52 protein-coding genes (1 of these 52 cut by a window edge) are annotated in these 55,567 nt (G+C 63.0%); 22 read left to right on the top strand and 30 right to left on the bottom strand.

Features of this window, described 5'->3' with window-relative positions:
- Positions 1–342, top strand: partial view of a cupin domain-containing protein gene (locus ACQZ2L_RS23335; protein ID WP_430328052.1) — the 3' portion only. Its footprint begins 18 nt before the window's first position; 342 of the gene's 360 nt are visible here — the last part of the coding sequence; the start codon falls outside the window, past its left edge; the stop codon is at positions 340–342.
- Positions 343–433: 91 nt separating this feature from the next.
- Here the strand turns inward: ACQZ2L_RS23335 and ACQZ2L_RS23330 are convergent, their stop codons facing one another.
- The 14 genes from ACQZ2L_RS23330 to pstS all read right to left on the bottom strand — a co-directional run bounded on the left by ACQZ2L_RS23330 (position 434) and on the right by pstS (position 12,751).
- Positions 434–2,845 carry a TonB-dependent siderophore receptor gene (locus ACQZ2L_RS23330; RefSeq protein ID WP_430328051.1) on the bottom strand — a complete coding sequence of 804 codons (2,412 nt, stop codon included), beginning with the start codon at positions 2,843–2,845 and terminating at the stop codon, positions 434–436.
- Between the two features lie 86 nt (positions 2,846–2,931).
- Positions 2,932–3,879, bottom strand: a complete 948-nt coding sequence (locus tag ACQZ2L_RS23325; RefSeq protein WP_430328050.1) for a FecR domain-containing protein — start codon at positions 3,877–3,879, stop codon at positions 2,932–2,934.
- Positions 3,879–4,388 carry a sigma-70 family RNA polymerase sigma factor gene (locus ACQZ2L_RS23320; protein WP_430328049.1) on the bottom strand — a complete coding sequence of 170 codons (510 nt, stop codon included), beginning with the start codon at positions 4,386–4,388 and terminating at the stop codon, positions 3,879–3,881. Before ACQZ2L_RS23320 ends, ACQZ2L_RS23325 begins: the two co-directional genes overlap by 1 nt.
- Positions 4,389–4,513: 125 nt before the next feature.
- On the bottom strand, positions 4,514–4,822 hold the full coding sequence (locus tag ACQZ2L_RS23315) for a DUF2388 domain-containing protein (protein WP_430328048.1): 309 nt from the start codon (positions 4,820–4,822) through the stop codon (positions 4,514–4,516).
- Between the two features lie 39 nt (positions 4,823–4,861).
- Complete coding sequence (locus tag ACQZ2L_RS23310) at positions 4,862–5,230, bottom strand: hypothetical protein (RefSeq protein WP_430328047.1); 369 nt, start codon at positions 5,228–5,230, stop codon at positions 4,862–4,864.
- Positions 5,231–5,458: 228 nt separating this feature from the next.
- Complete coding sequence (locus ACQZ2L_RS23305; RefSeq protein ID WP_430328046.1) at positions 5,459–5,827, bottom strand: DUF1090 family protein; 369 nt, start codon at positions 5,825–5,827, stop codon at positions 5,459–5,461.
- Positions 5,828–6,086: 259 nt separating this feature from the next.
- Positions 6,087–6,578 (bottom strand): hypothetical protein, encoded by a 492-nt coding sequence (locus ACQZ2L_RS23300; protein ID WP_430328045.1) that lies wholly within the window; start codon positions 6,576–6,578, stop codon positions 6,087–6,089.
- On the bottom strand, positions 6,545–7,351 hold the full coding sequence (locus ACQZ2L_RS23295) for a winged helix-turn-helix domain-containing protein (RefSeq protein WP_430328044.1): 807 nt from the start codon (positions 7,349–7,351) through the stop codon (positions 6,545–6,547). The genes ACQZ2L_RS23300 and ACQZ2L_RS23295 overlap by 34 nt, the downstream gene beginning before the upstream one ends.
- 212 nt (positions 7,352–7,563) lie before the next feature.
- Positions 7,564–8,205, bottom strand: coding sequence for a hypothetical protein (locus ACQZ2L_RS23290; protein ID WP_430328043.1), 642 nt, complete (start codon positions 8,203–8,205; stop codon positions 7,564–7,566).
- A complete protein-coding gene (locus ACQZ2L_RS23285; protein WP_101319849.1) occupies positions 8,202–8,903 on the bottom strand; it encodes a hypothetical protein in 702 nt (233 codons plus the stop codon). Before ACQZ2L_RS23285 ends, ACQZ2L_RS23290 begins: the two co-directional genes overlap by 4 nt.
- Before the next feature lie 54 nt (positions 8,904–8,957).
- Positions 8,958–9,719 (bottom strand): phosphate ABC transporter ATP-binding protein PstB, encoded by a 762-nt coding sequence (pstB, locus tag ACQZ2L_RS23280; protein WP_217862385.1) that lies wholly within the window; start codon positions 9,717–9,719, stop codon positions 8,958–8,960.
- Between the two features lie 74 nt (positions 9,720–9,793).
- A complete protein-coding gene (pstA, locus tag ACQZ2L_RS23275) occupies positions 9,794–10,687 on the bottom strand; it encodes a phosphate ABC transporter permease PstA (protein ID WP_103437565.1) in 894 nt (297 codons plus the stop codon).
- Positions 10,687–11,652 (bottom strand): phosphate ABC transporter permease subunit PstC, encoded by a 966-nt coding sequence (gene pstC / locus ACQZ2L_RS23270; RefSeq protein ID WP_101319855.1) that lies wholly within the window; start codon positions 11,650–11,652, stop codon positions 10,687–10,689. Before pstC ends, pstA begins: the two co-directional genes overlap by 1 nt.
- Positions 11,653–11,719: 67 nt before the next feature.
- On the bottom strand, positions 11,720–12,751 hold the full coding sequence (pstS, locus tag ACQZ2L_RS23265; protein ID WP_430328042.1) for a phosphate ABC transporter substrate-binding protein PstS: 1,032 nt from the start codon (positions 12,749–12,751) through the stop codon (positions 11,720–11,722).
- A 324-nt stretch (positions 12,752–13,075) separates the two neighbouring features.
- Here pstS and ACQZ2L_RS23260 point away from each other — a divergent pair, with 324 nt between their 5' ends.
- Positions 13,076–13,798: a pirin family protein gene (locus ACQZ2L_RS23260; RefSeq protein ID WP_430328041.1), complete on the top strand. Its 723-nt coding sequence runs from the start codon at positions 13,076–13,078 to the stop codon at positions 13,796–13,798.
- Between the two features lie 29 nt (positions 13,799–13,827).
- Here the strand turns inward: ACQZ2L_RS23260 and ACQZ2L_RS23255 are convergent, their stop codons facing one another.
- Entirely contained in the window at positions 13,828–14,121 is a 294-nt protein-coding gene (locus ACQZ2L_RS23255) for a DUF1330 domain-containing protein (RefSeq protein ID WP_181087725.1), read from the bottom strand.
- A gap of 78 nt (positions 14,122–14,199) precedes the next feature.
- Here ACQZ2L_RS23255 and ribBA point away from each other — a divergent pair, with 78 nt between their 5' ends.
- From ribBA to ACQZ2L_RS23230, 5 genes are all read left to right on the top strand, one after another.
- Positions 14,200–15,318 carry a bifunctional 3,4-dihydroxy-2-butanone-4-phosphate synthase/GTP cyclohydrolase II gene (ribBA, locus tag ACQZ2L_RS23250; protein ID WP_430328040.1) on the top strand — a complete coding sequence of 373 codons (1,119 nt, stop codon included), beginning with the start codon at positions 14,200–14,202 and terminating at the stop codon, positions 15,316–15,318.
- A gap of 199 nt (positions 15,319–15,517) precedes the next feature.
- Positions 15,518–16,543, top strand: a complete 1,026-nt coding sequence (locus ACQZ2L_RS23245; RefSeq protein WP_430328039.1) for an ABC transporter substrate-binding protein — start codon at positions 15,518–15,520, stop codon at positions 16,541–16,543.
- Positions 16,540–17,457: an ABC transporter permease gene (locus tag ACQZ2L_RS23240; RefSeq protein WP_314873808.1), complete on the top strand. Its 918-nt coding sequence runs from the start codon at positions 16,540–16,542 to the stop codon at positions 17,455–17,457. The genes ACQZ2L_RS23245 and ACQZ2L_RS23240 overlap by 4 nt, the downstream gene beginning before the upstream one ends.
- A gap of 6 nt (positions 17,458–17,463) precedes the next feature.
- Positions 17,464–18,273 carry an ABC transporter permease gene (locus ACQZ2L_RS23235; protein WP_103437076.1) on the top strand — a complete coding sequence of 270 codons (810 nt, stop codon included), beginning with the start codon at positions 17,464–17,466 and terminating at the stop codon, positions 18,271–18,273.
- A 19-nt stretch (positions 18,274–18,292) separates the two neighbouring features.
- Positions 18,293–19,441: an ABC transporter ATP-binding protein gene (locus ACQZ2L_RS23230; RefSeq protein ID WP_430328038.1), complete on the top strand. Its 1,149-nt coding sequence runs from the start codon at positions 18,293–18,295 to the stop codon at positions 19,439–19,441.
- 38 nt (positions 19,442–19,479) lie between these two features.
- Here the strand turns inward: ACQZ2L_RS23230 and ACQZ2L_RS23225 are convergent, their stop codons facing one another.
- Genes ACQZ2L_RS23225 through ACQZ2L_RS23200 form a run of 6 tightly spaced genes read right to left on the bottom strand, consistent with a single transcriptional unit; the run spans position 19,480 to position 27,228 of the window.
- Positions 19,480–20,862 carry an MFS transporter gene (locus ACQZ2L_RS23225; protein ID WP_430328037.1) on the bottom strand — a complete coding sequence of 461 codons (1,383 nt, stop codon included), beginning with the start codon at positions 20,860–20,862 and terminating at the stop codon, positions 19,480–19,482.
- On the bottom strand, positions 20,859–22,070 hold the full coding sequence (locus tag ACQZ2L_RS23220) for an acyl-CoA dehydrogenase family protein (RefSeq protein ID WP_430328036.1): 1,212 nt from the start codon (positions 22,068–22,070) through the stop codon (positions 20,859–20,861). The genes ACQZ2L_RS23225 and ACQZ2L_RS23220 overlap by 4 nt, the downstream gene beginning before the upstream one ends.
- A 10-nt stretch (positions 22,071–22,080) precedes the next feature.
- Positions 22,081–23,793: a dipeptide ABC transporter ATP-binding protein gene (locus tag ACQZ2L_RS23215; RefSeq protein ID WP_430328035.1), complete on the bottom strand. Its 1,713-nt coding sequence runs from the start codon at positions 23,791–23,793 to the stop codon at positions 22,081–22,083.
- Entirely contained in the window at positions 23,790–24,653 is an 864-nt protein-coding gene (locus tag ACQZ2L_RS23210; RefSeq protein ID WP_430328034.1) for an ABC transporter permease, read from the bottom strand. The genes ACQZ2L_RS23215 and ACQZ2L_RS23210 overlap by 4 nt, the downstream gene beginning before the upstream one ends.
- The gene (locus ACQZ2L_RS23205; protein WP_430328033.1) at positions 24,650–25,639 is read right to left on the bottom strand and encodes an ABC transporter permease; all 990 of its coding nucleotides are present in this window, start codon (positions 25,637–25,639) and stop codon (positions 24,650–24,652) included. Before ACQZ2L_RS23205 ends, ACQZ2L_RS23210 begins: the two co-directional genes overlap by 4 nt.
- On the bottom strand, positions 25,636–27,228 hold the full coding sequence (locus tag ACQZ2L_RS23200) for an ABC transporter substrate-binding protein (protein WP_430328063.1): 1,593 nt from the start codon (positions 27,226–27,228) through the stop codon (positions 25,636–25,638). Before ACQZ2L_RS23200 ends, ACQZ2L_RS23205 begins: the two co-directional genes overlap by 4 nt.
- Positions 27,229–27,618: 390 nt before the next feature.
- Here ACQZ2L_RS23200 and ACQZ2L_RS23195 point away from each other — a divergent pair, with 390 nt between their 5' ends.
- Positions 27,619–28,479 carry a CAP domain-containing protein gene (locus ACQZ2L_RS23195; protein WP_430328032.1) on the top strand — a complete coding sequence of 287 codons (861 nt, stop codon included), beginning with the start codon at positions 27,619–27,621 and terminating at the stop codon, positions 28,477–28,479.
- 47 nt (positions 28,480–28,526) lie between these two features.
- On the opposite strand, the gene ACQZ2L_RS23190 is transcribed toward ACQZ2L_RS23195, so the two are convergent.
- Together ACQZ2L_RS23190 and ACQZ2L_RS23185 are read right to left on the bottom strand one after the other, a co-directional pair.
- A complete protein-coding gene (locus ACQZ2L_RS23190; protein ID WP_430328031.1) occupies positions 28,527–29,726 on the bottom strand; it encodes an MFS transporter in 1,200 nt (399 codons plus the stop codon).
- A gap of 119 nt (positions 29,727–29,845) precedes the next feature.
- Entirely contained in the window at positions 29,846–30,745 is a 900-nt protein-coding gene (locus ACQZ2L_RS23185) for a LysR family transcriptional regulator (protein ID WP_430328030.1), read from the bottom strand.
- Between the two features lie 330 nt (positions 30,746–31,075).
- Here ACQZ2L_RS23185 and ACQZ2L_RS23180 point away from each other — a divergent pair, with 330 nt between their 5' ends.
- From ACQZ2L_RS23180 to ACQZ2L_RS23170, 3 genes are all read left to right on the top strand, one after another.
- Positions 31,076–33,493: a glucose/quinate/shikimate family membrane-bound PQQ-dependent dehydrogenase gene (locus ACQZ2L_RS23180; protein WP_430328029.1), complete on the top strand. Its 2,418-nt coding sequence runs from the start codon at positions 31,076–31,078 to the stop codon at positions 33,491–33,493.
- Positions 33,494–33,608: 115 nt separating this feature from the next.
- Entirely contained in the window at positions 33,609–34,889 is a 1,281-nt protein-coding gene (locus tag ACQZ2L_RS23175; protein WP_430328028.1) for a carbohydrate porin, read from the top strand.
- A 178-nt stretch (positions 34,890–35,067) separates the two neighbouring features.
- Positions 35,068–35,760 (top strand): type 1 glutamine amidotransferase domain-containing protein, encoded by a 693-nt coding sequence (locus ACQZ2L_RS23170; RefSeq protein ID WP_430328027.1) that lies wholly within the window; start codon positions 35,068–35,070, stop codon positions 35,758–35,760.
- A gap of 50 nt (positions 35,761–35,810) precedes the next feature.
- On the opposite strand, the gene ACQZ2L_RS23165 is transcribed toward ACQZ2L_RS23170, so the two are convergent.
- Positions 35,811–36,584 carry an IclR family transcriptional regulator domain-containing protein gene (locus tag ACQZ2L_RS23165; protein ID WP_430328026.1) on the bottom strand — a complete coding sequence of 258 codons (774 nt, stop codon included), beginning with the start codon at positions 36,582–36,584 and terminating at the stop codon, positions 35,811–35,813.
- Positions 36,585–36,728: 144 nt separating this feature from the next.
- On the opposite strand from ACQZ2L_RS23165, the gene ACQZ2L_RS23160 reads away from it, so the two are divergent.
- From ACQZ2L_RS23160 to ACQZ2L_RS23140, 5 genes are all read left to right on the top strand, one after another.
- The gene (locus tag ACQZ2L_RS23160) at positions 36,729–37,544 is read left to right on the top strand and encodes a shikimate dehydrogenase family protein (protein WP_430328025.1); all 816 of its coding nucleotides are present in this window, start codon (positions 36,729–36,731) and stop codon (positions 37,542–37,544) included.
- A gap of 26 nt (positions 37,545–37,570) precedes the next feature.
- Complete coding sequence (locus ACQZ2L_RS23155) at positions 37,571–39,304, top strand: FAD-dependent oxidoreductase (RefSeq protein WP_430328024.1); 1,734 nt, start codon at positions 37,571–37,573, stop codon at positions 39,302–39,304.
- The gene (locus ACQZ2L_RS23150; protein ID WP_430328023.1) at positions 39,294–39,614 is read left to right on the top strand and encodes an NIPSNAP family protein; all 321 of its coding nucleotides are present in this window, start codon (positions 39,294–39,296) and stop codon (positions 39,612–39,614) included. Before ACQZ2L_RS23155 ends, ACQZ2L_RS23150 begins: the two co-directional genes overlap by 11 nt.
- Positions 39,615–39,685: 71 nt before the next feature.
- A complete protein-coding gene (locus ACQZ2L_RS23145) occupies positions 39,686–41,419 on the top strand; it encodes an FAD-dependent oxidoreductase (RefSeq protein WP_430328022.1) in 1,734 nt (577 codons plus the stop codon).
- A 140-nt stretch (positions 41,420–41,559) separates the two neighbouring features.
- Positions 41,560–42,522 (top strand): endonuclease, encoded by a 963-nt coding sequence (locus ACQZ2L_RS23140; protein WP_430328021.1) that lies wholly within the window; start codon positions 41,560–41,562, stop codon positions 42,520–42,522.
- 7 nt (positions 42,523–42,529) lie between these two features.
- Here the strand turns inward: ACQZ2L_RS23140 and ACQZ2L_RS23135 are convergent, their stop codons facing one another.
- Positions 42,530–43,615, bottom strand: coding sequence for a GlxA family transcriptional regulator (locus tag ACQZ2L_RS23135; RefSeq protein WP_430328020.1), 1,086 nt, complete (start codon positions 43,613–43,615; stop codon positions 42,530–42,532).
- Positions 43,616–43,700: 85 nt separating this feature from the next.
- Here ACQZ2L_RS23135 and ACQZ2L_RS23130 point away from each other — a divergent pair, with 85 nt between their 5' ends.
- The 3 genes from ACQZ2L_RS23130 to ACQZ2L_RS23120 all read left to right on the top strand — a co-directional run bounded on the left by ACQZ2L_RS23130 (position 43,701) and on the right by ACQZ2L_RS23120 (position 48,265).
- Positions 43,701–44,684 (top strand): aliphatic sulfonate ABC transporter substrate-binding protein, encoded by a 984-nt coding sequence (locus ACQZ2L_RS23130; protein WP_430328019.1) that lies wholly within the window; start codon positions 43,701–43,703, stop codon positions 44,682–44,684.
- A gap of 62 nt (positions 44,685–44,746) precedes the next feature.
- The gene (locus ACQZ2L_RS23125; protein ID WP_430328018.1) at positions 44,747–45,865 is read left to right on the top strand and encodes an aryl-sulfate sulfotransferase; all 1,119 of its coding nucleotides are present in this window, start codon (positions 44,747–44,749) and stop codon (positions 45,863–45,865) included.
- 78 nt (positions 45,866–45,943) lie between these two features.
- Positions 45,944–48,265 (top strand): TonB-dependent receptor, encoded by a 2,322-nt coding sequence (locus tag ACQZ2L_RS23120; RefSeq protein ID WP_430328017.1) that lies wholly within the window; start codon positions 45,944–45,946, stop codon positions 48,263–48,265.
- Here the strand turns inward: ACQZ2L_RS23120 and ACQZ2L_RS23115 are convergent.
- Positions 48,253–49,401 carry an ATP-binding protein gene (locus tag ACQZ2L_RS23115; protein ID WP_430328016.1) on the bottom strand — a complete coding sequence of 383 codons (1,149 nt, stop codon included), beginning with the start codon at positions 49,399–49,401 and terminating at the stop codon, positions 48,253–48,255. The two genes, ACQZ2L_RS23120 and ACQZ2L_RS23115, sit on opposite strands and share 13 nt — an antisense overlap.
- A 329-nt stretch (positions 49,402–49,730) precedes the next feature.
- Between ACQZ2L_RS23115 and ACQZ2L_RS23110 the strand changes: the two genes are divergently transcribed.
- Positions 49,731–49,934, top strand: a complete 204-nt coding sequence (locus tag ACQZ2L_RS23110; protein WP_430328015.1) for a hypothetical protein — start codon at positions 49,731–49,733, stop codon at positions 49,932–49,934.
- Positions 49,935–49,939: 5 nt separating this feature from the next.
- Here ACQZ2L_RS23110 and ACQZ2L_RS23105 read toward each other — a convergent pair whose 3' ends face one another.
- The 3 genes from ACQZ2L_RS23105 to ACQZ2L_RS23095 form a co-directional block, all read right to left on the bottom strand.
- On the bottom strand, positions 49,940–50,326 hold the full coding sequence (locus ACQZ2L_RS23105; protein WP_314872403.1) for an NUDIX hydrolase: 387 nt from the start codon (positions 50,324–50,326) through the stop codon (positions 49,940–49,942).
- Positions 50,327–50,454: 128 nt separating this feature from the next.
- Positions 50,455–52,155, bottom strand: coding sequence for an FAD-dependent oxidoreductase (locus ACQZ2L_RS23100; protein ID WP_430328014.1), 1,701 nt, complete (start codon positions 52,153–52,155; stop codon positions 50,455–50,457).
- Positions 52,152–53,006, bottom strand: a complete 855-nt coding sequence (locus ACQZ2L_RS23095; RefSeq protein ID WP_312389138.1) for an IclR family transcriptional regulator — start codon at positions 53,004–53,006, stop codon at positions 52,152–52,154. The genes ACQZ2L_RS23100 and ACQZ2L_RS23095 overlap by 4 nt, the downstream gene beginning before the upstream one ends.
- Positions 53,007–53,258: 252 nt before the next feature.
- Between ACQZ2L_RS23095 and ACQZ2L_RS23090 the strand changes: the two genes are divergently transcribed.
- Positions 53,259–54,086, top strand: a complete 828-nt coding sequence (locus ACQZ2L_RS23090) for a sugar phosphate isomerase/epimerase family protein (RefSeq protein ID WP_430328012.1) — start codon at positions 53,259–53,261, stop codon at positions 54,084–54,086.
- A gap of 68 nt (positions 54,087–54,154) precedes the next feature.
- The gene (locus ACQZ2L_RS23085; RefSeq protein ID WP_430328011.1) at positions 54,155–54,778 is read left to right on the top strand and encodes a glutathione S-transferase family protein; all 624 of its coding nucleotides are present in this window, start codon (positions 54,155–54,157) and stop codon (positions 54,776–54,778) included.
- Positions 54,779–54,792: 14 nt separating this feature from the next.
- Here ACQZ2L_RS23085 and ACQZ2L_RS23080 read toward each other — a convergent pair whose 3' ends face one another.
- Positions 54,793–55,266, bottom strand: a complete 474-nt coding sequence (locus tag ACQZ2L_RS23080) for an isochorismatase family protein (protein ID WP_430328010.1) — start codon at positions 55,264–55,266, stop codon at positions 54,793–54,795.
- Positions 55,267–55,567: the final 301 nt, after the last annotated feature.

The raw sequence follows: 55,567 nt of genomic DNA, 5'->3' as shown, positions 1-55,567 counted from the left end.
GTATTCCGCGAGCTGGATATCCAACCGGTACGCGACCTGCCGTTTTTCGAAGAAGTCCTTGAAGGCACCCCGCACACGCTGACGTCCAAGTACTACCACGATGAACAGCAAGGTCGCATTAGCGGAGAATGGCAAGCCAGCATCGGCGCGTGGCGCATCGACTACAAAGTCTGGGAGTTCTGCCACGTTCTGAGCGGCCGCTGCGTCATCGAGCTTGAAGGTTGCGCACCTGTCACGCTGGCCGCTGGCGACACGTTCATCATCGAACCAGGCGCCAAGGGCAAATGGACTGTGTTGGAAGACATGAAGAAGAACTTCGTGATTCTCGTGCCTGCGGGCTAGGTTTTACCGAAGCTAACCTAACCACGACTCGTTCAGGAACAGCCGCCCGGCGCTACGCCCCGCGCCGGGCAAGCCATTCCAAGCCTAGCAATCAAAACCCAACAGTCGCCGACACCAGATACGTGCGCGGCGTCGACAAGCTCAACCCCGGCTCGCTGTCATCCGACGCCCCCGCCGAAACCCAGTAGCGATCATCCAGCACATTCTCGACGCTGGCTCGCACCGTCACATCCTTGTCCGAAACCTTGAAGGCATAGCGCGCACCGAGGTCGAAGCGCTCCCAGCCGTCGATCTTCTTGCTGTTGGCCTGGTCGAGGTACTGCGAGCTGGAGTGAATACCGCGCGTGGTCAGGGTCAACCCTTGCAGCGCAGGTACGTCCCATTCGGCGCCCAGGCTGACGTTGTATTCAGGCGTGGCCGGGGCGCGGTTGCCGTCGGCAATGCCGCCTACCGTGCCAGTCAGCTCGCTGTCGATAAACATCACCCCGCCAAGCAGGCGGACGCCGTCGAGCAGTTCGCCGAACACACTCAGCTCGATGCCCTTGTTTTCACGCTTGCCGTTAGGGCCAAACACGCGCGTGGCGGCGTTGGTTTCGTAGGCAGGTTGCTTGATGCGAAAGGCGCTGGCGGTCAGGCCGAAGCTGCCCAGATCGTACTTGGCGCCCACTTCGATCTGGCGGCTGATGAACGGCGCGAAGATCTCGTCCGAGTTGCGCGAGGTCGAGGGGGCGATCTTGCCTTGGCTCAAACCTTCCATATAGCTGGCGTACAGCGAAAACTGTTGGTTGACTTTGAACACCACGCCGCCCGATGGCGAGACCTTCTCCTCGTCATAGGCGGTGGCGCCTTTGACGCCATCGCGCCAGTCGTCGACCTGCACCCGCTGCCAACGTGCGCCCACCGTCAGCAACACGCGGTCGTCGAAGAAGCCGAGGGTATCGGCCAGCGCTACGCTGGTGAAACGATTCTCGGTGTATACCTCGGCATCCGGGCGTGTCGGGGTTCCTGGCGTGGGGATGGCGCCGGGGTTGTACAGATTGCTGGGGCTTGCGGCGTAACGTGCGCCACCGTTGGTGAAGTCCATGTAGAAGTAGCTGGCCGACAGATTCACCTCATGGCTGACCGGGCCAGTGCTGAACCAGTTGCGCAGCCCGGCCATTGCCGTGCGCACCGATTCGTCGCGGGTAAAATCGCGCGGCAACACACTGAAGTCACCGGCATCATTGCTGACCGGTACGTTGTGCCGGAGAAAATCATGGTTGCTCTCGCGCGCGCCGAACGCGGCATAGGCCATCAGCGAATCGCTCAAGTCGTATTCGCCGTTCACAGTGCCGAAGGTGTCCTCGGTGCGCGCCTTGGTCCAGGCCTGGGCGTAGTTGCGGTGTACGTCCTTGGCGTCTGGCACCTTGGCGTCGGCGCCGATCAGCACTCGCTCCTGCGGGGCGTCGGTGTCGCGCTGGGTGTGGCCGAGGTCGGTGGACAGGCGCAGCCTTTCACCGCGAAAATCCAGGCCCAGCACGGCCATTTCACGGTTGACGCTCTGGTGATCCCAGGTGGTGTCACCGGACTGTTTGACCGCGTTGAAGCGCATGCCGAACTGATCACCCTCACCAAAGCGTCGGGCGATATCCAGCGCACCGCCCACCTGGCTGTCCGAGGCGTAGCTGCCGGTGAACTCGGTAAGCGGCTCATCCCCTGCCCGCTTGGGCACTACGTTGATACCACCGCCGACGCTGCCACGCGGCGAAATGCCGTTGACGAGCTGGCTGGGGCCTTTGAGGATATCAACGCGGTCGGCCATTTCCATGTCGATGGAATACGTCGGCAGTACACCGTACAGGCCGTTGTAGGACACATCGCTGTTGAACAGACTCAGGCCACGGATAGTGAACTGCTCGAAGCGGCCACCTGCAGGGTTGGTCGCGCGCACCGAGGGGTCACTGGCGACCAGATCGTTGAGGGTGCGCGCCTGCAGGTTCTTCACCGTCTGGCTGGTGTAGGTGGTCATGCTGAACGGCGTGTCCATGAAGTCACGCGAGCCAAGCAGGCCTTGCGAGTTGCGGCGAGCGACCTGGCCACCGGCGTAGGGCACGCCGTCATCGGCCACGTGCCCACTGCTGATCGTGGTCGGCGCAATTTCCAATGTGCTGGCATCCTCTGTTAGCGGCACCACGGTGTACGCATCAGCACCTGTCGACTGCAGCCGTAATCCGCTGCCTTGCAGCAGTTGAGCAAAACCTTCCTCGACGCTGTAGTTGCCCGACAGCCCGGCACTGTTGCGGCCGTTGACCAGACCAGGGCTCACCGACAGGCTGACCCCTGACTGCGTGGCAAAACGGGTCAGCGCAGCACCCAGGCTGCCGGCGGAAACTTCGTAGCTGCGGCGGGCGGCGTCATCGGCCCAACTGAGCGGGACGAAAAGTGGTGTAGCACTCAGGCTCAGCACCAGGCTTACGCGCAACAAAGACTCACGGCCTGAACGGCCAAGCATCACGACGGACATAGGGGGCAAGCTCTCGTTTTCAGTTCACTTACCTGGAATGACCGGTGAGGCGAAAAAAAGGGACATGCTTTAAGCCCTGGGTTTTGTTACACATGAGCTTTGCGCGGCATCAAGGTGACCCAATAGCGGGTGCGTGAATGCACCTCGAGCGGCAGGCTCGCTGCTAGAAGTGACAGCACACGGTCGGTGTCGTCCAGACGAAAGCTGCCGATCACCCGCAGATTTTCCAGTTCTGGCGCCCAACGCAACAACCCCGGACGGAAACGCCGCAGCTCGCGCAGAAAATCGCCCAACGCCTGGTTCTGCGCAATCAACACACCCTCGCGCCATCCGGGCAGCGAAGCATCGAAGCGGCCGACCTCACCCGCCCCGCCTGGCCGCAAACTGACCTGCTCGCCTTCACGCAAGAGCATCACCGGACCCTGCAATGGGTGCAATTGGGCTGTACCGCTGGCGACTTTGATCTGGCAGTCGCTGTCATTGAGGCGCACGCACACATCACTGCGGCCAACCACGACCCGACCGTACGGCATGTGAATGGTCAGCCCAGTGCTGCCGTCCACCCTGAGTGCCATCTCACCTCGCACCAAGGTCAGCTCACGCTTGCTCAGGTCGACGTTGACCGCGCTGTCGGTGTTCAACTGCAGCAGGCTGCCGCCGGCCAGCTGCAGGGTTTTCTGTTCGCCGATGGCGGTGTGCACATCGGCCAGCCACACCTGCATGGGCACCTGCCGGGCGATCAACCAAGTGGTTGGCAAGACTGCGGCAATACCCAACGCGCGCTTGATGGCCGCGCGGCGCGCAAGGTCGGGACGATCCAGTGAAGCCATGGCCAAGACCGGCGGCAGGGCTTCAAATCGCTGACGCAACTGCTGCGCTTTCTGCCAGATGTGTTCATGGTTGGCGCTGCTGTTGCGCCAGTGCTGGAGGCGGATGTGATCAGCTTCGGTGGCCGTGCCTGACTCCAGCAACGCCAACCAGCGCGCCGCTGCGCGGGCAACCTGTTGCATCTCGCTGGAGGGTGCCGTGCGCATCAAAGCTGCACCAGCAAGCAGTGTTCGTACGCTTGCGCCATATAGCGCTTGACCGTGCGCTCCGACACGTCGAGCCGCTCGGCGATCTCGCGATAACCCAGGCCGTGCAATTGGCTCCAGAGAAATGCCCGGCGCACCAGCCGTGGCAGGCCATCCAGCAGCTCGTCCAGCGCCTGTAGCGTTTCCAGCAGCAGCCAGCGCTGTTCTGGAGACGGCACGCACTCCTCTGGCAGCTGCGCCAGCGCTTCGAGGTAGGCCGCCTCCAGGCTACGCCGGCTGTAGAAGTTGCTAAGCAGGCGCTTGCCCACGGTCAGCAGATAGGCCCGTGGCTCGCGTAATTCTTCAAGCTTTTGCGCGCTGGAGAGCACCCGCAGGAAGGTATCCTGACTCAGGTCGGCCGCATCCCAGCTGTTGCCGACGCGGTGGCGCAACCAGTTTTCCAGCCAACTGCGATGCTCGCGGTACAGGACGTTCAGGCGCTGATCGGGTGGCGTAACGGCGTCAAACATGGGGCGAGGCTCTGCACATCAATGAATGGTATTGATTCTATTTAACAATAGCGTCCGATACCAAGTCATTTCTCTTCGCTGCACGCGCAGGCATCACCGGGCGAATTGAGATCCAGAGCAGCTCATCAGGCAGGATCGAGGGTCAGTATGTATTGCGCCAGGTCCATGTCACTGGCACGCAATTGCGGATAAGACGTGCGCAGCCTATCCAGCGCTGCCTCAAGGTAGACCCCTTTGACGTCACCGCCGCTTGCGACAAAGCTGGTTGCGTCATCCTGAGCCGTGCCTATCAGTTTTCGATCCCGTGATGTCAGGTAAGTGGTTGCCGTACTGGTACTGGAAATCAGGGTTTCGGCCCAGAAATCATTGATCGCCATCGCTTGAGTCGAGAACAGCAAAAGACCGCAGACGGACGAAAGACATAGCGTGCGCATGAAAAGAACCTAAAGACGTGGGGACTTCGCAAAGGAAGATTAGAACCGTTGCTTGAGCGCTTCGTTAGAACTCAGGTTGCCCCGTGCAGCGGCGGCGGCGCAGGTTGTCCAGCCGTAGTTCATGACATGACCATTGGTGGTGAAAGCAACATAATAAGGTGAGACTCTTCCTTTTCCACGCATTGCGTAGTCAAAGCACAGGCCTCCACTCGCGAGGCGGGTGCTGTTTTCGGGCTGTTCTACCTTCAAGATATCTTCGCGGGTCGCCCCTGCTTCAACAGTGGCCTGTGCCAGCGGCGTATCGCTGAAGGCGAACATTGTCGTTACCGCAGATGTCGATTCACAGCCAGAGATCATGAAAGTCAGCACACCGCAGCACACAATCGATTTAGTTACATTGGCTAACACAATTATTCCTCTTCATTCGCTTGGCAGCGTTGTTAGCATTTTTCAAACGCGTGGCTCGCTGGGATTTACCATAGTCGTCCCGGCCCTGCATGACGCCGCCCGCCACATTTACCCAATCGCTCGCAGTACACCCCGCAACAAGCGAGCAAAAAACGATTGCACATGTACACATCAAAGATTTTACAACTGTCACTCAGCACCACCCTCACCCTATGCAAACGGCTACATTCATTTATCTGACAGGTCGCGCAGCCTTGCACGCGCTTGCGCCAACTTCTTCTTGTACTTTTCAACCATGCGGGACGACCCGGAGTCTATTGCCACCTCGAGTTGATCCTCTCTGCGGCGGACATCCGTGTGCGCACGAGACAACTGATCCACCCGTGGGTCGGGCTCATCGTCTTGACAGTAACGTTCAACTCGGCTCAACGCCGTTTCCAACCCGCGCTGCTTATGGACGTTGCCATAGCGTTTTGCCTGACCCATTTCATAAACAATATCGTCTCTCTGCTCTTGGCAGTTCCTGAGGTCATCCGCAAGAGAAAGACTGCATTCACTCAAAAAAACCAACACACCACAAAGAATAGCCTTAACCACTGAGCCCTCACCGACCGACTTACTATAGACATGTCCAATTCACAGACATGATTTTCGTCAAACCCCGGATATTGGTTTTATCGGTACGGGTCAGGAAAGACCCTGCTTGACTTGGACGCCACGATACATGGCTTGAACGGGAGGGGCTTTACTTGAATCTTACTTGATCTTAATCATCGAGCAGCTCGAATGCCGGCCTCTTACTTTTTCTTACCGCCCCCTGCACGCCGCCTGGCCAGCGGCGTCAGTCGGGCTGTCACTAGCGTGGCACGTGACACACGCCGACAATCAAGTTATTCACATTGAAGTAGTATTCAAAGTCGGAGAAGAAATTGAATGTCATTACCCCGCCCTGAAAACCACGCGCCATAAAGGGAATATCCGCTCCAGCCGTATCACCTTCGAATGTTGACACAGCGCGCGTCTTGAACAGATAACGCGACGTATCCAGGTGTGTCATCACCAGGTCGAAACGTCGGTCATACAAATATTGGGTGCCCTGTGGGGACGTCACCTGATAATAGGCATAGATTGCCCCTTCATTGGGGTCAATCGTCATGTCCCCTACTCCGCGCCACAGGCCCACGCCCTCTTCGACATGGACGAAATCGATAGAGGCGCTACAGGGCGCTCGCGGAATATCTCTATAGACGGAGATGCCATACCTGGCGATCAAGCCACCGAAGACCACGATCGAGCAAAGTGACGTCAGCGCAATCACTTTTTGCCAACGCGCAGATAGTTTACGCACAGTGCCTCCCCGTGGCTCTCTGGCTTTACACAACTTACCAGTAATTGACTCAGCGGCTTGCGCACATAATAGTTGGTGTCTTTTAAAAGCAATGGCGGCTCAAACCCGGACATTGCCTTCAACACCTCATCCTTCGACCTGGTTTCACTGAGTTCGGCGTAGAGTGTTGCATCTTCACCTTCCCACACGCGCCTCCATGCTTCCAGGTCCGGCGGCTGATGGAATATGAGGTATGCATAAATCAGCGGCAGTAAAGCACCAAGGAAAACCAGAACAGGCAAAAACAACTGACTGTTTCTTCTTGGCAGCCCGCCACACGATGCAGGCGGGTCAACCACCAAGGCCGTGCTGGGTTCGGCAAAGGGTGCATGCACATTAGCTAACTTACTGTGATCGTCGACAGCACGCCCATCGCCATCCGCCAGTTCTTTGTCACGCGGTAGTTGAACAGGCACGTTGCGCACAGGTGCACTTTCCGTGGACACCAGTGCAATCTCGCACAGCAGCACCAACCCTCGTTTAGGCAACGTTTTCAAACTATCACGGGATAGGCCAATTTCAACAAAGCTAGCGCGAAGTGCATGCACTGTCTTGTAATAGCTGCTGTCAGAAACAACCAATCCTCGCCCGCCCCACACCCGTGAGATCAGCGCTTCTTTATCAGTTATACCTTCGAGCAGGGCCAGCAACATGTCGCCTTCGTTGCTACCTAACGTCGTCGTAGATTGCGCGTAACTCAGCGTCATCCGTTCAGGGTCGTAACAGACCTCCATCAATACCCCTCCTTTCCACTGACTTGCGCCAGCTCGAGATCAATCCTCAGGCTAGCTTACCTGCCAAGCAATGATAGTTCGGCGCAGCCACGCATAATAACAGGTGGCCTTGTAGACGAAGTCTGTGATTTTCGAAACCGATCGGCGTAAGGCGGTGATGATCTCGCGGGGTGCCCACGCCAGGCACCTGCAAGCTGTAATCGAATCGTTACCTACTGGCCCAGCGACTGATTCGCAGACCACTGTGGCGCCACACTCTGGCGAGTCAGCTGGCCATAGCGCTGTGGTTGATGCCAGGCCAGTTGCGCATGCACCTTGGCAGTGGCATCCAGGACCTTCTGCGTCCAGTTGTCATCCTGCGGAGAAACAACCACGACGCGAAAACCGTGATCGATACCCTCAGCCCGAACCCCGTCAGAATCATCCACATGCAGATCGATATCGAACAGACCCGGATGTTTGGACGGAGGGCGTGACAGCCCATGCTCGGCCATCACATGCAAATGCCGGTCATTGTTGACCACGCCATCGACGCGGATGCCATACAGCAACAGCCAGCGTTTGATGTAGGCCGGGGTACGGCCGGACGAGGTGTAGATCCACACGCTGCAATTCTGCCGGCGCAGATCGCGAATCAGCTCGCGAGTACCGGCGCGCAGCGGTTCACCCAGCCAGTCATGCATGAAGCCTGGCAGCTTGCTGCTCTCGGCCGGGCAATTGTGGTGGTGGCAGGCCAAGGTGTCGTCGATATCGAACGAAATACGCACGCGTGGACGGTTCAGCAGGCGCGTCGCAGCCTGCCAGCCACGGGCGATGCCGGCCTGGCACTGTTGCAGCACTGCCAAGCGGCTCATCGGTGGGTCCCCTGATAACGGCGCGCAGGCGGCGTGTTGAGGAAGAACACCGTAGCGGCCGGTGCTTTGGCCTCGAGGAAGGCGGCGTACTTCTTTTTGATCTTGGGCAATTCGTACAAGGCTTTGACACCGTGTTTGGCGGAGTTGCGGATGACCGAGGACGGGTTGAAATAACCCTCGGCGTTGTCCAGCGTCAGCACAAACGGCGGCAGCCCTTCGCGCATCAACAGGTAACTGACCAGGAGCGAGCCTGTGCGGTTGTTACCTTCGATAAACAGCTGTGGCTTGCTGAGGATGCGCACATACACTCCAGCTGCGCGCTTCCAAACCGAATCGCTGTGGTACGAGCAGTACCAGTTGTACAAATCCTTGATGCCGCCTTCAACGTTGTTGAAGAAGTGTTCTTCGGTTGCAGCCAGGTGCTGAGCGAATTCAACCCGCCGCGCAGGGTCGCTGCCACAAAGCACGGTGGCGTTGATCTCGAGCATCAGGTTGAGCTGCTGCAGATCGAACAGGTCGATGCCGCGGGCAACATAATCATCTACCAGGGCATAGCCTTCCAGCACATTCTGCAGCACCTCGTCGGTAAACGGATCGCGCTGCTCGGTGAAGTGCTGGCTCAGCTCGCCGAAGCGGCTCTGCACCTCCCGCAATGCGCGCTCTATAGCGCGTAGATCAAGACGACGTGTTGCAGACATTGGCAATCCCGAGAAACAATTTAACAAAGGCGACAGCGCTGAGACTGACTCGAATCAACTGAACTTGCCGCTGATGTAGTCATTGGTCAGCTGCTCACGCGGGCTTTCGAAGATCTGCGTGGTCGGCCCCATCTCGACCAGATAACCCGTGCGCGTGCCTTGGGAAATGTCCACCGAGAAGAACGCCGTGGTATCAGCCACACGGATCGCCTGCTGCATGTTGTGGGTCACCAGAGCGATGGTGTAGTCCTTCTTCAGCTCGACCATCAACTCTTCCACCCGGCGGGTAGCAATCGGGTCGAGCGCCGAACACGGTTCATCCAGCAGCAGCACTTCAGGCTCGGTGGCAATGGCACGGGCAATGCACAGCCGCTGTTGCTGGCCACCGGACAGCGACAGGCCGCTGGCCTTGAGCTTGTCCTTGACCTCGTCCCACAGCGCAGCGCCCTGCAGCGCGTGCTTGACGCGGTCACCGAGGTCACCCTTGTAACGGTTCAGGCGCAGACCAAACGCCACATTGTCGAAGATGCTCATCGAGAACGGGTTGGGCTGCTGGAACACCATGCCGATATACCGACGCACGACGACCGGGTCGACGCCCTTGCCATACACATCCTGGCCGAGGAAGTGCACATGGCCTTCGAAGCGGAAGCCTTTGACCAGGTCGTTCATGCGGTTGAGGCTGCGCAGCACAGTACTCTTGCCGCAGCCAGACGGGCCGATGAAACCAGTGATCTTGTTCTTCTCGATCGGCACGTGGCTGTCGCGCACAGCGAGGAAGTTGCCGTAGAAAATCTTGTCCAGTTTGCAGTCCATTACCACGGGTGCCTGGCTGACAAACGGAGCGGCTTTTCGCGCAGTGGATACGTTCAATTCAGTTGCTCCTGAGTTCAGTACTTGGGCTTGCCGAAGATACGGCTGACGACATTGACTACCAGCACGATCATCACCAATACCAACGAGGCGGCCCATGCCAGTTCGAGCTGATTGTCGAAGGGCATGCCGGAGAAGTTGTAGATAAGTACGGCAAGCGATGCCGTCGGGTTCATCACGGCCAGGCTGCCGTCATGGTAGATCCAGTAGTTGCTGAACAGCGCCGTGAACAGCAGCGGCGCGGTCTCGCCGGCAGCGCGGGCAACCGCCAGCATGACGCCGGTGAGGATCGCCGGCAGGCCGGTGGGCAGCACGATCTTCCAGATCACCTGGGCGCGGGTGCAGCCCATGCCGTAGGCGGCGTCCTTCATGATCTTGGGCACCATCTTCATCGCTTCTTCAGCGGTCAGGACCACGATCGGCAGCATCAACACCGCCAGCGCCACGCCACCGGCCGGTGCTGAATAGGTGCCAGTGGTCATGACCACCAGCGCGTAGGCAAACACCCCGGCGAGGATCGAAGGCAGGCCGGTGAGCATCCGTGCGGCGAAGCGCGACGCGTTTGCCAGCTTGCTCTCAGGGCCCAGTTCGGCAAGAAATACGGCGGCCAGAATGCCGACCGGAACGGCGATCGCGGCAGCGATGCCGACCATGACGAAGGTACCGGCCATGGCGTTACCAAAACCGCCGCCCATTTCGAAACCGGTCGGTGGCAGTTCGGTGAACACTTCCAGGCTGAGGCGAGCGCCGCCGCGCATGATCAGCATGTACAACACGGAAATCAGCGGCACGCTGGCCAGAAACGCCGTGCACCAGACCAGCGTGGTCAGGCTCAGGCTGCGCAGGGCGCGCCCTTCGAACCGGCGTTGCAAGCTTGGCACTGCAGCTGTTGGCGACGAGAGGTCAGTCATTATTTGTTACCCCGTTGCGCGTAGAGCATGATCATCGAGCCGAGCACGTTCACCAGCAGGGTGATGAACATCAGCACCAGTGCGGCGTACATCAGCACCTCGACCTCGTTCGGCCCGGCTTCCGGGAAGTTCAGCGCGAGCAAGGCGGCCAGGGTGTTGGCCGGGGCGAACAGCGACAGGGTGATGGTGTTGGCGTTGCCCACCAACATCGCCAAGGCCATGGTTTCACCCAAGGCGCGGCCCAGGCCAAGCACCAGCGAACCGAAAATGCCGGTTGCAGCGGCCGGCACCATTACCTTGAGGATTGCCTCCCAGTGGGTTGTGCCCATGCCGTACGCGGCCTGTTTGGTTTTCATCGGCACGCTGGTCAGGGCGTCCTGGGACACAGCGGCAATGGTTGGCAGAATCATGATGGCCAGTACCAGCGCGGCAGGCAGCAAGCCTGGGCCGCTCAGGGACGAGCCGAAAAAGGGGATCCAGCCCAGTTCGCTGTTCAGCCACGCGGTCAACGGACGGATCGCCGGGATCACCACGTAGATGCCCCACAGGCCGTAAACGACGCTGGGGATCGCGGCGAGCAGCTCGACGATGGTACGAAACACCGCTGCAAGCTTTGCCGGGAGGAAGTCCTGGGTCAGGAAAATGGCCATGCTGACGCCGAAGAAACCTGCGATCAGCAAGGCGATCAGGGCGCTGTAAAGCGTGCCCCAAATAGCGGGAAGAATGCCGTACTTGCCTTGGTTGACATCCCAGACGGTGCCGAATAACACGTCGAAACCGTGCTTCTCCATACCGGGCAGTGCCTTGCGGCCGACTTCGAAAACCAGCGCAACCACCAGCGCCAGGATCAGCACCACGCCGATGCGGGCGAGCGCCCGGAAGGCGCGGTCAACCAGAAAATCCTTGGTGGACGGTGGCCGGCACGCTGAGTCGGGGTTATCCGGTATGGCAAAAGGTGTGTTCATTGGCGAGTTCCGGGACAGGGAGCAAACGCTGCGGGCTGAAGGCTCAGTCCGCAGCGACCTGGCAGTGTTACTGGATATTTGCAGAGGCCTTGCGCACTTGCTCTACAACCGACGGCGGCAGCGGGATGTAGCCCATCGAGTCAGCAATCTGCTGGCCCTTGGTCAGGCTGTACTCGACCATTTCACGCATCGCCTTGGCCTTGGCCGGGTTGCCGTTGTCCTTGCGGAACAGCATCCAGGTGTAGGAAGTGATCGGGTACGACTTGGCGCCGTCCGGGTCTGGCAGCCAGGCGACCAGGCTTTCAGGCATTTTCACCGCAGCCAAGGCTTCGGCACCGCTCTCGGCGTTCGGCACGACGTATTTGCCGGCTTTGTTTTCCAGCTGGGCGAAGTCGACCTTGGCCAGCTTGGCGAAGCCGTATTCGATGTAGCCAATGGCGCCTGGGGTCTGGCGAACAGTAGCGGTCACACCGTCGTTTTTCGGCGACTTGATGAACTTGTCAGTAGCTGGCCAGTTGACGGTGTTGCCTTCACCCAGTGCTTCTTTGAACGCAGGGTTGATTGCCGACAGGTGTTTGGTGAACACCGCGGTAGTACCGCTGGAGTCAGCACGAACAACAACAGTGATCGGCGTGGCCGGCAGCTTCAGGTCCGGGTTGGCGGCAACGATCTGGGGGTCGTTCCACTGGGTGACCTTGCCGAGGAAGATGTTCGAATACACTTCACGCGACAGTTTCAGCCCCTTGGGATTGCCTGGCAGGTTGTAGGCCAGAACGATTTCGCCGGCGGTCATTGGCAGCATTTGTACGCCTTCGCCGACCTTGGCGATGTCTTCGTCTTTCATCGCCGAGTCACTGGCGGCGAAGTCGACGGTCTTGTTCAGGAAGTCCTGAACCCCTGCCCCGCTCCCCTTGGACTGGTAGTCAACGGTGACGCCAGCAGTGTTCTTGCTGAAATCCTTGAACCAGGTCAGGTAGATCGGTGCTGGGAAACTGGCGCCGGAACCGGTCAGGCGCACGCTTTCTGCGGCGAAGGTTGCCGAAGTGGCGCTAAGAGATACCGCAACGGCAAGTGCAGCAGACTTCATCAGGCGTATCATGGAAAAGGCGCTCCGTGTGATGGCCCGCACACATTGCAGCACTCTTGTTACAGCTTTGTGACGGTTGAGTGGCATGCGTTCTGTTTTCGCTGAAACATGCGCGGCAGAGGCCTTGGTGTCGTTTCTCGATGCGGCAGAAACGAACCTGCTTAGCCAAGCTGTCACGGCCACTGCAGGTACTAATCGCTTAACCTCGCGCTGATTGTCAGCATTGCACTGACAGTAAATCTCGTCTTAGCTAGTTTTTCATCGTTGTAGCTGACAGTAATCTTCTCCCATCAACAGCCCGAAGCCCTACCGGCCCAGGCTCACAGGAGAATCACCATGCTCAAACTTCGCAAAGCACAAGACCGCGGCCTGGGCTTTCATGGCTGGCTGAAATCGTTCCATACCTTCTCCTTCGGCAGCTATCGCGACCCAGACGAGCAAGGCTTCTCCGACCTGCTGGTGATCAACGACGACCGCGTCTCGCCCGGTCAGGGCTTTGGTCAGCATCCGCACCGGGACATGGAGATTTTCTCCTACGTGCTGGAAGGCGCACTGGAACACAAAGACACCCTCGGCACCGGCTCGGTGATCCGCCCCGGTGACGTGCAACTGATGAGTGCTGGCCGCGGTGTGGCTCACAGCGAGTTCAACCACAGCCATGACGAGTCGGTGCATTTTCTGCAGATATGGATCGTGCCGCAGGTCAAGGGTGCCGTGCCGCGCTATCAGCAGCAGCACTTCAGCGCTGCCGACAAACGTGGTCGCCTGCGCCTGATCATCTCGCCGAATGGTGCCCAGGGATCGCTGCAGGTGCGCCAGGATGCCAAGGTCTATGCCGGGCTGTTCGACGGTGATGAGAGTGCCACCTTGAAGCTGCCGGAAAACCGCCATGCCTATGTCCATGTTGCCCGCGGCAGCATCGAGCTGAACGGCCAACTACTCAGCGAAGGCGATGGCGTGCGGCTGCGCCAGGAGCAGGTGCTGAGCCTTACCAACGGCCACGACGCCGAAGTGCTGGTATTCGACCTGCGCCCGAACGAGCTGCCTGGGATGGCATAAGCAAGGGGCCAGTACAGCCCCCCGCAGGTTTAGCCTTCGAACCCTTCAACAATGATCACTTCAGCCTTGGCCACCCCTTGTCGGTGGCTACAGGCGTCTTGATATTCTGCCGAGCGATAGCAGGCCAGCGCCTGCTCATAGGAGTCGAACTCGATCACCACACTGCGCTGCGGCGTCGGCCTGCCCTCCAGCGCTTCACTGCGGCCACCCCGGGCGAGGAACTTGCCGCCGTAGGCCTTGAACGCTGCAGGCGCGCGCTGGGTGTACTGTTGGTACTGCTCGAGGTCGCTGATATCGACGTGGGCGATCCAGTAGGCCTTCATCCGCTGCTCTCCAGTTTTTCAGATTGTTGTGTATGATGGTATACCACAATAATCCACAAACTACAGCGAGCGTGCAGCATGGCTTTCAACAGCATCGAAGAACTTCTCGAGGACTATCGGCAAGGCAAGATGGTCTTGCTGGTGGACGATGAAGACCGCGAAAACGAAGGCGATCTGCTGATCGCGGCCGAGCGCTGCGACGCGCAGGCGATCAACTTCATGGCGCGCCAGGCACGCGGGCTGATCTGCCTGACGCTGACCGACGAGCACTGCAAGCAGCTGGGCCTTGAGCAGATGGTGCCAAGCAACGGCAGCGTGTTCAGCACTGCTTTCACCGTTTCCATCGAAGCCGCCAGCGGCGTCACCACCGGTATCTCCGCCGCTGACCGCGCCCGCACCGTGGCGGCAGCGATGGCCGCCGATGCACGCCCCGAGGACCTGGTACAGCCGGGGCATATCTTCCCCCTGCGCGCCCGCGAAGGCGGCGTGCTGACCCGGGCTGGGCATACCGAAGCTGGCTGCGATCTGGCGCGCCTGGCCGGTTTCAGCCCGGCCTCGGTCATCGTCGAGGTGCTCAATGACGATGGCACGATGGCCCGCCGCCCAGACCTGGAGGTGTTTGCCGCGCAGCATGGCATCAAGATCGGCACTATCGCCGACCTGATCCATTACCGCCTGAGCACCGAGCAGACCATCAAGCGCATCGGCGAACGCGAATTGCCCACCGTGCACGGCACCTTCCGTCTGGTGACCTATGAAGACCGTATCGAAGGTGGCGTGCACATGGCCATGGTGATGGGCGATATCCGCCGCGAACACCCCACCCTGGTGCGCGTGCATGTGATCGACCCGCTGCGCGACCTGGTCGGTGCCGAGTACGCCGGCCCCGCCAACTGGACCTTGTGGGCCGCCCTGCAACGGGTTGCCGAAGAAGGCTCGGGGGTAGTTGTGGTGCTGGCCAATCACGAGTCTTCGCAGGCACTGCTGGAGCGCGTACCGCACCTCACCCAGCCCGTACGGCCGTATCAGCGTGGCCAGTCGAAGGTGTATTCGGAAGTCGGCACCGGCGCGCAGATTCTGCAGGACCTGGGCGTTGGCAAGCTGCGCCATCTGGGCCCACCGCTCAAGTACGCAGGTTTGGCTGGTTATGAGCTTGAAGTGGTGCAAAGCATCCCGTTCGAGCCGGCTGCACTTTGAACAATCGCTGACCGCCGGTACCCGGATGCCTCTTGCGAAAAGTTTGGAATACCATAATATGATATCCCGTAGACCTTAAAATCCTGGCCGGCTCCTACACTCAAAAACGGCCACACCACATCGTTGAAATCGCTGCTCCCGAACATATTGGCGGGTGACAGAACCCGCCTCGAATAACAAAAGTAACGAGGGCGTAACCATGCTGTTGAGCAAACGTGTAAGCGCAGTGCTGTCCGCCAGCCTGCTGACCCTGGCCTGCCAGGCCACCCAGGCCGCCGACAGCCTCAACTTCGTCAGCTGGGGCGGCACGACCCAGGACGCGCAGAAGCAGGCGTGGGCCGAGCCGTTCTCCAAAGAGAGCAACATCAAGGTGGTGCAGGACGGCCCGACCGACTACGGCAAGCTCAAGGCCATGGTCGAGAGTGGCAACGTGCAGTGGGATGTGGTGGACGTCGAAGCCGACTTTGCTCTGCGCGCCGCCTCCGAAGGCCTGCTCGAGCCGCTGGATTTCAACACCGTCAAGCGCGACCGAATCGACCCGCGCTTCGTCTCCGACCATGGCGTCGGCTCGTTCTTCTTCTCGTTTGTGCTCGGTTACAACGAAGGCAAGCTTGGCGGCAACAAGCCGGCCGAATGGTCGGCGCTGTTCGACACCAAAACCTTCCCCGGCAAGCGTGCCCTGTACAAGTGGCCGAGCCCTGGCGTGCTGGAACTGGCCCTGCTGGCCGACGGCGTAGCCGCCGACAAGCTGTACCCGCTGGACCTGGACCGCGCCTTCAAGAAACTCGACACCATCAAGAAAGACATCGTCTGGTGGGGCGGCGGCGCCCAGTCGCAGCAACTGCTGGCGTCTGGTGAAGTGTCGCTGGGGCAATTCTGGAACGGCCGCGTGTATGCCTTGCAACAAGACGGCGCACCCGTCGGTGTGAGCTGGAAGCAGAACCTGGTCATGGCCGATTTTCTGGTCATCCCCAAAGGCGCCAAGAACAAGGACGCGGCGATGAAATTCCTGGCCAACGCCAGCAGCGCCAAGGGCCAGGCCGAGTTCGCCAACCTCACCGCCTATGCCCCGGTCAACCTCGACAGCGTCAGCCAGCTCAAACCTGAACTGGCGCCCAACCTGCCCACCGCCTACGCCCAGGATCAGGTCACGCTGGACTTCGCCTACTGGGCGAAAAACGGCCAGGCCATCGCTGCGCGCTGGAATGAGTGGTTGGTCAAATGAAAGTCGCCATCAACGCCCTGCACAACGCGCAAGGTGCCCCCAGCGGCACCGGCGCACCTGGCACGGCCACCCGCCGTAGTGGCATCGGCCAACGCTGGCGCGGCAGCCGTAACCTGCTGCCCGCATTGGTGTTCCTTGGCCTGTTCTTCTTTGCGCCACTGATCGGCCTGCTCCTGCGCGGCGTGCTCGAACCGGTGCCGGGGCTGGGCAATTACGAGCAGCTGTTCGCCAACTCGGCCTATGCACGGGTGCTGTTCAACACCTTCTCGGTGGCCGGGCTGGTGACCTTGATCAGCGTGCTGCTGGGTTTTCCGCTGGCCTGGGCGATCACTCTGGTGCCGAAGGGCTGGGGCCGTTGGCTGCTGAATATCGTGCTGCTGTCGATGTGGACCAGCCTGCTGGCACGGACCTACTCGTGGCTAGTGCTACTGCAGGCCTCGGGGGTGATCAACAAGGCGTTGATGGCGATGGGCATCATCGATGCGCCGCTGGAAATGGTGCACAACCTGACCGGCGTGGTGATCGGCATGAGCTACATCATGATCCCGTTCATCGTGCTGCCATTGCAGGCAACCATGCACGCCATCGATCCGATGGTGCTGCAGGCAGGCTCCATCTGTGGCGCCAGCCCGTGGACCAATTTCTGGAAGGTGTTCTTGCCGCTGTGCCGCTCGGGGTTGTTCTCCGGGGCCTTGATGGTGTTCGTCATGTCGCTCGGTTACTACGTCACCCCGGCCCTGCTCGGTGGTGCGCAGAACATGATGCTGCCCGAGTTCATCGTCCAGCAGGTGCAGTCGTTCCTCAACTGGGGCCTGGCCAGCGCTGCCGCCGCACTGTTGGTGTTGATCACCCTGGTGCTTTTCTACCTGTACCTGAAGCTGCAGCCGGAATCCCCGGTCGGCAATGCGAGGTAAGCCGCGATGCTCCTGACTCCAAATGCCATGGGCCGCCCGCTGCGGTTTGGCCTGTATGCCACCACCGGTGTGATTGCCGCGTTTCTGCTGCTGCCGATCCTGTTCATCGTGCTGCTGTCGTTCGGCTCTTCGCAATGGCTGGTATTCCCACCGCCAGGTTGGACCCTGAAGTGGTACGGCCAATTCTTCTCCAACCCGGAGTGGATGGACGCCGCCCTGGCCAGCCTCAAGGTTGCCGTGCTCACCACCGTGTGCGCAGTAGCACTGGGCTTGCCGACCGCCTTTGCCCTGGTGCGTGGGCGCTTCCCCGGGCGGGAAATGCTCTACGGCCTGTTCACCCTGCCGATGATCGTGCCGCTGGTGATCATCGCCGTGGCGGTCTACGCGCTGTTTCTCAAGCTCGGCTACACCGGCACGCTGTTCGCTTTTGTCGTCAGCCACGTGATCGTCGCCCTGCCCTTCACCATCATCTCGATCATCAACTCGCTGAAACTGTTCGACCAGTCGATCGAAGACGCTGCAGTGATCTGCGGTGCCTCGCGCTTGCAGGCGATTTTCAAGGTTACGTTCCCGGCGATTCGTCCGGGGATGATCGCCGGCGGCCTGTTCGCGTTTCTGGTGTCGTGGGATGAGGTGGTGCTCAGCGTGATGATGGCCAGCCCCAACCTGCAGACCCTGCCGGTCAAAATGTGGACCACCCTGCGCCAGGACCTGACCCCGGTGATCGCAGTCGCTTCGACGCTGCTGATCGGCCTGTCGCTCCTGGTCATGCTCATCGCCGCCGCCCTGCGCCGGCGCAATCCAGTCAGCGCCTGAGTGCCCGGAGATAACAACAATGAGTGCAGTGATGAAAGACAACGCGCCGAACAAGACCCTGGTCAGCCTGCGTAATCTGAACAAGCATTACGGCGATTTCGCCGCCGTCGATAACATCAATCTGGACATCCAGAACGGCGAATTCCTGACCTTCCTCGGCTCCAGCGGCTCGGGCAAGTCGACTACCTTGTCGATGCTGGCCGGGTTCGAGACGCCGAGCAGCGGCGAGATCCTGGTCGACGGGCAATCGCTGGTCAATGTGCCGCCGCACAAGCGCGACATCGGCATGGTGTTCCAGCGCTACTCGCTGTTCCCGCACCTGTCGGTACGCGACAACATTGCCTTCCCGCTGGCGATCCGCAAACTCAGCGCCAGCGAGATCAGCAAGCGCGTCGACGCCATGCTCAAGCTGGTGCAGCTCGAGCAGTTCGCTCATCGCCGCCCGGCGCAGCTCTCTGGCGGCCAGCAGCAGCGCGTGGCGATTGCTCGCGCGCTGGTCTACGAGCCACGCATCCTGCTGATGGACGAGCCGCTCGGCGCGCTGGACAAGAAGCTGCGCGAAGACCTGCAGGACGAACTGCGCCAACTGCACCGTCGCCTGGGTATCACCATCGTCTACGTGACCCACGATCAGGAAGAAGCCATGCGCCTGTCGCAGCGCATTGCCATCTTCAGCCACGGCAAGATCGTCGGTCTGGGCAGCGGTTATGACCTCTACCAGAACCCGCCGAATGCCTTTGTCGCGTCGTTCCTGGGCAACTCGAACTTCTTCCGGATCAAGGCCAGCAGCAATGGCGCCGGCAGTTTCGAAGGGCAGCCACTGGCAATTCGCCTGACCCCGGGCCTGGTCGCCGGGCAGGACGCGCTGATCATGGTGCGCCCGGAAAAAGCCCTTGCCCTGAGCGCTGAGCAGGCAGCGCGCGAGCCTTTGCCGGCAGGCTGGAACGAGGTTAGCGCGAAGGTCAGCGAGGTGTTGTTCCTCGGTGAAAGCCAGACCTGCCATGTGGTCAGCGCAGGCGGCACCGAGATGACGGTCAAGGCCTTGTCGGCAGCCGGTATGCCGATGCAGCCGGGCGACACGGTCAAGGTCCGCTGGGCGGTGGCCGATGCCTGCATCTACACCGAGTGGGCCGAGAGCGACCTGAGCAAGGCCGCCGGCGCGCACTGATCGCCAACTGTGCGGGGCTGGTGTGCGGTCCCGCTCAGTCAGTTGGCCAAACGCCGGAACACCAGACCCGACAGCACACACAGCAGCGCCGACAACAGCATCACTGCAGCGATATCCTCGACCGACGTCTCGACCCGGCCATCGACTGCGGCCAGTATTCCCAGCATCACCCCAGCCAGACTTACCGACATGGCCATTGTCAACTGCACCGACATCGCCGACAGCGAACTGGCTGCCGCCGAGCGCTCGCCTGGCACATCCTGATAGCTCGCCGCCCCCAGGGTGGAAAACTGCAACGAGCGCACCAGGCCTGCGGCAAACAGCACCACTGCCATCAACCACACCGCCGTGTCGCGGTCGAACGCCGCGCAAAGGGCGATGCCGACGCCGCTGAGTAGTGCGTTGCAGCTTAGCACCCGGCGGTAGCCGTAGCGGCGTACCAACGGCACGGCCAGCAACTTCATCAACAACGCGCCGACGCCGCCGCTGACCATCAACCAACCGGCCGCCAATGGGCTCATGCCCAGACTGTTCTGCAGCAACAGCACCAGCAGAAACGGCTGCGCCGCCGAGCCCAGCCGGAACAGCCCACCGCCGGCCTGGGCGACGCCAAAGCTGCGCAGACGCAACAGGCTCAAGTCAACCAGCGGACTGGCATGGCGACGGGCATGCAGCCAATAGCCGAGGGCAAACAGCCCGCCGGCGGCGATCAGCCCGAGTGCCCATGGCCGCGGCAACTGGCCTAGGCCCAGCGACTCCAGGCCCGCCACCAGCAGCGCCAACGCGCCGCCGCTGAGCAGCAGGCCGCGATAGTCCAGCGGCGGCACGCGGCGCGCCGGGAAGTCCGGCACATGCTTGAGGATCAGCCAGCAACCGAGCAGACAGATCGGCAGGTTGATCAGAAAGATCCAGTGCCACGACAGCACCGTCACCAACAAACCACCCAACAGCGGCCCCAGCAACGGCCCGACCAAAGCCGGCAATGCCAGCCACGACATCGACTGCAGCAGCTGATCGCGGCTCGACCAGCGCAGGATGATCACCTGCCCCACCGGCGTCATCAGTGCTGCGGCGGCACCTTGCAGCATGCGCCCCAGGCACAGCTGCCAGAGCGTGTCAGCCAGCGCACAGGTAAGCGAGGCGCCGGTAAACAAACCCATCGCCAGCAGCATCACCTGGCGCGGACGAAAACGCTCGGCAGCCCAGCCGCTGATCGGCACGCACAGCGCCAGGGCCAGCATATACAGCGAGACCACCAGGTTCATGCGCAGCCCCGGCTCGCCAAAATCGGCGGCCATGCTCGGCAGCGCGGTCATCACCGCCGTGCTGTCGAGCAGTTCCATGAACAGCGCCGCACCGATGATCACCGGCACCTTGGGGCTTTGCAGATGGCCGACCAGCGCCGCCGGCTGGGCCGTCAAAACAGCCCCGAAACAGGCGGCCGGGTACCTTTGAGCTGCCAGGCGCCGACCACCGCCGCCTTCCAGTGGCGCGGGTTGTGGTTGGCCACCGTGCGCGCATTGCGCCAGTGGCGGTCAAAGTTGTGCTGGCGGCCAGTGGTCGAGGCACCGCCGACATCGAACAGGGTTTCGCCGGCTTTGAGCGCCAATTCGGCTGCCAGGTACTGCGCTTGCGCGACTTCCAGTGCAGCCTGTTCGACGGTGCTTTCATCCAGCTGCGCGGCCCAGGCGCGATCGATACTGGCGGCGGCCTTGAGCACCAGTGCCTCGGCACCGAAAGCCCTGGCGGCAATGTCGCCCACCGACAGCTGCACGTAAGGGTCGTCGACCGACTGGCTGGCGCTGCTGTGCTTGATCGGCCGAGCATGTTCGCGAGCGAACTGGCTGGCATCGTTCAGGGCATTGCGAGCGATACCGGCCAATACGGTACCGAGAAACAGCTGCAGGAACGGCGTGACGATAGTGCGTTTGCCCTCCTCCACGGTGCGCGTGCGGATGTCGCTGGCCTCGACCCGCACGTTGTGCAGGTGGGTAGTGCCGCTGGCGGTCAGGCGCTGGCCCATGGCATCGAAGTCGTCGACCAGCTCCAGCCCTTCGCGGTCACGCGGCAAGATGAACGACACCGGCTGCTCGTCCTCGTCCAGGGCCACCGCACTGACGTAGTCGGCAAACAGCGCCCCGGTGCTGTAGAACTTGCTGCCGTTGGCGCGAAAGTGATCGCCCTCGCGCACCAGGCGCGCGGCAATCGCGCCATTGGCACCGCCCAGTTCCCAGCCGGCATTGCCGATCACTGCGCCTTGCAGGTACACGGCAAACCAGCGCTCGCGCTCCTGTTCGGCACCCTCGGCGCTGGCCGCGAGCAGGCCTTCGACAAAGGCGAAGCCCGGGCGCAGCGCCTGGGCGACGTTGGAGTCGGCGGCGGCCACCTGCAGCAGCAACTCGATCACATCACTGACGCTGCCACCGGGGCCGCCGTACTGCTGCGGGATACGCACGGTGTACAGGCCGGCCGCGGCCAGCTCGGCGATGGCCGCATAGGGTAGCCGGCGTTCGCGCTCACGCTCGGCAGCGCCGGCAGCAATCGCCGGCAGCAAGGCGCTGACACGAGCCTTGAGCGCGGCCACGGAGGTGGCTGGGGCTTGGGCGGGCAAACGTTGAAAGGTAGTCATGGGGCAGTCCTTAGATGGCGATTTTCCACAGTCTTGCTTCGTCGAACAGGTCGAAGGCCTCGTGCTCGAGGTCGAGCGGCGGTACAACCAATTCAGTGCCCGCGCTGGGCAGGCGCGGTACTGAGCCAAGCAGACGCTGGGTGTATTCATGGGCCGGCTGCTGGAACAGCTGCTCGACCGGTGCGTGCTCAACCACCTGGCCGTGGCGCATCACCAGCACGTCGTCGCTGACATGGCGGATCACCCCCAGGTCGTGGGAGATGAACAGGTAGGCCAGGCCCAGTTCGTCCTGTAGATCAGCGAGCAGATCCAGCACCTGCGCCTGCACCGAAACGTCCAGCGCCGACACCGGCTCGTCGCAGATGATCAGCTTCGGCTCGCTGGCAATGGCGCGGGCGATCGCCACGCGCTGACGCTGGCCACCCGAAAGCTGCAACGGTCGACGCTGGGCCAGGTCTGCGGCGAGGCGTACCTGATTGAGCAACACGGCAATCCGCGCTGGCCGCGCTGGCGCCTCGACGCCGGCGACCTGCAAGGCATCATCCAAGATCTGCGCAACCGTCCAGCGCGGGTCGAATGAGCCAAGCGGGTCTTGATAGATCACGCTGATTTCGCGGCGCAGGGGCCTGCGGCTGGCCTCGGCGATGGCATCGTCGGGCAGGTTCCAGGGTTTGCTGCGGTACAGCACCTGGCCCTGATCTGGCGTGAGCAAGCCCAGCGCCAGGCGCGCCACGGTGGTTTTACCCGAGCCGGATTCACCAACGATGCCCAGCGTACGGCCCGCGCGCAGGGTGAAGTTGACGCCCTGCACCACTTGCCGGGCCAGCCCGTCCGGACCTGTGTAGCGCTTGCCCAGCTCACGGCCTTCGAGCAGGACCTCGCCCAGACCACGCCTGACCAACCTGGGCATGCTGCTCAGGCGTTGCGGCGACAAGCGCGTGCCACGCGGATGCTCTGCTGGCACCGCTGCCAGCAAGGCCTTGGTATAGGCATGCCGAGGCTCGCGCAGCACCTGCTGCATCGGCCCCTGCTCGACCACTTCGCCATGGCGCAGTACCAGCACTTCGTCCGCCAGCTGGGCGACCACGGCCAGGTCGTGGCTGATGATCAGCAACGACGCACCGCGAGCCTTGATCTGCTGAAACACCTGGAGGATCTGCGCCTGCACGGTGGCGTCCAGTGCGGTGGTCGGCTCGTCGGCGATCACCAGCGCCGGCTGCATCGCCAGCGCGCTGGCGATCAAGGCGCGCTGGCGCAGGCCACCCGACAACTGCCCGGGGCGCTGGCGGGCGCGCAGTGCAGGGTCCGGCACACCGACCAGTTCCAGCAACTCATGGACCCGTGCGGCGCGCTGCTGGCGGTCGCCATAGCCGTGGGTCTGCAGCACTTCGAGGATCTCTTTACCGACCGGCCGCAGCGGATCGAGCGAGACCAGCGCATCCTGCAGGACAAAGCCGATGTCCTTGCCGCGCACCTGCCGCCACTGACGCTCGCTGAGATCAAGCAGGTCGTGGTCGGCAAAGCGCAATTGACGCGCCGACACCTCGGCGCCCGCGCCGGTCAGGCCGACCAGGCTCCGAGCGCTGACGCTCTTGCCCGAGCCAGACTCGCCGACCAGGGCCACGCAACGCCCAGGCGCCAGGGTAAAGCTCAGGTCGCGGACCACGCTCTGGCCGGCAAACGACACCGTCAGGCCGTCGACGATCAAGGTCTTGTCACTCATGCTTGGCGACCCTCCAGGCGTTGTTGGATGAAGCGCCCTGTAACCGTCGTGGCCAGGGTAGTAAGAACGATGAACAGCCCGGGGAAGAACGTCAGCCACCAGGCACTGGCGATGAAGTCGCGGCCCATCGACAGCATGGTCCCCCACTCCGGCGCCGGCGGCCGGGCGCCGAGGCCGAGAAAACTCAACGCCGAGGCCCAGACAATGGCCTGGCCGACACCCATAGTCATGGTCACCACCAGCGGGCGCATCGCATTGGGCAGCAGCTGGCGCAGCACAATCCGCGAGGTGGGATGGCCGAGCGCGCGCGCCGCTTCGATGTAGCCGGCGTTGCGCACGGCCAGCACCTGGCCGCGCACCATGCGCGCGTAACCGGGTGCACCGCCCAGGCCGGTGGCGACGATCAGCGTGCCGACGCCGCTGCCGAATACGGCCACGAACAGCAGCGCCAGAATCAGACTGGGGAAAGCAAACAACACCTCCAGCAACCAGCCGACAGCGCGGTCGACCCGTGCACCGCCGAGGCCGCCAAGCAAGCCCAGGCTGATGGCGATGGTCATCGACAACGCCGTGGCGGCAACGCCGATCAACAGGCTCTGGCGGGCGCCGTGAATGATCCGCGCAAAGATGTCGCGCCCGGATTGATCAGTGCCCAGCCAGTGCGCCCAGCTCGGCGCCTGGAACGCATCGCGCGGCACGATGGCCAGTGGGTCGACGTGGGTAAATAGATGGGGGAACAGCGCAGCCAGCAGTAACGCGGCCAGAAACAGCAGGGCCAGGCTTGCGCCGACTGGCGGCAGGTTGAATCGGTGCTGACGGCGCAGCGGCGCCTGCACACGGTCAATTATCAGGTCGCTCATGGCGTGACCTCCTGTTGGCGGGGGTCGATCCACTGGTAGAGCAAGTCCACCAGAATGTTGGCCAGCACATAGCCCGCGGCGACCACCAGGCTGATGCCGATCACCAGCGGCATGTCCTGGGCCTGCACCGCTTGATACAGCTGGCGGCCGATGCCCTTGCGGGAAAAGATCACTTCGCACACCACCGCGCCGCTGATCAGCGCGCCGATGGCCCAACCCGACAGTGATACCCCGGGCAACAAGGCGTGACGCAAGGCATGCCGGAAGCGCACCGCCAGGTCACTCAAGCCACGGCTGCGGGCAGTCAGAATGAATGGCTGTTCCAGGGTCAGTTCCAGCGACTCGCGGGTCACTTGGGCGATGAAGCCGGCCAGCGGAATGGCCAGAGAAAACGCCGGCAATACCAAACTGGCTAGGCTGTCGCTTCCCGCCGGCGGGAACCAGCGCAAGCCGAAGGCGAATACCGCCAGCAGCACCACGCCAAGCCAGAAGTGTGGCAAGGCAGCGCTGAGGGTTTCGGCCAGCGAGGCAAGGCCGCCAATTACCCGGCCGCGCCCGGCGGTAATCACCGTCAGCAACAACACCAGTACCCAGGCCAGCAGCAGCGCGGCGATGGTCAGCTCAAGCGTCGCCCCGCCCTGCTCGGCCAGCACCCGCGTCACCGGCAAGTGCTGCGAGTAGGACACGCCAAGGTCGCCTTGCAGCAAGCGACCCAGATACAGCAGGTATTGCACGCCCAGCGGTTTATCCAGGCCGAATTCGAGGCGCGTGGCTTCGATGGTTTCCGGGCTGGGGTTGCCGCTGGGGCCACCAAGAATCGCCAGCACCGGGTCGCCCGGCATCAGACGCAAGGCAAAAAACGTAAGCGTCGCCACGGCCCACAGCACCAGCAACCCGCCACCAAAGCGGATTACGGCGCGGCGGCCGAGTGCGGCCAGGCGCTCGCTGCGCGGGTCGGTTATTGCCAGTTCAGTTGTACTGCTCATTTGATCACCCAGGCGTCATACAGGTAAGTGACCGCCAACGACGGCTCCAGGCGTACGCCGCGGGCGGTCTTGTAGATGCCCAGGCGGGTGCTTTGCGGATAGGTGGTGAGCTGCAGGTATTGCCCGGCGGCTTGCGCCTGAGCCTGCTGATACAGGGCGCGGCGCTGCTCCGGCTGCTGCGTGGCCAGGGCCTGATCGAGCAGACTGTCGAAGCCGGGATCGGCGTAGCCGGAGGAATTCTGATGGTAGCCACCGACCCCGGCCGGCTGCACGAAGGCCGAGCTGAAGATGATCCGCAGCACGTCCGGGGTGTTGGTGTTCCAGTAGCCAACGCGGATGTCGTAGTCCCAGGCGGCCTGCCGGGCCGTGACCTGCACATCGCTCATCTGCTCCAGCACCAGTTCTATGCCGGCCTCACGAGTGGTGGCCTGGACCTGCTCCCACAAGGTCAGCTCCGACGGCGGCGTGCGTGCGCCGATCAGCACCGTTGCGCGCAAGCGCTTGCCGTCCTTGCTGCGGTAGCCCTCGGCATCGCGGCTGGTCCAGCCGGCGTCATCGAGCAGCTTGGCGGCGCGGGCCGGCTGGTAGTCCTGGCTGTGCTCGAAGTCGGCACTGTAGTACGGCGTGGCCATGCTCAGCGGGCCGCCGGCGCGGGGGAACTCACCGAAATAAACGCTCTTCAGCGCGCCCTCGATATCGGCGCTGCGCACAAAGGCTTCGCGCACGCGGATGTCATCGAACGGCGCACGGCGCAGGTTGAACGTGCCGTTGGTGGGGTTGCCCGGGCGCTGGGCGACGATCAGCTCGACATCCGGGTTGCGCCGTGCCGCCTCGTGGGACTCGGGCGGCAAGGCTTCGATCACGTCGACTTCGCCAGCCTGCAGCGAGGCAAAGCGTACCGACGGTTCCTGGATGAACTTCCACACGATCCGTTCCAGGTAAGCCGGGCCCTGGTGCTGGGCGGTTGGCGGCGCCCAGTTGTAGTCCGGGTTGCGCACCAGCTCGACCTGGTTCTGCCGGTCCCAACGCGCCACCTTGAACGGCCCGCTGCCGACCGGGCTTTCGCAGTTGACGTCACGGCTGCGCTTGAGCGCGGTAGGCGACTGAATACCGAGAAAGCCCTGCGCCAGCACTTCAAGAAACGCCGCATAGGGCGTTGCCAGATGGACCACGGCGGTGTACTCGTCGATCACATCGGTGCCGCGATACTGGCGGATATAGCCACCGGCGGTACTCGACTGAGTCTTGGGGTTGGCCATGTGATCGAGGTTGTCCTTGACGGCCTCGGCGTTGAACGGTGTGCCGTCGGTAAAGCGCACGTCGCGGCGTAGCTGAAAGGTGTAGCTGAGGCCATCGGCGGCGACTTGCCAGTGCGTGGCCAGCCACGGGCCGATGCGCCCCTCGCTGTCCATGGACACCAGCGAGTCGAGGTATTGCTGGGCAACGAATACCTGCGGCATGTCACCGGCCACATGCGGATCAAGGCACGTCGGCTCGCGGTCGGTGGCGTACACCAGCGTGCCGCCATGGACCGGCTGATCGCCATGGGCACTGACCTGCTCGGTGCGTTCGCAGCCAACCAGGGTCAATGCAGCACTGAGCAAGGTCAGGGGTAGGATGGAGTTTTTCAAGGATGCTCCTGCACGGGCCCAAAGGGTGTGCAAGGGCTATTGCAGGACTTGTGCCTGGTTTCAACTCCCTGATTTTGCTGGGTTTGACCTTATTGGCAGTGAATGGCGACGGGCAAACTGTTGCACTGCTGTTGGCCTGCGGACAGGAACGGCCAGCGCCCTGCTGAGAATGCAAATAATTCCCAGCAAGTAGCGCACTTTTTTCGGCAAGAAAGGTCTACTCCCTCTTTTGCCGATAATGTTCGACAATCGGCCGTTCAATTGCACCGCACGACGCAGGGCCAAAAGCCAGATGCTTGTGTAGGATGAGCAGCGCCGAGTTTCGCGCTGCCAGATAGGGAGATACACATGCGCGTCCTGTCATCCGTTGCCTGTCTTACCGTGCTGACGCTGGGCCTTGGTGTGTCTTGTGGCGCCCAGGCGTTCACCAGCGAGGAAGGGCAACTGATCGCGTCGATCAACGCCTACCGCAGCCAGCCGCAGAGCTGCGCCGGCGAGGGTTCGCTGGAGCTGCCGCCGCTGAGCAGCGATACCCGCCTGGCGCTGTCGCCGGAAGGCACCCGCGACCTGCAGCAGGCGATGTCGCGCGCGGCTTACCCGATGGTCAACGTGCAGGCGATCAGCTTATCCGGGCCGCGCGATGCGCCGGCGGCGATGAAGGCCATTGCCGAAAGCTTCTGCCAGGTGGTGCTCGACCCGCAGTTCGTCGACATCGGCGTCAGCCAGGAAGGCCGCGACTGGCGCATCGTGCTGGCCCGGCCGCTGCTCAGTGGTCGCCTCGGTGACTGGCAGGCCGAGGGCCAGAAGCTGCTGCAAGAGATCAATGCAGCGCGCCAGGTGCCCCGCCAATGCGGTGGCCAGCCGTTCGCTGCCGCCGCGCCATTGAGCTGGAACGCCACCTTGGCCGGCGTTGCTGCCGACCATACCCGGGCGATGGCCAACCAGAACTTCTTCGATCATATCGACCGTGATGGCCGCACCCCGGGTGACCGCGCCGAACTGGCCGGCTACTCCTACCGGTTGGTCGGCGAAAACATCGCGGCCGGGCTGGACACGCCGCGCAAGGTCATCGATGGCTGGCTGGCCAGCCCAGGCCATTGCGCGACCTTGATGAACCCGGACTTCCGCGAACTGGGCGCGGCTTACGCCGTGGACCCCAAGAGTGATGCCGGAATCTACTGGACCGGTTTGTTCGGTGCGCCGCAATGATCGCTTGAGCCGAGTCGGCTCGCTCTGCACTCATTCAAGCGGCGCCTTCAACCGCGCCGGCTGTGCAGCACGAATATGCCCAGCGCCAGCAGTGGCAGAGCGGCGCCCACCAGCGCTACGCCATGCCAGCCCAGCTGCTCATACAGTGGGCTGGCCAGTGCCGATCCCGCTGCGCCGCCGACGAAGATACTGGTCATGTACAGCGCGTTCAATCGGCCACGGCTGGCCGGGTCCAGCGCGTACACCTCACGCTGGCCGATCACCATGTTCATCTGCACGGCAAAGTCCAGCAGTACCCCGCTCAGCGCCAGGCCGATCACGCTGAACCCTGGGGCACTCAGGCCCAGCAACAGCGCCAGCGGCGCCAGTACCAGCGCCAGCAGCGAGCCGCGGCGGGCATGGCCGGCATCGGCCAGCCGACCCGCCAGTGGCGCCGCGATTGCGCCGACCGCACCGACCAGCGCAAACAGCGCAATCTGGCTCTGCGACAGGCCATGCTGTCCGCTCAATGCCATCGGCACCGCCGTCCAGTACAGGCTGAACGCGGCGAACATCAACGCCTGATACAGCGAGCGCTGACGCAGCACCGGGTAGCGGCGCAACAGCCCTGCCAACGAGGCCATCAGTTGCGCGTAGCTGGCTTTGTGTTCAGGCACCCGGCGCGGCAAGGTCAGCGCCAGCAACAGGATGATCGCCAGCATGATCCCGGCTGCGCCGACAAACACTGTGCGCCAGCCGAAGTGGTCAGCAACCACGCTCGCCAGTGGCCGTGCCAGCAGTATCCCCAGCAACAGGCCACCCATGATATTGCCGACCACACGTCCGCGCTGTTGCTCGGGGGCAAGGTGCGCTGCCAGCGGAATGAGCATCTGCACCGACACCGAGCTGAAGCCGATCAACAAGGCATAGCCAAGAAACAAGCCACCCTGGCCATTGCTGCTGGTGCCCGCCAGGACCAGGCTGATGCAAGCCAGCACTGCGGTAGCCACCATCAGCCGGCGGTTTTCCACCAGGTCTGCCAGCGGTACCAGTAACAGCAGACCGAGCGCGTAGCCGAGCTGGGTCAACGACACGATCAAGCTGGCGTGCTCGGCTGACAGGCCAAGGTCTGGCGCAATCAGGCCGACGATGGGTTGGGCATAGTAGATGTTGGCGACGATCGCGCCGCAGCAAAACGCCAGCAAGGTTACCAGGGCCCGACTCAGGCCTCCGGCTGAGGGCTGGCTGGCAGCGATGGATGGGCTCATGTGCAGGTGCCTCGGTGAGTGTTCAGAAAAGATGCTGTGCACGTTACCCAGCGATGCAGCGCAAGAGAATCCAGCGGCTGAGCAAGAGGTCTTTGCGCGTGGCGCAACGACGTACCCTTTCATTGATCCAGCAGTGTCTCGCAAAAACCGACAAACGCCTGCACCCGGCGTGAGCCGCGGTGGTTGGGCAGATACAAGGCATTGATGGCCGTGCTCGCAGCACCGGGGCTGATCTGCCAATCAGGCAACAGCCGCATCAAACGCCCGGCCACGACGTCTTCGCGCACCAGCCAGTCGGCCAGCAAGGCTATGCCGGCGCCACTCAGGGCAGCTTCGCGCAGCACATCGGCATTACTGCTGCGAAGCGGTCCGCTGATATCCAGCTCAAGCGCCTGTTCGTCGCGTGACAGGCGCCACGGCCGTGCGGACTGCCCATAGCGAAAGCGCAGGCAGGCGTGTTCATTGAGACCTTGTGGATGCTTCAGCGGCGCGCGCCCAGCCAGGTACGCGGGGCTTGCCACCAGCCAACGCTGAAAGCGCCCGAGCGCACGGCAGACCAGTTCGTCATTGGGCGCGGCCTCACCCAGGCGAATGCTCACATCGTAGCGGCCCTCGAGCAGGTCATCGAAGCGATCACTCAGGTCGATGTCCAGCTCAAGCCCCGGGTGCGCGGCGAGAAAGCGCCCCAAATGCGGCGCGATCACACGCCGGCCGAACTCGACGGGCAGGCACAAACGCAGCACCCCGACAGGCTCTTCGCCACGGTCGCCGACACTGGCATCGGCCTCGGCCAATGCCTCGAGCACCTCACGGCAGCGCTGGTAATAACTGGCGCCCGCCTCGGTCAGGCTGACTTGCCGGGTGGAGCGGTTGAGCAAGGCGGCGCCCAGTTCAGCCTCCAGGGCATCGACCAGGCGCGTCACCGAAGAGGTGGCGACGCCGAGGCCACGCGCTGCAGCCGAAAAGCCGCGGGCGTCGACGGTTGCCATGAAGGCTTTGATTGCCAGCAGCTTGTCCATCGCAGTTGGTGTCCGCCAAATCGGCCAACCTTGCTCCAAACGGAGCCTGGGTGCAATCCCGGCCAAGCTTACCTGACCAGTCCGTCAGCTTAACCGCAGGGGGCAGACGCAAAAACCACATCAATCACGCCAGATCGAGCTTTTTCGCGAAATTTTCACATTATTGATTTGGCCGTTTTTAAGCTGAAGTTGGCGACTTGATCTAAGCTTTTCGAGGCATCTTGGCAAGCCCAGGCCTGCGACAATAGGCCTCAAGCGTAAATGTACCAACTTGTTAATTAGCTTGCTAAGAGCTTAAACTTGGCGCATTCCACCTGCGAGATCCTTGGCATGAACGACTCACCGCGCGCCTCTGGCGCCTCGAAAATCATTCTGGTTGGCCTGGGCGTGATCATCGCCCTGCTCGGCCTGCTGCTGGCTGCCGGCGGCATCAAGCTGGCCGGCCTGGGCGGCTCCTGGTACTTCCTGATCGGCGGCCTGGCCATGGCCATCGCCGGTGTCCTTATCGCCCGCCGCAAGGTCGCTGGCGCCTGGCTGTATGCCGCTTTCCTGCTCGGCACCGCGCTGTGGGCCGTGATTGATACCGGCCTGGTGTTCTGGCCGCTGTTCTCGCGCCTGTTCATGTTTGCCGTGATCGGCACCGTGGTCGCGCTGGTGTACCCGCTGCTGGCCCGCGCCAACGGCACCGCCACTGGCCGCGGTGCCTACGCCGTCGCTGGCGTGATGGCGATAGCGGTCGTGGTTGCGGCGGGCAACATGTTCGTCGCCCACCCAAGCGTCGCCCCAACCGGCAAAGGCCCGGGGCTGACCGCCGTCGAACCTGCGCAAGCGCAGAAAGACTGGGCTCACTACGGCAATACCGAAGGTGGCAGCCGCTTTGCCGCCCTCGATCAGATCAACCGGGGCAACGTCGACAAGCTGCAGGTCGCCTGGACCTACCACACCGGTGATGTCGCCCTCAGCGATGGCAACGGTGCCGAAGACCAGCTGACCCCGTTGCAGGTCGGCAACAAGGTGTTCATCTGCACCCCGCACAACAACCTGATCGCACTCGACGCCGACACCGGCAAAGAGCTGTGGAAAAACACCATCAACGCCCAGTCGAAAGTCTGGCAGCGTTGCCGCGGCATGGCCTACTTCGACGCTAGCGCGCCGCTGGCCCAGCCCTCCCAGCCGAACAGCTCGCCGGTCGTTGCAGCGACGGTTGCCCCTGGCGCCAACTGCCAGCGCCGCCTGCTGACCAACACCATCGACGGCCGTCTGATTGCAGTCGACGCGGATACCGGTGAGTTCTGCCAAGGCTTTGGCAACAACGGTCAGGTCAACCTGATGGCAGGCCTGGGCGATGTCCCGGATTCGTTCTATCAGCTGTCCTCGGCACCGCTGATGGCCGGCACCACCGTGGTGGTTGGCGGGCGTGTTGCCGACAACGTCCAGACCGACATGCCAGGTGGCGTGATCCGTGGTTTTGACGTGATCACCGGGCAAATGCGCTGGGCCTTCGACCCAGGCAACCCTGAAGACCGTAATGCCCCGACTGACGGCAGCACCTACGTGCGCAGCACGCCGAACAGCTGGGCGCCGATGTCCTACGACCCGGCAATGAATACCGTGTTCCTGCCGATGGGTTCGTCGTCCACCGACATCTACGGCGTAGAACGCAGCAAGCTCGACCACACCTACGGCGCATCGGTACTGGCGCTGGACGCCACCACCGGTAACGAGAAGTGGGTTTACCAGACTGTCCACAACGACCTGTGGGACTTCGACCTGCCGATGCAGCCGAGCCTGATCGACTTCACCAAGGACGACGGCCAGACCGTCCCTGCGGTGGTGATCGGCACCAAGGCCGGGCAGATCTACGTGCTCGACCGCGCCACCGGCAAACCACTGACCCAGGTCGACGAAGTGCCGGTCAAGCCAAGCAACATCCCCAACGAGCCGTACTCGCCGACCCAGCCGAAATCGGTCGGGATGCCACAGATCGGCGCGCAGACCCTGACCGAGTCGGACATGTGGGGCGCAACCCCGTATGACCAACTGCTGTGCCGCATCGACTTCAAGAAGATGCGCTACGACGGCCTCTATACCGCGCCAGGCACCGACCTGTCGCTGAGCTTCCCGGGTTCGCTGGGCGGCATGAACTGGGGCAGCATCTCCACCGATCCGGTGCATGGCTTCATCTTCGTTAACGACATGCGCCTGGGTCTGTGGATCCAGATGATCCCGTCGCAGAACCAGGGCAAAGCCGCCGGTGGTGGCGAAGCACTGAACACCGGCATGGGCGCGGTACCGCTGAAAGGCACGCCGTACGCGGTGAACAAGAACCGCTTCCTGTCGATTGCCGGCATCCCGTGCCAGGCGCCGCCGTTCGGCACCCTGACCGCGATCGATATGAAAACCCGCCAGGTCGCCTGGCAAGTGCCGGTCGGCACCGTTGAAGACACCGGCCCGCTCGGCATCCGCATGCACCTGCCGATCAAGGTTGGCCTGCCGACCCTGGGTGGCACCCTGTCGACCCAAGGCGGCCTGGTGTTCATCGCCGGCACCCAGGACTTCTACCTGCGTGCGTTCAACAGCGGCAACGGTGAAGAAGTCTGGAAAGCCCGCCTGCCCGTCGGCAGCCAGGGTGGCCCGATGACCTACGTCTCGCCCAAGACCGGCAAGCAATACGTGGTCGTCACCGCTGGCGGTGCGCGTCAGTCGACCGACCGTGGCGATTATGTAATGGCCTACGCCTTGCCATAACCCGCGTCACTCCCGTGCGGCATGAGGCCGCTCCTGCACACGCTTTGCAGGAGCGGCCTCATGCTTTCAGCGGCGCTATTTATCACCACCCCGCGATTCCCAGGAAAGCTGCGCAATGTCCTCCGTGTTCCGTTATACCCCTACCCGCATCACCGCCAGCCTGCTGCTGGTACTTGCCAGCAACGGCGCCATGGCCGAAGCAGATCTGCTCCAGCGCAATACCCTCAGTGGTGACTGGGGCGGTCTGCGCCATCAGCTTGAAGACGATGGCGTCAAGTTCAGCGCCGACTACAGCGGCGAGACCGCCTACAACGCCGACGGCGGCCTGCACCGCTCGGCGCGCTATTCGCAGAACATCAAGCTGGGTGTGCAGTTCGACTTGTCGCGCTTGTACGGGCTGGACAACGCCGGCAAGGTCCAACTGAGCATCAACGACCGCCGCGGCCACAGCGCCTCGGAGGAACTGGTAGGCAACCGCCTGCCGATCCAGGAAAACTTCGGCGGCCTGTACACACGCCTGACCGAGTTCAGCTACGAGCGCAACTTCACCCCGGCGCTGAACATCAAGCTCGGCTACATGGCCATGGGCAACGACCTCGGCGGCCTCGACAGCGGCATCCTGTGCAACTTCATGAACGCCGGTTTCTGCGGGCATCCGCTGAACATGTCCGGCGGCAGCGGCTGGACCAACTACCCCAATGCGCGGCTCGGTGCGCGGGTCAAATATGACCTGACGCCAGCCTGGCAAGTGCGCGTGGCGGCGTTCAACGTTGACCCCGAGAGCAACGGCAATTCCAGCCGTGCCTGGAAGCTGGGGCCCAAGCACACCACAGGCACGGTGGTGCCGGTAGAGCTGGTGTACAAGCTGCAGGGCGAATTGCCGGGTGAGTACAAGCTTGGCTATTACTACGACAGCTCAAACGTCAAACGCATTGGCAGTGATGACGAAGTGGCTGGCCGTGGTGGGCACTACCTGCTGATCGATCAGGCGGTATGGAATGACCCAGGGCTGGCGGGCCGTAGCCTGCATGCGTTTGGTCAATACTCGGCGTCGAGCAAGGCGGCCTCGCCGTTTACCAAGTGGTATGGCACGGGCGTGGTGCTGTACCAGCCGTTTGCAGGCCGCCCGCGGGACACCTTGTCGCTGGGCTATGGCCGAGCGGTGCCGAACCCGCGTAGTCGGGATGTGCTGGAGGATGCAGCTGCTGGCAGTGATCGGGAGTTCCCGAATATCGACAGTGCTGAGCAGTTGATCGAGCTGAGTTATGGATATCAGGCCACGCCCTGGCTGAATCTGCGGCCGGATGTGCAGTACATCATCGAGCCTGGCGCGTTTTCCGGGGCTGACATTGATAATGCGCTGGTGGTGGGATTGCAGGTCAAGGCCAGCTTCTGATGATGTTGATCTACCAGCGACCTCGGGAGGCCTCGCGCAGGGCTTGCGCAGCGCGGTCCTCCCGGGGCAAACCCACCAAAGAAAACAGATAAGCGCACAACAACGGGCTGAACATATCCGCCAACAAAGCCTCTGAAATAAACGCACCCAAACATCCAGCTTTGGAGGACAGCCTCACATGAAGATTCTGATGGTCCTGACATCCCACGACCAACTCGGTGACACCGGCAAGAAAACCGGCTTCTGGTTGGAAGAGTTCGCCGCCCCTTATTACACCTTCATCGACGCCCAGGCCGAGGTCACCCTCGCCTCGCCCAAAGGCGGCCAGCCGCCACTGGACCCGAAAAGCGATGAGCCCGACGCACAAACCGAAGCCACCTGCCGCTTCGCCGCTGACAGCAAAGCGCAAGCGCTACTCGCCGACACCCTGCCGCTGGGCGAGATCGACCCGTACGACTTCGATGCGGTGTTCTACCCAGGCGGTCACGGCCCACTGTGGGACCTGGCCGAGGACCTCGATTCAAAAACCCTGATCGAGGCCTTCTACGCCTCGAACAAACCGGTAGCTGCGGTGTGCCATGCCCCAGGCGTGCTGAAAAACGTCAACGCCGCCGATGGCAGCCCGGTCGTCCAGGGCAAACGCGTGACCGGCTTCACCAACTCCGAGGAAGAAGCTGTCGGCCTGACCAAGGTGGTACCGTTTCTGGTCGAGGACATGCTCAAGGCCAAAGGCGGCAACTACTCCAAAGCCGCCGACTGGGCCAGCTACGTGGTCGAGGACGGCAACCTGATCACCGGCCAGAACCCGGCATCGTCGCAAGCGACGGCAGAGGCGCTGCTGGCGCGACTGCGCCAGGAACAGGCTGACTGACACAAACGTTCGCCGCAAGCGCTCAGGCGCTGGCGGCGAACCACCCTCAGCTACAAGGTCATGATCGGCCGCAACAACGCCTGCCCTTCATACAACGCCGACAAGTAGCGTTCGCGCATCTGCTCGGTGGTCATTCGCGAGGCATGGGTAGTGATGGTCAAGACCGCCTGCAACTGCCCTTCCCGATCGATCAGCGGCACGCTCAGCACGCGCATCCCCACCTCGTATTCCTGATCCAGCAACACATACCCGCGCTCGCGTGCCAGGTTGATCTGAGCGCGCACCTGTGTCTCGTCGATCAAGGTATACGGGGTAATCGCGCGCAACGGGTTACGCGCAAAATAGCCTGCCAGCGCTTCTTCATCGAGGCTCGCCAGCCATAGCCGACCGCTGCCGGTGCAGTACATCGGCACCCGCGAACCGGGGCGAATCGACAGCGACGCGATGTGGCTGTAGCGGCTGCGCACGATGTGCACGATGTCGTCGCCATCACGCACCCCGACCGAAACATGCTCCTGAGTGGTTCGCGCGACCTGCTCGACGATCGGCCGCAGCATGCGCGGCAAAACCGCCGAATCGACGTAAGCCTGGCCGATGCGCAGGGCTTTGGCAGTCAGCCAGTAATAGCGGCCATCGGTTTGCGCGTAGTCGTCATGCACCAGGGTCAGCAGGAAGCGCCTGGCCGCGCTATGGGTCATGTCGGCGAGCCGCGCCGCTTCGGGCACGCTCAAACGCGGGTGGTCCTGGGAAAACAACTGCATCAACGCCAGGCCTTTTTGCAGCCCGACGATCAGATCGCGCGAGTGGATAGTGGGCTGCTTCATCACGCCTGCGCTCATTTGGGAGATGAGTGCGATTATCGCATCAGCAGCGCGATTATCAACCAATCTGGCATTCACCTTGATTGTCGCTGCAAGCCGCAACTCGCACTATCGGCTCACAACAAAGCCAACCAGCGAGTGCTGCATATGATCAAGGGATCGACCCAACTGGTCGCCATCGTCGGCTCACCGATTGCCCAGGTGAAGTCACCGGAAAACTTCAATCGCTGGTTCGCCGAGCAAGGTCAGGACACCGCCATGCTCGCCATCGACCTGCAGCACACGGCCCTCGACGGCTTCGTGACTATGCTGCGCGGCTGGCACAATCTGCGTGGGTGCGTGGTGACCGTGCCCTACAAGCAGCAGCTGGCCAGCCGCCTGGACGGCCTCAGCGAACGCTCCCAGGCGCTGGGTACGGTCAATGTGATTCGTCGTGAAGCCGATGGCCGCTTGCTCGGCGACATCGTCGATGGCGAGGGCTTTCTCAATGCCGCGCGCAAGCAGGGCTTCGATCCGCGCGATAAAAATGCACTGGTGATCGGCACTGGTGGCGTTGGCAGCGCCATCGCCTATTCGCTGTGCCAGGCCGGACTGACCAGGTTGGCCATCAGCGACCTCGAAGGCCAGCGTGTCGAAGCGCTGGCTGAGCTGCTGCGCACCTCCTTCCCGCATATCGCCATAAGCGCCAGCCCCGCTTCGCTGGCCGAATTCGACCTGGTGGTCAACGCCTCGCCGGTGGGCATGGGCGCTGCTGGCGACGGGCCGATGCCACTGCCAGTCGCGCTGATGCAGACCCTGCGCGACACCACCCTGGTCGCCGACGTGGTCACGGCGCCGGCGTTCACGCCGTTCCTGTCGTTTGCCCGGGGCATGGGCTGCGCCATCCAGACCGGCCCGGAAATGGCGCTGGCGCAGTTGGGCAATCTTGGCCACTTCATGGGCGTGACCCCGCTGGATATCTGACCCGCAGGGTCAATCAGGTGACAGATATGAACAACAACAATTATGACCTGATCGTGCTCGGCAGCGGTGCTGCCGGTTTCGCCGCTGCGGTCAGTGCTAGCAGCCTTGGCTTGAACGTGCTGCTGGTGGAAAAAACCGACCGCTTCGGCGGTACCTCGGCGATTTCCGGCGGTGCGGTCTGGCTGCATGACACCGACCAGGCGCGGGCCGCCGGGCTGCAGTTGCCGGCCGAGCAGATGCGCCTGTATCTGCAGCAGGTCATCGGCGCCAACTATCAGCCCGAACTGGTCGACGCCTTTATCGAACATGGCCGTGAGGCGCTGCGTTTCCTGCAGCAAAACAGCGAGCTCAAATACAGCCTGCGGCCGTTGTCGCCGGATTATTACCCGGACTTGCCCGGCGCGACCCTGAGCGGGCGGGCGCTGGAGATCGACGAGTACGACGGACGCCGCCTGGGCGCGCAGTTCAAACACCTGAAGCAACCACCGGACGGCATGCTGCTGTTTGGCGGGATGATGGTCAATCGGGTCGATATCCAGCACTTTCTCAGCTGCAAGCGCTCACTGCGTTCGCTCGGCCATTGCCTGAAGCTGCTCGCGCGTTATGGCCTGGACCGTCTCAGTCACCCGCGCGGCACCCGCCTGACGGTCGGTAATGCGCTGATCGCGCGGCTGGCCACCACGGCATTTGCCAATGGCGTCGAGCTGTGGCTCGAGGCCTCGGCGCAGGGGTTGATCGTCGAGGACGGTATGGTCAGCGGCGTGCGCATCCAGTGGTGCGGCGAGGAGCGTGCAGTGCGCTCCCGTGGCGGGGTGCTGCTGGCCATGGGCGGTTTTGCCGCCGGTGAACACGCCGGCGAGTGGCGCCCAGCCAGCGCTGCGCCGCACTTGAGCATGTCTCCGCCAGCCAATGTCGGCGATGGCCAGCGCCTGGCGGCATCAGTGCAGGCAGCGCTGGGCGAGCAACTGACAGCCAACTTCTTCTGGGCGCCGGTCTCGCGGCTGCGCAAGGCCGACGGTAGCGAGGAGCGCTTTCCGCATTTGGTCACCGACCGCGCAAAGCCTGGGGTGATTGCCGTCAATCAAGACGGCCAGCGCTTCGTCAACGAAGCCGACTCCTATCACAGTTTTGTCGAGGCGATGTTTGCCAACGGCGGCGCCAATGCGCCCTGCTGGCTGGTCTGTGACGGCGAGGCGCTGAACACCTACGGCCTGGGTCTGGCGCGACCGCGGCCGGTCGACAACAGCGCATTGATCGCAGCCGGTTACTTGCTGCGGGCCGATAGTCTGGCCGAGCTGGCCGCCCAGCTGGCGATCGACCCTGGCAATTTGGCGCAGACCGTACAGCGCTTCAACAACGACGCCGCGGCAGGCGTCGACCGCCAGTTCGGCAAGGGCAGCAATCCCTACAACCGCTACATGGGCGACCCGTTGCACACGCCCAACCCTTGCCTGAGGCCGCTGAACAAGCCGCCCTACTACGCCATTCGCCTGCACACCGGTGACCTCGGTTCGGCGCGCGGGCTGGTCACCAACGGCCAGGCCAATGTGCTCAATGCACAGGGCGCACCGATCCCCGGGCTATATGCAGCCGGCAACGAAATGAACTCGATCGTGGCCGGCACCTATCCAGGGCCGGGCATCACCCTCGGCCCTGCCCTGACCTTTGCCTACCTGGCAGCCAAAGACATCGCCGGCCGCCTGAATAGCGCCAACTCAACCCATTCAACACAGCACTCTGGAGAGCAGCATGTTCTATGAACTACGCACCTACACCCTGAAACCAACCAAGCTGGCTGACTGGCTGGCGCTGTACAAAAGCGCTGCGTTGGAAGTACAGCAAGAGCACCTGGGCAATCTTCTCGGTTTTTTCACCACCGAAATTGGCGAGGTCAACCAAGTGGTACACCTGTGGGCCTACACCAGCCTGGATGAGCGCACCGCCCGCCGCGCCGCCATGGCCGCCGACCCGCGCTGGCTGGAGTTTGCCCGCCAGAACAAAGCGCTCGATGCGGTAGTCACGCTGGAGTCGCGCCTGCTGCGCCCGACCGATTTCTCGCCGCTGCAATAACCGCGCAGGTTACCAAGGCTCGCGCCCACTCGGCGCAGCCGCTTCTTCAAGCCATTACAACGGAGGCTGCCTTGAGCGCTTTGCCGTCGAACACTGCTGCCCTGTCGGCCAGCCAAACCCTGCAATGCGACGTGCTGGTGATCGGCTCTGGCGCCTCGGGCCTGGCTGCAGCCGTCACCGCTGCCGAGCTCGGCCTTGAGGTCATCGTGGTCGAGAAGGAGCCGGTCTTCGGTGGCACCAGCGCCTGGTCCGGGGGCTGGCTGTGGGTCCCCGGCAACCCGCTGGCAGGCGCTGATGGCGGGGCCGCCGACATCGAGCAGGCGCGGATTTACCTGCGCAACGAACTGCATTGTGATCAGCTCGATACGCGCCTGGAGGCGTACTTGCGCCACGGCCCGGAGATGGTCGGGTTCTTCCAGCAGCACACCGAAGTGAAGTTTTTCTGCGGCAGCACGATGCCTGATTTTCACGCCAGCCCGGGCCATGCCCAAGGCGGCCGCTCGGTCTGCGCCGAACCCTATGACGGCCGCGAGCTGGGGCCGTGGATCAACACGCTGCGGCGCCCGCTCGACCTGATCAGCCCGGCCGGCATGGGCATTGCCGGCGGCGCTGACTTGAATCATTTGCTCAATGCCAGACACCGCTGGCGCTCACTGCGCTACGCCGGCATGCGCGTATTGCGCCATGCCCGAGACTTGCTTCGGCATGGCCGCGGCATGCACCTGGTCAACGGCAACGCGCTGGTCGCACGGCTGCTCAAAAGCGCCCTCCAGCGCGATGTGCAGCTACTTGCGCAAACCCCCGTCCGCGCCTTGCTCAGCGACGGCCAGCGCGTGCTCGGCGCAACCGTCGAGCACGGCGGGCGACGTATCCAGGTACACGCCAGGCGCGGGGTCGTGCTGGCATGCGGCGGCTTCCCCCACGATCGCCAACGCAGCGCCCAGTTGCTCGCTCACTGTGCCGACGGCAGCGAGCACTTGAGCGCTGCCCCCAAGGGCAACAGCGGTGACGGCCTGCGCCTGGGTGAAAGCGTCGGTGCGCAGGTGAGCGCCGACATGGCCCATGGCGCTGCCTGGGCACCGGTGTCGCGGGTACCGCGTGCCGATGGCGGCTTCAGCGGCTTCGCCCACCTTATGGAACGGGCCAAGCCGGGCTTTATCGCGGTGCGGCAAAACGGCCAACGCTTCGTCAATGAGGCCGACTCCTACCACGACTTCATGTGCGCGCTGTTTGCCGCCACCGCGCCGAATGAAAGCCCGGTGGCCTGGTTGATCTGTGACCACCGCGCGCAGCGCCGCTATGGCCTCGGTTGGTCAAAGCCATGGCCGTTTCCGACCACCCCCTACGTGCGCCAGGGCTACCTGCACAAGGCGCCCACATTGGCGGCACTGGCCGGCCAGTGCGGGATCGATGCCGAGCAATTGCACGCGACCGTGGCCCGCTTCAATCAGCATGCAGACCAGGGCCGGGACCCGCTGTTTCAACGTGGCGAGTCAGCCTACAACCGGGCCCAGGGTGAACCCTTGCACGGCCCCAACCCGTCATTGGGCAGTGTCCGGCAGGGGCCGTTCTACGCGGTCAAACTGGTACCGGGCAGCCTTGGTACGTTCACCGGGCTGGTCACCGATGCCCAGGCCCGCGTGCTCGACCAACAGCAAACGCCGATCCCTGGGCTGTTCGCGGTGGGCAATGACATGAACAGCATCATGCGCGGCTATTACCCCAGCGGCGGCATCACCCTCGGCCCAGGCATGACCTTTGGCTACCTGGCGGCGCGCGTGCTGGCGGGCCAGGACCTTGGATAAACATGGCTGCAAGCCAGCACCCCTGCATGGCCAAAGGGTGCTTGGCTGTAAGCATAAGCCTGCCCTGATGTAGGCAAGATAGACAGGTTTCGTGCGTATAATGCGCGCCCCCAACCTGATAAGCCTGACTAAGCCTGACCATGAAAAAACTGCTGTATGTCCTCGGGCTGAGCCTCGCGGTCATTTACCCCGCCTTCGCCACACCGCCTGCCACCTTCACCGAAGCCAAAGTCGTCGCCAAACAGAAGATCTATCTGGACCAGGCCAGCAGCGCCATGGGCGAGCTGTACTGTGGCTGCAAATGGACCTGGGTCGGCAAGTCCGGCGGCCGTATCGACCCGGCGTCGTGCGGCTACCAGACGCGCAAGCAACAAAGCCGCGCCGAGCGTACCGAATGGGAGCACATCGTCCCGGCCTGGACTTTCGGCCACCAGCGCCAGTGCTGGAAGAACGGCGGCCGGGAAAACTGCGCCAACGACGATCCGGTGTTCAAGGCCATGGAAGCCGACCTGTTCAACCTCTACCCGGCCGTGGGTGAAGTGAATGGCGACCGCAGCAACTTCAATTACGGCATGGCCGCAAGCGTCGGCCCGCAATATGGCCAGTGCCAGACCCGCGTCGACTTCAACCAGCGCGCTGCCGAGCCGCGTGATGAGGTCAAGGGCCTGGTCGCACGCACCACCTTCTACATGTTCGATCGCTACAACCTGAACATGTCGCGGCAACAGCAACAGCTGCTGATGGCCTGGGACAAGCAGCACCCGGTGACGGCCTGGGAGAAGGAGCGCGACCGGCGCATCAGCGCTGTGATGGGCCATTCCAACCCTTTCGTGACCGGCGCCCGCAGCTGGACGCCGGGCTACAAGCCGGTGGCCGATGGCGTGGTCAGCAGTATCCCGGCAAAAACAGCGCGTCCTGCTCCACAACCGTCGCTGGCCAGTGCCAACACCGGCACGATCATCGGCAACCGCAACAGCCATGTCTATCACCTGCCCAGCGGCTGCCCGAGCTACAGCCAGGTCGCCAGCAAGAACCAGGTGACATTCGACTCCGAAGCGCAGGCGCAGGCTGCCGGGTACCGCAAGGCAGGCAACTGCAAATAGCCGCTGGTTATTGCGCCAAGTGGTCCATGGCAATCGCCAGCCGGGGAGCATGGCGATACCCGGTCTGCCCTGCCGCTGGCGCGTCCTGCGCCGCCGAGTTGAGCCGCGAGCGTGAGCGATAGGCCAACGGGCTCACGCCCAGCTGGCGCTGGAAGCTGCGGCGCATGCGCTCTTCATTGCCGAAGCCGGTGGTTTCGGCAATCCGCTTGATTGGCTCCTGGCTGGTTTCGAGCAAGCGGCAGGCTGCCTCGAGGCGCAAGGTCTCGACCGTCTGTGCCGGGGTGCCGCCGGTAGCTGCGGTGTAGGCGCGGGCAAAGTGGCGCGGGCTCATACCGAACTTCTCGGCCAGGCGCTCGACGCGCAGATCACTGTTGAGGTTTTCGGCAATCCAGGCATGCAGGCGTACCAGGCGCTGATCACGGTCGCTGCGCAGGGCGTCGCTCTGCGCCTTCAGTGGGGCACTGAGCTGGGCCTGCTCGGCCGAGCGGCGCAAAAACAGCGTGAAGTAGCGAGCCAGGGCCAGCGCAGCATGGGGGCCGAGGTCCTCCTCGAGCAACGCCAGCCCCAGATCGATCCCGGCACTGGCGCCACCACAGGTCCACAGCGCGCCGTCGTGCAGGTAAAGCCCGTCGTGCTCAACGGTCAATGTCGGGTAACTGCGCTGCAGGCTCTCGGCAAACTGCCAGTGGGTGACCACCCGCCGCCCGTCGAGCAGGCCGGCAGCGGCCAGGGCAAACGCGCCGCTGCCAATCGAGCAGACGCGCCGCGCACTTGGCGCGCGCCGTTGCAACCAGGCAATCACCTCGGTGTCACTTTCCAGCGCCGCCACCCCCGGCCCGCCAATCACGATCAGCGTGTCCAGTACTGCCTCGGCCTCGACCTCCTGCAATGAGCGGGTCATGACCCCAATACCGGAAATCGTCTCGACCTCGCCCCCTGCGGGCGAGGCCAACACCACCCGATACGGCGGGTTACTTGCCAACTCGCCAGCAAGTACCCGCGGCGCGGCGGCGAACACCTCCAACGGCCCGGCGGCGTTGAGCAGCAAGGCGCCGGGGAAGGCCAGCACCAGTACCGTTCGCGGCGCCGCCATGGCAGAAAACGAGGGGTGTTTGACATGGTGGGGACGAGGCCGCGTGGACATACTGAGCGCACTTTCCAATTCAAGAGCCCAGACGATGCCGACAAAATCGTTGCCTGCCAAGTACCTTGCGCGCCCCCTGGCACAGCTGTTGCTGACCAGCCTGCTGTTCGCCGCCCTGCCCGCTCAGGCAGCGTCGGTGGCCGAACTGGAGGTGGGTGACCAGAGCGGCTTGACCCAGGCCCTGCTGGCGGCAGCGGGTGAGGATCAAGGGCTGCCTTATCGCCTCGACTGGCATCCTTTTGCGGCCGGCACTGCATTGCTCGAAGCCCTGAACGCTGCGGCAGTCGATGTCGGCGTAGTCGGCAATGCTCCGCCGGTCTTCGCCCAGGCCGGCGGCTTTGATGTGCGGGTGGTAGCCGCTGCCGAAGGCGCGCAGAACAACAACGCCCTGCTGGTTCAGGGCAACTCGTCGATTAGCCAGGTCGCCGAGCTCAAGGGCAAACGGATTGCCGTGGCCAAGGGCACCAGCGGTCACTATCTGCTGCTGGCAGCGCTTGCCCAGGCCGGACTGCGCAGCAGCGACGTCAAGCTGATCTACGCCAGCCCGGTCGATGCGCAAAACGCCTTCGCCAGTGGCAAGCTGGATGCCTGGGCGGTGTGGTATCCATTTGTCGGCCAGGCCACCTCGCGCGGTGCACGCAAGCTGCTCGACGGCAGCCAATGGCCAGAAACCGGCCTCAACTTCACCGTCGCCAGCCTCGCGGCGCTGCAAGACCCGGTCAAGGCCGAGCCGCTTGGCGACTTCATCCAGCGCCTGGCGCGCGCGCAGGACTGGGCCACCGCGCATCCCGACGCCTGGGCCACGCAACTGGCCACAGTCACCCGCCTGCCGTTGCCTTTGCTGCAAGAGATGCTCGCCAGCCAGCAGTTGCACTACGTGGCGCTGGACCCGCGGGTGATCGACCTGCAGCAACGTCTGGCCGACTGCTTCACCGAGGCACGCTTGCTGCCCCGCCCGATCAAGGTCGCAGAGGCCTTCGACGACCGTTACAACGCGCTGTTGCCCCACCGCCCGTGACCTGAACCCCGCGCGCCCATGCCGCACTCGTCGGCAGGGCTGCGCTCATCTGGAGAAAAGCCATGCCCGCACTCGACCGCACTACCTTGCGTCGCCATGCCACCGGCCTGATCGGCGTCGACGCCGAACGTTCGGCTGGCGGCTACACCCTGTTTGCGCCGCAGACCGCCGACGGCAACGTGTACCTGATCAACCTGCGCGGTGAGCAGGTGCACCACTGGAAACTGCCGCAGCGGCCCGGCCGCGATGCGGTGATCCTGGCCAATGGCAACCTGGGCTACAACGGCAACCACCCTGACTCGGCAGAGCTGTTCGGCGGCTGGTCGGTCTGGCATGGCGGTGCCTTCAGCGAGGTTACCCCGGATGGCGAGGTGGTCTGGGAATACACCGACCTGGCGCACCACCACGATGCCCAATGGCTGGCCAATGGCAACCTGCTCTACACCACCGTCGAGCCACTGCCGACCGCGTTCGCGCAGCGCATTCAGGGCGGTATCCCCGGCAGCGAAGCCGCAGGCGGGGTGATCTACGGCGATGTGGTCAAGGAGGTCGACCGCAGCGGCACGCTGGTATGGCAATGGCGCAGCTGGGAGCACCTGGCGCCGGAGGACTACCCGCTGCACGCCTGCTTCGAGCGCTATCACTGGCCGATGACCAACGCCGTAACCCCGGGCCGCGATGGCAAGGTCATTCTCAGCCTGCGCAGCGTGTCGGCGGTGATTGCCGTGGACAAGGCCAGCGACCGCGTGCTTTGGCGCCTGGGTCACGATGTGGTCGCCCAGCAGCACTGCCCTAGTGAACTTGAGGACGGGCGCATCCTGATCTTCGACAACGGCATCTCGCGGCCACACGTGTCGATGCCGCACTCGCGGGTCATCGAAGTCGACCCGCATACCCAGCGCATCGAGTGGCAGTACGCCGACAGCCCAGGCTATGCCTTCTTCACGCCGTTCATGGGCGGTGCCCAACGCCTGCATAACGGCAATACCTTGATCACCGAAGCCAACTTCGGTCGCCTGTTCGAGGTAACCCGCGCCGGCGAAGTGGTGTGGGAATACATCAACCCGCACTTTGCCGCCTACCCGGACGCCGCCTCGCGTGCGTACCTGCCCGGTGAAAACAACGCGATCTTCCGCGCCCATCGCTATCAGGCTGCCGATATTCCCTGGCTGCGCGACTGAGCCAATACCACTCAACCCTTACGATCACGCTTACGCAAACCACGCGCAGCGAGAGGTGCCTCATCACTGGAGTTACCGATGAACCTGCGTTTTTCTCATCAGCGCCGCGCGTGCGTCTGGCCCCGTGTTATCCCCGGCCTGTTCGCGCTGGCGTGCAGCCCAGGCCATGCCGCAGAGCCGCTGGCAGCGTCGGCGCACGCCGACGACGCGACCCTGCAAACCGTTACCGTCAATGCCCGGCGCCGCGAGGAAGATGCGCAAAGCGTACCCACAGCGATGTCGGTGTTGTCGGCGCAGACTCTGGAGAACCAGCGGTTGTACCGGCTGCAAGACCTGCAACAAGCCATGCCCAGCGTCAACGTCGCGTTCATGCATGCCCGTCAGTCGAGCCTGTCGATTCGCGGCCTGGGCAACAACCCGGCCAGCGACGGCCTCGAGGGCAGCGCCGGCATTTACCTGGACAACGTCTATCTCGGCCGACCAGGCATGGCCGTGTTCGACCTGCTCGACATCGAGCAACTGGAACTGCTGCGCGGCCCGCAAGGCACCTTGTTTGGCAAGAACACCACCGCCGGAGTGCTCAATATCAGCACCCGGCGGCCGACCTTCAGCTCCGAGGGCAGCGTCGCCACATCAATCGGCGAGGACGGCTATCAGCAGACACACGCCAGCCTCGGCGGGCCATTGAGCAGTACTTTGGCAGGACGCCTCTCGGCCTACCGCACCGAGGAAAATGGCTACGTCGATAACCAGTTCAATGGTGAAACCCTGGGTGGCGGCACCCGCCAGGGCCTGCGCGGGCAATTGCTGTTCGAACCCAACGACAGCTTCAACCTGCGCTGGATCGCCGATTACAACGAAGAGGACTCCAGCGCCGGCACCCGGTCGCTGTTCAGCACCGGGCCGACCATCAACGGCGTCAACCGCTATCAGCAGCGCGCCGCAGCCGTGGGCGCAACGTTGGTCGAGGGCCGTCGGGTCAATCTGGATGCCGAACAGAACGTGCGCGTATTTCAGGGTGGCAGCTCACTGGAAGCCAGCTGGACCCTGCCGGGTGATTACACCCTGACCTCGATCACGGCCTGGCGCTGGTGGGACTTCACCCCGCGCAACGATGACGAGCTGAACGTGCCGGTGATGCGCAATGTCGGCCAGTCGGCGCGCGACCGCCAGTATTCGCAGGAGCTGCGCCTGGCCTCGCCGCGTGGGGAGCTGTTCGACTATGTGGCCGGGGCTTACTACATGCGCCAGGAAATGCGCAATGAAGTGTTCACCGACTACGGCCCGCTCGCCGACACCTGGAACGGCACGCCTCAAGGCGCCTTGAACGATGTCTACAGCCTGGGTAAAGGCCGCATCGATACCGACAGCTTCGCCCTGTTCGCCCAGGGCACCTGGCACCTGACGCCACGCCTGGACCTGAGCGCCGGCCTGCGCGGCACCTATGAGGTCAAGCAGGCGCGGGTCAGCCGTATTGCGCCCAGCGGCGGCGCGCCGGTCAGTGGCGCTGCTGCCAACGTGCGTGCGGCGCGGCTGGGTGCGTACGACTCGGGCGACCTTGGCCTGTACAGTTTCAGCCCCTCGGCGCTGGTCAGCCTCGCCTACCATTTCAATGATCAGGTGATGGGCTACGCATCGTTGTCCCACGGCGAGAAGTCCGGCGGAGTCAACCTCAGCGTTGCCAGCGCGCCGGTGGCCGGCGCCGACTCACTGTTGATTGGCAGCGAACGCGCCAACGATGCCGAGCTTGGTCTCAAGAGCAGCCTGTTCGATCAGCGCCTGCTGCTCAATGCCAACCTGTTCTGGACCGAGGTGCATGGCTACCAGACCAACGCCTATGACGACGCCAACCTCACCAGCTACCTGACCAATGCCGGGGCCGTGCGTAGCCGCGGGCTGGAGCTTGAGTCGACGTTGCTGCCGATCCGCGGGCTGACCTTGAACCTCAACGGCTCGTGGAACGACGTGCGCTATCGCGACTACGCTGACGCGCCCTGCCCGGCTGAGGTCGCCTTGCAGCCAGGCGCACCGGCCTCCTGTGATCTGAGCGGGCATGCGGTGGTCGGCGCCTCGAAGTGGATCTTCAATGCCAACGGCGGCTATGAATGGCAGGCAGGAATGGTGCGGCCTTACGTCAACGCCAGCTACGCATTCCGCTCGCACGCGGTCGGCACGGTAGATGACTCGCGCTTTGCGCAGTTGCCCAGTTATGCGCTGGTCAATCTCTCGGCAGGTGTGCGCGGCGACCTCGGCGACGGCCAATGGGACCTGTCGCTGTGGTTGCGCAATGCGGGCAACAAGACCTACTACACAACCTTGTGGAACTCACCGAACGGTGCCTACACCGGGGTGTTGGGCACGCCGCGCACGCTTGGCGTCACTGGCCGCTACGACTTTTGAGCAACCGCTGCCACCTGCAGCGGGATACGCACGTTGAAGGTGGTGCCTTTGCCGGCAGTCGACTCGACCTCGATGCTGCCCTGATGGGCGCTGACGATGGCCGAGGCAATGTACAGCCCAAGCCCAAGGCCCGCGCCAGCACCGTATTTGCCGGCTTCGTCGTGTACATGGCGAACCATTGGGCTGAACAGGCTGGCCCTGGCCGCAGCGTCAATGGCCGGCCCCTGGTTGTGCACCGATAACAGCGCGTGATCGCCTGCAGCTTTGAGCGTCACGGTGACCGCCGTGCCTGGTTCGCCATGCTCGATGGCATTGCCGATCAGATTGGTGATCACCTGCTCCAAGCGGGCGCGGTCAAAGCTGCCGGTCAGGCTGGGCGCGGCCTGCAGGATGATCTCCCGATCAGGGTGATAGGCGCGGGCTTCCTCGACCATGCTCCGACAGGCGTGGGCAAAGTCGCCATCACTGACCGATACCGGAATGCCCGGGCCGAGCTGGGTGCGGGTGAAGTCGAGCAAATCACCCACGATAGTGATCGAGCGTTTTACGCTGGTGTGGATGCGTGACACGTTCTTCATGGTTCTGGGCGGCAGATCACTCTCCCCAAGCATGACCTCCGAGCTCAGCGCAATGGCCCCGAGCGGGCTGCGCAGGTCGTGGCCGAGAATGCCGAGGAACACATTGCGTGCGGCATCCACGGCGTGGGTGTAGGTGACCACCGACTCGGCCAAGGCCTGGTCAATGGCTTCGTTGAAGCGAATGATGTCGCCGATTTCCTGATCTTTGCTGAGGTGAGCGGGCGGCATCCACAGCACCAGCACACTGGTACGCAGGGCGCGGTACTCCGCAATCATCTGGCCAATGGTGAAGCCCGTCGCCTGACGAATGTCGGCGTGGGTCTCGGCAGCCGTGGTCTCGTCCAGCACAGGGCCTTCGCCGTGCGACTTGAGAATCCTCTCGGCATGGCTCTGCGGCGTCTTCAAGTCGGCTGCAATGGTGCGCAGCATCTGCTCGGCATGGTCGCGCAGGCCGACTGAGTCCAGGCCATCGGCGGCCGGCGTCAGGGTCCGGGCGAAGCTTTCCCATTCCTTGAGGATAGGTTCGATGTTGTCGAGGATGAATTCAGCCAAACGCATGCCGTGATCCTGTTTTCAAAAACTGTAGGGTGATGAACCGATGCCCCGCGCGATGCATCGCATCACAATAGACCATACCCGCAGCGCCTGCCCTGAGACGCCGCAGTCCCCGTAGGAGCGGCCTTGTGTCGCGAAAGGCGCGCGTAGCGGGCCCGACATATTGCGGTGCAGCACAAATCATGGGCCCGCTGCGCGCGCCTTTCGCGACACAAGGCCGCTCCTACACGTGCGCGTCAGCGCGGCTGCCACCGGTCGGCCTAGTATTAGTCTGCTTGCTTAGTACCACCAATATGACTAATAGTTTGGTATTGCCATCGGAGGCACTCAGCATGCGCGCACGTTTTGTCGTGGTTTCGGCTTTACCGGTCAAGGAATATCACTACCGCAGAGCGGTAGGCTTTTTTACCGCGCCTTCGTGCAATGGCTTTGACTTGTATGACAATGTCGCCAAGCTGCGCCTGAGCCCTACTTATGCCAAGCGCGCAGATGCCCAGGCAGAATGTGCCAGGCGCAATGAAACCGCCTGCGCTTGAGCCATTCAGGCCATCAGGGCAGGCAGCGCACGGGCCATCAACGCTGAAGCGTTGGGGTTTAGTTGGGTCTTTTTCAGCGCAACGCGCTTGACCCATTTGCAGGCGACAATCTCGTTGCCGGGTGCGGGTTTGGCACCTTCGAACAGTTGCGTGGTGAAAATGTGATGGAGCACGCTGCCCTCTTCCAGGGTGCATAACTCCAGCAGTGCTTCGCAGTCGAGCCCAGTCTCCTCGCTCATCTCCCTTGCAGCCGCCTGAACCGGCAGTTCCCCTTGTTCGATCGCGCCGCCAGGAAAATTCCATTTCCCTCCCGACTTGCGCACCAGCAGCACATTGCCTTCGCGCAGGCAAATGACTGTGGCGCGGGCGCGCAGCTTAGCGGAGCCTGGCACAGGCCCCTCCAGCTTGGAGCGAATCGGTGAATGAAGCAGCTGAATCAATCATGGCAAAAACCCATCATGTAGATGGCCTATTGAGTAAGTAGTAGCTCAATTGGTTCAGCGCGTCTCACCCACGGCCATCATTTGCCTTGCGCAGCATGCAAACCTGCGATGTAGCCGAAGGTCATCGCCGGGCCGAGGTTGATCCCGCCTGACGGATACATGCCGCCCATGATGCTGGCCATATCGCTGCCCACTGCATACAAACCTGCAATAGCCACGCCTGCGCTGTTCAGCACCTGCGCGTTGCCGTTGGTTTTCAACCCGGCAAAGGTGCCAAAGCTGCCAGGGCGGACCTTGACCGCATAGAACGGGCCATGCTCGATCGGCGCAACGCACGGATTGCCCTCGGTCACTAGAGGGTCACCCTGCTTGCGGTTATAGGCACTAAGCCCACGGCCAAACTCCGGGTCCTCACCCTTGCGGGCATGTTCATTGAAGCTGCGCACGGTTTCGAGCAAGCCTGCCGGGTCGATCCCGCAGGCTTTCGCCAGCCCCTCGAGGGTAGCGCAGCGCTGCAGATAGCCGCTGCGCACCGACGGCCCCACCGGCAGCGGGAACGGCCGCGAATGTCCAAGGCCGAAGCGGCGCTGGAAGCGGTGATCGCAAATCAGCCAGGACGCAACCTCCTCGCCTGCTGGCGCGGCAGCGACCATGGCGGCGGTGTAGTCGTAGTAGCCGTCAGCCTCGTTGACGAAGCGCTTGCCGTTGGACAGCACGCCGATCACTCCTGGCTTGGCCCGGTCGATGATATGCGGGAAGTGGCCGCTGCTGCCGTCGGCATGGCGCACCAGCGACACCGGCGCCCAGGCTGCCGCTGAAGCAACGTCGCGTTCGAGCACGCCGCCAACCGCCTCGCCCAGCGAGATGCCATCGCCGCTGCACTGAACCGGCGGCAGGGCCAGGTGATCTTCGGCGGCCGAGGTACGCGGGAACAGCGCTTGCCGGCGCTGTAGATCGTTCGGGAAGCCGCCGGCGGCCAGCACCACCCCACCTCGCGCATGAATCTCCGCGGGGCCATCAGGCGTATCGACCAACGCGCCCGTAACCCTGCCCTGCTCTTGCAGCAAACGCTGCGCAGGCGCCGATTCGATCAGCGTCACGCCCAGGTCTTCGGCTGACTTGGCCAGCCGGCCCACCAGCGCCACGCCATTGACCAGGTGCATGGCCCGGCCATGCACGGCCATGTCGCGCAGGTGCCGGAGCATCCGCTTGCTGACGTGCAGCAGTGACTTGAACGAACGGGTCATGCTGAGGAACGCTGACAGGTCAGCACCAGCCATGATCGGCATGCCCATGAACGAGGTCTCGCGCATGGTCTTGCGCATGCGCTTGATCAGCGGTCCCATGGCGCGCGCGTCATACGGGGCGGCGATCACCTGATGGCCTTGGGTAGCTGCGCCCGGCAAGTGCCCGTGAATATCCGGGATGCCATTGCCGTCGGCCCACTGCAGCGCGGTATTTTCTTCAAAAAACGCGACCATCTTCGGCGCATTGTCGAGAAACGCATCCACCCGCTCGGCGTTGTAGCGGGCGCCGAGCTGGTGTTTGAGGTAAGTACGGGGTTGCTGCGGGTCCTCCTGGATACCGGCGCGTTTGGCCAGCGGATTGCCCGGCACCCACAACCAGCCACCAGACCACGCCGTGGCGCCGCCAAAGGATGAGTGTTTCTCCACCACAATGACCTTCAGCCCCTGCGCCGCAGCAGTAACGGCCGCCGCCAGCCCCGAGGCGCCCGAACCGATCACCAGCAGGTCGCAGTCCATACGTCGCATGTTCATGCCTGGCCCCCCGGGGTGAGGCTCAGAGCGGTCAGGCCTGGGCTCATCAGGGCTGGCGAGCCGGGTATCAACTGCTGGATCTCTGCCACCGCTGCGATCAGCGCCGGCGCGATCTGATGCAGCCGTGCCTCGCCAAGACGAAAGACCGGCCCGGCAACACTGACTACGCCGATCACCTCGTGGGTGACCGGATGATGCAATGCCACCGCGATGGCCGACATCCAGTCGGCAAAGGTCTGCACAGCCAGCGCATAGCCTTGCTCACGAGCGGCCTGAATATTGGTCAGCAGCGCTTCCACCGTCTGCGGTGCGTTCGGGCCATAATTCTGCACTTGCCCCAGGCCCTGCCTGAGAATCAGGGCCAGGGCCTGCTTGTCGGTCATGCTCGCCAGCCACGCATAGCCACTGGCTGAACAGGAAAGCCTGGCCTCCATGCCCATGTCTGGGTCATAGCGCAGCCCGGAACGTGCGCCTTGCGCACGGGCAACCCAGGTCAGGCGCTGCTCGTCCACCACCGACAGCCGCACCAGCTCGCCGACCTCGGCCGCCAGCCGGTTGAGCACCGGTTGCACCGCATCGATCGTGCCGTCAGCGGCCAGGTGAGTGAACGCCAGCGCCTGCAGTTTGGAGGTCAGCACATACGTGCCGCGCTCGTGCTCCTGCCGGGCGTAGCCGGTGTCGCACAAAGTGCTCAACAGCCGGTGGGTGGCGCTGCGGGGGATCTGCAGTTGCTCGGAAATGTCAGTCAGCGAACTGCCTTCGGCGCTGCTGGCGAGCAGTTCCAACACCGCAAGGCCGCGATCGAAGAGGCCTGCGTAGGGTGATTCTGCGGTGCTTGCGACGTTGCTCATCAAAGTCTCCTGGTCCCGGGCTACATAAGTCAGCCCATATGGATTTTCCGTTGCTGGAAAACTATTCCAGCAACGCAGGAGGGTCAATCAGCGGCCAGCGTTGGGCGAATTAATCAGGGCGATTATCGAACGAAAGCATTGTCCATGCGCGCTTTTCGAGTAGTCCTCGCTGCCGGATTTGATTAAAACTGGAACTCTATTCTAACCGGCGCGGCGCCAGCCCAGCGCCGCTACACAATTAGAGAGCCAAGCATGAGCGATCAGATATTCTCCCTTGCCGCCCTGACCGTCCTCGAGCTGTCCCCGCCAGACATGGTCGAGGTTGCAGCGCGCGCCGGTTACAGCCATGTCGGCCTGCGCCTGGAGCCTGCAACCCCTGAAGAGCACCACTTCCCGCTGGTAGCCGATGCACAGTTACGGCGCCAGACCCTGCAGCGCCTGCGCGACACCGGCACCAAGGTGCTGGATATCGAGATCCTGCGGCTCAAGCCAGACACCCAGGTGCAGGCGTTTCTGCCCGTCCTTGAGGCCGGCGCCGAATTCGAAGCAAGCGACCTGCTGATTGCCGGCAACGATCCGGATCCCGTGCGTACGGCCGACAATTTCGCCGCGCTGTGCGAGTTGGCGCTCCCCTTCGGTATCCATGTCAATCTGGAGTTCATGCCCTGGACCGATGTGCGCAACCTGACCGAGGCGTGGCACATCGTCGAGCAGGCTGGGCGCAGCAACGGCGCGGTACTGGTCGATGCCTTCCACTTCGATCGCTCAGGCTCGTCGCTGCAAGCACTGGCTGCCGCCAGCGCCACTGCGCCACAGCGCCTGCGCTACGCCCAGCTGTGTGACGTGGTGGGCCCACGACCTGCGGAGATGGCCGAAATCCTGCGCCAGGCTCGTCAGGAACGGCGCTTCCCAGGGGATGGCGATTGTGACCTGCACGGTTTGCTCAAGGCATTGCCGAACGGTATCCCGCTGAGCCTGGAGATCCCCACCCGGCAACTGATGGAGCAAGGCGTCAGCGCCTATGACCGCGCCAGACTGGCGTTGGACAAGGCACGCGAGGTTCTCGCCAGCCTGCGCTGAGCACTTTCACGCTTGACCGCGCTCAGGCCCTAAGCGACGATCTGCAGCCCACAGACAAGGACGCAACCATGCTTCGTATCCTCGGCAGAGCGGCATCGATCAACGTGCGCAAGGTACTCTGGACCTGCGCTGAAATTGGCATTCCATTCGAGCGTGAAGACTGGGGCTCTGGCTTTCAGTCGACCCAGGACCCGGCGTTTCTGGCGCTCAACCCGAATGCGATGGTGCCGGTGATTCAGGACGGCGATTTCACCCTGTGGGAATCGAACAGCATCATCCGCTACCTGGCCAATCGCTACGGCGATGCAGCGCTCTACCCCACTGAAGCCCAGGCCAGGGCGCGGGTCGACCAGTGGATCGACTGGCAGGCGACCGACCTCAACCAGTCCTGGGGCTACCCGTTCATGGCGCTGGTGCGCCAGTCGCCCGCGCACCAGGATGCCCAGGCTTTGAGCGCTGGTTGCGCGCAGTGGGATAAAAACATGGGCATTCTTGAGCACCAACTGGCGGCGAGCGGCGGTTTTGTCGCCGGTGAGGTGTTTACGCTGGCAGATATAGCCATTGGCCTGTCGGTGCACCGCTGGATGTCGACGCCGTACGCCAAGCCTGAGCTGCCTGCGGTCAACGCTTACTACGAGCGGTTGAGCACGCGGCAAGGTTTTCGCTCGCATGGGCGTAACGGCACACCCTGACCGTTCGCCCCGACCTACAACTCGGCAAGCACCTCGGCCCGCGTAGTCACCTGGCGAAAGTGGTGCTGCCACAGCTCGATGCCGAGCTTGCCAGAACGGTCCAGCGACGAGCCGATGGTGAGGTCGGTGACCAGCGTCGGCGACAGGCCGGCATCGAACAGGGCAAAGCCTGCGGCGAGTACGCAGGTTTCTGTTTGCAGACCACACACCAGTACGCGCTCGACGTCCATCTGCTTGAGGTAGTCGAGCATCGCTGCAGTGGGCCCGTAGCCGTGCTTGATGAACACCTGATCGACTTCCACCAGGCATTCATCCTGCGCCGCAGGGTGCCAGCCGAGCTGGCGTTCGAAGGGCGTCACCTGCTCGTCATGCAGCTCGACCGAGGCAATGGTCGGGATACGCGCAGAAAACGCCCGCACGCCATCTACCAGCCACTCTGGCGGGCTAAACGTGGACTGGACATCGACAACAAGCAAAACCTGACGCATAGAGTATTCCGAGGGTATGCAGTAGCCGCGCAGTATATCGATGGTTCAGCCGATTGGGACTGCTTCGCGCCCCTCGCAACGCCCCCAGCTGAACGCGATCCCCGTAGGAGCGGCCTTGTGTCGCGAAAGGCCAGCGTAGCTGGCCCGGCGATTCTGCGATGTAGCAAAAATCCTGGGGCCGCTACGCGACCCTTTCGCGACACAAGGCCGCTCCTACACGAACGGACTATCGGTGCCCGAATACACTAACAACCGCCCCCAGGTGCGACGCAACGCCCCCAGCTAAACGCGATCCCTGTAG

Origin of the sequence: Pseudomonas shirazensis (assembly GCF_050496565.1) — a bacterium.
GTDB classification, from domain to species: Bacteria; Pseudomonadota; Gammaproteobacteria; order Pseudomonadales; family Pseudomonadaceae; genus Aquipseudomonas; species Aquipseudomonas shirazensis_A.
This window is presented reverse-complemented; position numbering and strand designations above follow the sequence as displayed.

What these genes read in the sequence shown, in the direction of transcription:
- ACQZ2L_RS23330 (WP_430328051.1), bottom strand. Translation starts at nt 2,845, where the DNA reads ATGTCCGTCGTGATGCTTGGCCGTTCAGGCCGTGAGTCTTTGTTGCGC.
- pstA (WP_103437565.1), bottom strand. Translation starts at nt 10,687, where the DNA reads ATGACTGACCTCTCGTCGCCAACAGCTGCAGTGCCAAGCTTGCAACGC.
- ACQZ2L_RS23140 (WP_430328021.1), top strand. Translation starts at nt 41,560, where the DNA reads ATGAAAAAACTGCTGTATGTCCTCGGGCTGAGCCTCGCGGTCATTTAC.
- ACQZ2L_RS23115 (WP_430328016.1), bottom strand. Translation starts at nt 49,401, where the DNA reads ATGCGTTTGGCTGAATTCATCCTCGACAACATCGAACCTATCCTCAAG.
- ACQZ2L_RS23255 (WP_181087725.1), bottom strand. Translation starts at nt 14,121, where the DNA reads ATGAAGGCCTACTGGATCGCCCACGTCGATATCAGCGACCTCGAGCAG.
- ACQZ2L_RS23185 (WP_430328030.1), bottom strand. Translation starts at nt 30,745, where the DNA reads ATGGACAAGCTGCTGGCAATCAAAGCCTTCATGGCAACCGTCGACGCC.
- ACQZ2L_RS23125 (WP_430328018.1), top strand. Translation starts at nt 44,747, where the DNA reads ATGCCCGCACTCGACCGCACTACCTTGCGTCGCCATGCCACCGGCCTG.
- ACQZ2L_RS23090 (WP_430328012.1), top strand. Translation starts at nt 53,259, where the DNA reads ATGAGCGATCAGATATTCTCCCTTGCCGCCCTGACCGTCCTCGAGCTG.
- ACQZ2L_RS23195 (WP_430328032.1), top strand. Translation starts at nt 27,619, where the DNA reads ATGCGCGTCCTGTCATCCGTTGCCTGTCTTACCGTGCTGACGCTGGGC.
- ACQZ2L_RS23210 (WP_430328034.1), bottom strand. Translation starts at nt 24,653, where the DNA reads ATGAGCGACCTGATAATTGACCGTGTGCAGGCGCCGCTGCGCCGTCAG.
- ACQZ2L_RS23080 (WP_430328010.1), bottom strand. Translation starts at nt 55,266, where the DNA reads ATGCGTCAGGTTTTGCTTGTTGTCGATGTCCAGTCCACGTTTAGCCCG.
- ACQZ2L_RS23220 (WP_430328036.1), bottom strand. Translation starts at nt 22,070, where the DNA reads ATGACTACCTTTCAACGTTTGCCCGCCCAAGCCCCAGCCACCTCCGTG.
- ACQZ2L_RS23260 (WP_430328041.1), top strand. Translation starts at nt 13,076, where the DNA reads ATGCTCAAACTTCGCAAAGCACAAGACCGCGGCCTGGGCTTTCATGGC.
- ACQZ2L_RS23120 (WP_430328017.1), top strand. Translation starts at nt 45,944, where the DNA reads ATGAACCTGCGTTTTTCTCATCAGCGCCGCGCGTGCGTCTGGCCCCGT.
- ACQZ2L_RS23085 (WP_430328011.1), top strand. Translation starts at nt 54,155, where the DNA reads ATGCTTCGTATCCTCGGCAGAGCGGCATCGATCAACGTGCGCAAGGTA.
- ACQZ2L_RS23285 (WP_101319849.1), bottom strand. Translation starts at nt 8,903, where the DNA reads ATGTCTGCAACACGTCGTCTTGATCTACGCGCTATAGAGCGCGCATTG.
- ACQZ2L_RS23180 (WP_430328029.1), top strand. Translation starts at nt 31,076, where the DNA reads ATGAACGACTCACCGCGCGCCTCTGGCGCCTCGAAAATCATTCTGGTT.
- ACQZ2L_RS23135 (WP_430328020.1), bottom strand. Translation starts at nt 43,615, where the DNA reads ATGGCGGCGCCGCGAACGGTACTGGTGCTGGCCTTCCCCGGCGCCTTG.
- ACQZ2L_RS23295 (WP_430328044.1), bottom strand. Translation starts at nt 7,351, where the DNA reads ATGGAGGTCTGTTACGACCCTGAACGGATGACGCTGAGTTACGCGCAA.
- ACQZ2L_RS23315 (WP_430328048.1), bottom strand. Translation starts at nt 4,822, where the DNA reads ATGCGCACGCTATGTCTTTCGTCCGTCTGCGGTCTTTTGCTGTTCTCG.
- ACQZ2L_RS23175 (WP_430328028.1), top strand. Translation starts at nt 33,609, where the DNA reads ATGTCCTCCGTGTTCCGTTATACCCCTACCCGCATCACCGCCAGCCTG.
- ACQZ2L_RS23240 (WP_314873808.1), top strand. Translation starts at nt 16,540, where the DNA reads ATGAAAGTCGCCATCAACGCCCTGCACAACGCGCAAGGTGCCCCCAGC.
- ACQZ2L_RS23325 (WP_430328050.1), bottom strand. Translation starts at nt 3,879, where the DNA reads ATGCGCACGGCACCCTCCAGCGAGATGCAACAGGTTGCCCGCGCAGCG.
- ACQZ2L_RS23170 (WP_430328027.1), top strand. Translation starts at nt 35,068, where the DNA reads ATGAAGATTCTGATGGTCCTGACATCCCACGACCAACTCGGTGACACC.
- ACQZ2L_RS23190 (WP_430328031.1), bottom strand. Translation starts at nt 29,726, where the DNA reads ATGAGCCCATCCATCGCTGCCAGCCAGCCCTCAGCCGGAGGCCTGAGT.
- ACQZ2L_RS23235 (WP_103437076.1), top strand. Translation starts at nt 17,464, where the DNA reads ATGCTCCTGACTCCAAATGCCATGGGCCGCCCGCTGCGGTTTGGCCTG.
- ACQZ2L_RS23130 (WP_430328019.1), top strand. Translation starts at nt 43,701, where the DNA reads ATGCCGACAAAATCGTTGCCTGCCAAGTACCTTGCGCGCCCCCTGGCA.
- ACQZ2L_RS23155 (WP_430328024.1), top strand. Translation starts at nt 37,571, where the DNA reads ATGAACAACAACAATTATGACCTGATCGTGCTCGGCAGCGGTGCTGCC.
- ACQZ2L_RS23320 (WP_430328049.1), bottom strand. Translation starts at nt 4,388, where the DNA reads ATGTTTGACGCCGTTACGCCACCCGATCAGCGCCTGAACGTCCTGTAC.
- ACQZ2L_RS23160 (WP_430328025.1), top strand. Translation starts at nt 36,729, where the DNA reads ATGATCAAGGGATCGACCCAACTGGTCGCCATCGTCGGCTCACCGATT.
- ACQZ2L_RS23245 (WP_430328039.1), top strand. Translation starts at nt 15,518, where the DNA reads ATGCTGTTGAGCAAACGTGTAAGCGCAGTGCTGTCCGCCAGCCTGCTG.
- pstC (WP_101319855.1), bottom strand. Translation starts at nt 11,652, where the DNA reads ATGAACACACCTTTTGCCATACCGGATAACCCCGACTCAGCGTGCCGG.
- ACQZ2L_RS23230 (WP_430328038.1), top strand. Translation starts at nt 18,293, where the DNA reads ATGAGTGCAGTGATGAAAGACAACGCGCCGAACAAGACCCTGGTCAGC.
- ribBA (WP_430328040.1), top strand. Translation starts at nt 14,200, where the DNA reads ATGGCTTTCAACAGCATCGAAGAACTTCTCGAGGACTATCGGCAAGGC.
- ACQZ2L_RS23165 (WP_430328026.1), bottom strand. Translation starts at nt 36,584, where the DNA reads ATGAAGCAGCCCACTATCCACTCGCGCGATCTGATCGTCGGGCTGCAA.
- ACQZ2L_RS23150 (WP_430328023.1), top strand. Translation starts at nt 39,294, where the DNA reads ATGTTCTATGAACTACGCACCTACACCCTGAAACCAACCAAGCTGGCT.
- ACQZ2L_RS23095 (WP_312389138.1), bottom strand. Translation starts at nt 53,006, where the DNA reads ATGAGCAACGTCGCAAGCACCGCAGAATCACCCTACGCAGGCCTCTTC.
- ACQZ2L_RS23290 (WP_430328043.1), bottom strand. Translation starts at nt 8,205, where the DNA reads ATGAGCCGCTTGGCAGTGCTGCAACAGTGCCAGGCCGGCATCGCCCGT.
- ACQZ2L_RS23110 (WP_430328015.1), top strand. Translation starts at nt 49,731, where the DNA reads ATGCGCGCACGTTTTGTCGTGGTTTCGGCTTTACCGGTCAAGGAATAT.
- pstS (WP_430328042.1), bottom strand. Translation starts at nt 12,751, where the DNA reads ATGATACGCCTGATGAAGTCTGCTGCACTTGCCGTTGCGGTATCTCTT.
- ACQZ2L_RS23205 (WP_430328033.1), bottom strand. Translation starts at nt 25,639, where the DNA reads ATGAGCAGTACAACTGAACTGGCAATAACCGACCCGCGCAGCGAGCGC.
- ACQZ2L_RS23215 (WP_430328035.1), bottom strand. Translation starts at nt 23,793, where the DNA reads ATGAGTGACAAGACCTTGATCGTCGACGGCCTGACGGTGTCGTTTGCC.
- pstB (WP_217862385.1), bottom strand. Translation starts at nt 9,719, where the DNA reads ATGGACTGCAAACTGGACAAGATTTTCTACGGCAACTTCCTCGCTGTG.
- ACQZ2L_RS23100 (WP_430328014.1), bottom strand. Translation starts at nt 52,155, where the DNA reads ATGAACATGCGACGTATGGACTGCGACCTGCTGGTGATCGGTTCGGGC.